This window comes from Corynebacterium marquesiae (assembly GCF_030229635.1).
GTDB lineage: Bacteria > Actinomycetota > Actinomycetes > Mycobacteriales > Mycobacteriaceae > Corynebacterium > Corynebacterium marquesiae.
Genome location: NZ_JASPII010000006.1, coordinates 1 through 57186, shown reverse-complemented (window position 1 = coordinate 57186; position 57186 = coordinate 1). Strand labels below are relative to the sequence as shown.

The 57186-nt window shown below is 60.2% G+C and carries 56 protein-coding genes and 1 tRNA gene; 28 read left to right on the top strand and 29 right to left on the bottom strand.

Annotation, left to right across the window (positions count from 1 at the left end; translation table 11 throughout):
- Positions 1-87: 87 nt before the first annotated feature.
- From QP971_RS05440 to QP971_RS05425, 4 genes are all read right to left on the bottom strand, one after another.
- Positions 88-1647, bottom strand: coding sequence for a HAMP domain-containing sensor histidine kinase (locus QP971_RS05440; protein ID WP_284786492.1), 1560 nt, complete (start codon positions 1645-1647; stop codon positions 88-90).
- Positions 1644-2342: a response regulator transcription factor gene (locus QP971_RS05435; RefSeq protein WP_284786491.1), complete on the bottom strand. Its 699-nt coding sequence runs from the start codon at positions 2340-2342 to the stop codon at positions 1644-1646. The genes QP971_RS05440 and QP971_RS05435 overlap by 4 nt, the downstream gene beginning before the upstream one ends.
- Positions 2343-2506: 164 nt before the next feature.
- On the bottom strand, positions 2507-2680 hold the full coding sequence (rpmF, locus tag QP971_RS05430) for a 50S ribosomal protein L32 (RefSeq protein WP_005279913.1): 174 nt from the start codon (positions 2678-2680) through the stop codon (positions 2507-2509).
- A 15-nt stretch (positions 2681-2695) separates the two neighbouring features.
- Positions 2696-2965, bottom strand: a complete 270-nt coding sequence (locus tag QP971_RS05425; protein ID WP_005323793.1) for a type B 50S ribosomal protein L31 — start codon at positions 2963-2965, stop codon at positions 2696-2698.
- 473 nt (positions 2966-3438) lie between these two features.
- Between QP971_RS05425 and rpmB the strand changes: the two genes are divergently transcribed.
- The 6 genes from rpmB to QP971_RS05395 all read left to right on the top strand — a co-directional run bounded on the left by rpmB (position 3439) and on the right by QP971_RS05395 (position 6260).
- Entirely contained in the window at positions 3439-3675 is a 237-nt protein-coding gene (gene rpmB, locus QP971_RS05420; RefSeq protein ID WP_005279911.1) for a 50S ribosomal protein L28, read from the top strand.
- 2 nt (positions 3676-3677) lie between these two features.
- The gene (gene rpmG, locus QP971_RS05415) at positions 3678-3842 is read left to right on the top strand and encodes a 50S ribosomal protein L33 (RefSeq protein WP_005279910.1); all 165 of its coding nucleotides are present in this window, start codon (positions 3678-3680) and stop codon (positions 3840-3842) included.
- A 3-nt stretch (positions 3843-3845) separates the two neighbouring features.
- The gene (gene rpsN / locus QP971_RS05410; RefSeq protein WP_005279906.1) at positions 3846-4151 is read left to right on the top strand and encodes a 30S ribosomal protein S14; all 306 of its coding nucleotides are present in this window, start codon (positions 3846-3848) and stop codon (positions 4149-4151) included.
- 15 nt (positions 4152-4166) lie between these two features.
- Positions 4167-4421 (top strand): 30S ribosomal protein S18, encoded by a 255-nt coding sequence (gene rpsR / locus QP971_RS05405; protein WP_005279904.1) that lies wholly within the window; start codon positions 4167-4169, stop codon positions 4419-4421.
- A 241-nt stretch (positions 4422-4662) separates the two neighbouring features.
- Positions 4663-5442, top strand: a complete 780-nt coding sequence (locus QP971_RS05400; RefSeq protein ID WP_284811059.1) for a putative nucleotidyltransferase substrate binding domain-containing protein — start codon at positions 4663-4665, stop codon at positions 5440-5442.
- Positions 5443-5543: 101 nt separating this feature from the next.
- The gene (locus tag QP971_RS05395; RefSeq protein WP_269953242.1) at positions 5544-6260 is read left to right on the top strand and encodes a TetR/AcrR family transcriptional regulator; all 717 of its coding nucleotides are present in this window, start codon (positions 5544-5546) and stop codon (positions 6258-6260) included.
- A gap of 16 nt (positions 6261-6276) precedes the next feature.
- On the opposite strand, the gene QP971_RS05390 is transcribed toward QP971_RS05395, so the two are convergent.
- The 5 genes from QP971_RS05390 to QP971_RS05370 are packed head-to-tail and all read right to left on the bottom strand — an operon-like array spanning position 6277 to position 11731.
- Positions 6277-6903, bottom strand: coding sequence for a hypothetical protein (locus QP971_RS05390; RefSeq protein ID WP_284811060.1), 627 nt, complete (start codon positions 6901-6903; stop codon positions 6277-6279).
- Between the two features lie 24 nt (positions 6904-6927).
- The gene (locus tag QP971_RS05385; protein WP_284811061.1) at positions 6928-7854 is read right to left on the bottom strand and encodes a hypothetical protein; all 927 of its coding nucleotides are present in this window, start codon (positions 7852-7854) and stop codon (positions 6928-6930) included.
- Positions 7855-7869: 15 nt separating this feature from the next.
- A complete protein-coding gene (gene purH, locus QP971_RS05380) occupies positions 7870-9402 on the bottom strand; it encodes a bifunctional phosphoribosylaminoimidazolecarboxamide formyltransferase/IMP cyclohydrolase (protein WP_284811062.1) in 1533 nt (510 codons plus the stop codon).
- A 27-nt stretch (positions 9403-9429) separates the two neighbouring features.
- A complete protein-coding gene (gene purN / locus QP971_RS05375) occupies positions 9430-10038 on the bottom strand; it encodes a phosphoribosylglycinamide formyltransferase (RefSeq protein ID WP_193393071.1) in 609 nt (202 codons plus the stop codon).
- 22 nt (positions 10039-10060) lie between these two features.
- Positions 10061-11731, bottom strand: coding sequence for a cell division protein PerM (locus QP971_RS05370; RefSeq protein WP_284811063.1), 1671 nt, complete (start codon positions 11729-11731; stop codon positions 10061-10063).
- 413 nt (positions 11732-12144) lie between these two features.
- Here QP971_RS05370 and QP971_RS05365 point away from each other — a divergent pair, with 413 nt between their 5' ends.
- Positions 12145-12894, top strand: coding sequence for a M23 family metallopeptidase (locus tag QP971_RS05365; protein WP_284786478.1), 750 nt, complete (start codon positions 12145-12147; stop codon positions 12892-12894).
- Between the two features lie 632 nt (positions 12895-13526).
- Entirely contained in the window at positions 13527-14285 is a 759-nt protein-coding gene (locus tag QP971_RS05360) for a M23 family metallopeptidase (RefSeq protein ID WP_284791879.1), read from the top strand.
- On the opposite strand, the gene pcrA is transcribed toward QP971_RS05360, so the two are convergent.
- The gene (pcrA, locus tag QP971_RS05355; RefSeq protein WP_284786474.1) at positions 14282-16795 is read right to left on the bottom strand and encodes a DNA helicase PcrA; all 2514 of its coding nucleotides are present in this window, start codon (positions 16793-16795) and stop codon (positions 14282-14284) included. The genes QP971_RS05360 and pcrA overlap by 4 nt on opposite strands.
- A 97-nt stretch (positions 16796-16892) precedes the next feature.
- Here pcrA and QP971_RS05350 point away from each other — a divergent pair, with 97 nt between their 5' ends.
- From QP971_RS05350 to pgi, 3 genes are all read left to right on the top strand, one after another.
- Positions 16893-17216, top strand: coding sequence for a chorismate mutase (locus tag QP971_RS05350; protein WP_023021988.1), 324 nt, complete (start codon positions 16893-16895; stop codon positions 17214-17216).
- 47 nt (positions 17217-17263) lie between these two features.
- Positions 17264-18610, top strand: coding sequence for a Na+/H+ antiporter family protein (locus tag QP971_RS05345; protein WP_225747311.1), 1347 nt, complete (start codon positions 17264-17266; stop codon positions 18608-18610).
- An 86-nt stretch (positions 18611-18696) separates the two neighbouring features.
- Entirely contained in the window at positions 18697-20334 is a 1638-nt protein-coding gene (gene pgi / locus QP971_RS05340; protein ID WP_284767718.1) for a glucose-6-phosphate isomerase, read from the top strand.
- 165 nt (positions 20335-20499) lie between these two features.
- Here pgi and QP971_RS05335 read toward each other — a convergent pair whose 3' ends face one another.
- From QP971_RS05335 to QP971_RS05325, 3 genes are read right to left on the bottom strand one after another with little or no spacing between them, the layout of a single operon-like run.
- Positions 20500-20913, bottom strand: coding sequence for a YccF domain-containing protein (locus QP971_RS05335; RefSeq protein ID WP_049377693.1), 414 nt, complete (start codon positions 20911-20913; stop codon positions 20500-20502).
- 24 nt (positions 20914-20937) lie between these two features.
- A complete protein-coding gene (locus QP971_RS05330) occupies positions 20938-21756 on the bottom strand; it encodes a DNA-formamidopyrimidine glycosylase family protein (protein ID WP_284767719.1) in 819 nt (272 codons plus the stop codon).
- An 18-nt stretch (positions 21757-21774) separates the two neighbouring features.
- Complete coding sequence (locus QP971_RS05325) at positions 21775-26574, bottom strand: ATP-dependent helicase (protein WP_284811064.1); 4800 nt, start codon at positions 26572-26574, stop codon at positions 21775-21777.
- A gap of 35 nt (positions 26575-26609) precedes the next feature.
- On the opposite strand from QP971_RS05325, the gene QP971_RS05320 reads away from it, so the two are divergent.
- From QP971_RS05320 to QP971_RS05300, 5 genes are all read left to right on the top strand, one after another.
- A complete protein-coding gene (locus tag QP971_RS05320; protein WP_284767721.1) occupies positions 26610-27368 on the top strand; it encodes a 3'(2'),5'-bisphosphate nucleotidase CysQ in 759 nt (252 codons plus the stop codon).
- Between the two features lie 10 nt (positions 27369-27378).
- Complete coding sequence (locus QP971_RS05315) at positions 27379-28176, top strand: thymidylate synthase (RefSeq protein WP_284767722.1); 798 nt, start codon at positions 27379-27381, stop codon at positions 28174-28176.
- Positions 28176-28706: a dihydrofolate reductase gene (locus QP971_RS05310; protein WP_284811065.1), complete on the top strand. Its 531-nt coding sequence runs from the start codon at positions 28176-28178 to the stop codon at positions 28704-28706. Before QP971_RS05315 ends, QP971_RS05310 begins: the two co-directional genes overlap by 1 nt.
- Positions 28706-28987: a glutaredoxin domain-containing protein gene (locus QP971_RS05305; RefSeq protein WP_284811066.1), complete on the top strand. Its 282-nt coding sequence runs from the start codon at positions 28706-28708 to the stop codon at positions 28985-28987. Before QP971_RS05310 ends, QP971_RS05305 begins: the two co-directional genes overlap by 1 nt.
- Positions 28988-29057: 70 nt before the next feature.
- Positions 29058-29133 (top strand) — tRNA-Arg (locus QP971_RS05300).
- 496 nt (positions 29134-29629) lie between these two features.
- On the opposite strand, the gene QP971_RS05295 is transcribed toward QP971_RS05300, so the two are convergent.
- The 3 genes from QP971_RS05295 to QP971_RS05285 all read right to left on the bottom strand — a co-directional run bounded on the left by QP971_RS05295 (position 29630) and on the right by QP971_RS05285 (position 32331).
- Positions 29630-31267 carry an MFS transporter gene (locus QP971_RS05295; RefSeq protein ID WP_284811067.1) on the bottom strand — a complete coding sequence of 546 codons (1638 nt, stop codon included), beginning with the start codon at positions 31265-31267 and terminating at the stop codon, positions 29630-29632.
- A 2-nt stretch (positions 31268-31269) separates the two neighbouring features.
- Entirely contained in the window at positions 31270-31716 is a 447-nt protein-coding gene (locus tag QP971_RS05290; RefSeq protein ID WP_284811068.1) for a DUF2871 domain-containing protein, read from the bottom strand.
- A gap of 117 nt (positions 31717-31833) precedes the next feature.
- Positions 31834-32331, bottom strand: coding sequence for a type 1 glutamine amidotransferase family protein (locus QP971_RS05285; protein WP_431831074.1), 498 nt, complete (start codon positions 32329-32331; stop codon positions 31834-31836).
- 271 nt (positions 32332-32602) lie between these two features.
- Here QP971_RS05285 and QP971_RS05280 point away from each other — a divergent pair, with 271 nt between their 5' ends.
- Together QP971_RS05280 and QP971_RS05275 are read left to right on the top strand one after the other, a co-directional pair.
- Positions 32603-33031: an OsmC family protein gene (locus QP971_RS05280; protein WP_284811070.1), complete on the top strand. Its 429-nt coding sequence runs from the start codon at positions 32603-32605 to the stop codon at positions 33029-33031.
- 113 nt (positions 33032-33144) lie between these two features.
- On the top strand, positions 33145-34143 hold the full coding sequence (locus QP971_RS05275; RefSeq protein ID WP_284811071.1) for a DUF1906 domain-containing protein: 999 nt from the start codon (positions 33145-33147) through the stop codon (positions 34141-34143).
- A gap of 2 nt (positions 34144-34145) precedes the next feature.
- Here QP971_RS05275 and QP971_RS05270 read toward each other — a convergent pair whose 3' ends face one another.
- The 6 genes from QP971_RS05270 to QP971_RS05245 form a co-directional block, all read right to left on the bottom strand.
- Complete coding sequence (locus QP971_RS05270; protein ID WP_284811072.1) at positions 34146-35168, bottom strand: hypothetical protein; 1023 nt, start codon at positions 35166-35168, stop codon at positions 34146-34148.
- 39 nt (positions 35169-35207) lie between these two features.
- Complete coding sequence (locus QP971_RS05265) at positions 35208-36851, bottom strand: monocarboxylic acid transporter (RefSeq protein WP_284811073.1); 1644 nt, start codon at positions 36849-36851, stop codon at positions 35208-35210.
- Complete coding sequence (locus tag QP971_RS05260; protein WP_284811074.1) at positions 36851-37198, bottom strand: DUF485 domain-containing protein; 348 nt, start codon at positions 37196-37198, stop codon at positions 36851-36853. Before QP971_RS05260 ends, QP971_RS05265 begins: the two co-directional genes overlap by 1 nt.
- Positions 37199-37490: 292 nt before the next feature.
- Positions 37491-38354 carry an aldo/keto reductase gene (locus tag QP971_RS05255; protein WP_284811075.1) on the bottom strand — a complete coding sequence of 288 codons (864 nt, stop codon included), beginning with the start codon at positions 38352-38354 and terminating at the stop codon, positions 37491-37493.
- Between the two features lie 69 nt (positions 38355-38423).
- Complete coding sequence (locus QP971_RS05250) at positions 38424-38783, bottom strand: FKBP-type peptidyl-prolyl cis-trans isomerase (protein ID WP_005323855.1); 360 nt, start codon at positions 38781-38783, stop codon at positions 38424-38426.
- Between the two features lie 123 nt (positions 38784-38906).
- Entirely contained in the window at positions 38907-40199 is a 1293-nt protein-coding gene (locus QP971_RS05245) for a citrate synthase (protein WP_080970451.1), read from the bottom strand.
- Between the two features lie 160 nt (positions 40200-40359).
- On the opposite strand from QP971_RS05245, the gene serC reads away from it, so the two are divergent.
- The 3 genes from serC (at position 40360) to QP971_RS05230 (ending at position 43299) form a co-directional block, all read left to right on the top strand.
- The gene (serC, locus tag QP971_RS05240; protein WP_284811076.1) at positions 40360-41478 is read left to right on the top strand and encodes a phosphoserine transaminase; all 1119 of its coding nucleotides are present in this window, start codon (positions 40360-40362) and stop codon (positions 41476-41478) included.
- A 112-nt stretch (positions 41479-41590) separates the two neighbouring features.
- Positions 41591-42466, top strand: coding sequence for a septation protein SepH (sepH, locus tag QP971_RS05235; protein WP_284811077.1), 876 nt, complete (start codon positions 41591-41593; stop codon positions 42464-42466).
- 2 nt (positions 42467-42468) lie between these two features.
- Complete coding sequence (locus QP971_RS05230) at positions 42469-43299, top strand: DUF6928 family protein (protein ID WP_284811078.1); 831 nt, start codon at positions 42469-42471, stop codon at positions 43297-43299.
- Here QP971_RS05230 and QP971_RS05225 read toward each other — a convergent pair.
- Genes QP971_RS05225 through QP971_RS05215 form a run of 3 tightly spaced genes read right to left on the bottom strand, consistent with a single transcriptional unit; the run spans position 43260 to position 46197 of the window.
- Complete coding sequence (locus QP971_RS05225) at positions 43260-44066, bottom strand: TrmH family RNA methyltransferase (RefSeq protein WP_284811079.1); 807 nt, start codon at positions 44064-44066, stop codon at positions 43260-43262. The two genes, QP971_RS05230 and QP971_RS05225, sit on opposite strands and share 40 nt — an antisense overlap.
- Before the next feature lie 9 nt (positions 44067-44075).
- Positions 44076-45479: an NCS2 family permease gene (locus QP971_RS05220; RefSeq protein ID WP_049378821.1), complete on the bottom strand. Its 1404-nt coding sequence runs from the start codon at positions 45477-45479 to the stop codon at positions 44076-44078.
- Between the two features lie 49 nt (positions 45480-45528).
- Positions 45529-46197 (bottom strand): DUF3027 domain-containing protein, encoded by a 669-nt coding sequence (locus QP971_RS05215; protein ID WP_284811080.1) that lies wholly within the window; start codon positions 46195-46197, stop codon positions 45529-45531.
- 38 nt (positions 46198-46235) lie between these two features.
- On the opposite strand from QP971_RS05215, the gene QP971_RS05210 reads away from it, so the two are divergent.
- Both QP971_RS05210 and QP971_RS05205 read left to right on the top strand, forming a co-directional pair.
- Entirely contained in the window at positions 46236-47000 is a 765-nt protein-coding gene (locus tag QP971_RS05210) for a glutaminyl-peptide cyclotransferase (RefSeq protein WP_284811081.1), read from the top strand.
- Between the two features lie 6 nt (positions 47001-47006).
- Positions 47007-47585 carry a DUF2771 domain-containing protein gene (locus QP971_RS05205; protein WP_239274505.1) on the top strand — a complete coding sequence of 193 codons (579 nt, stop codon included), beginning with the start codon at positions 47007-47009 and terminating at the stop codon, positions 47583-47585.
- Here the strand turns inward: QP971_RS05205 and QP971_RS05200 are convergent.
- Positions 47582-47962, bottom strand: coding sequence for a cold-shock protein (locus QP971_RS05200; RefSeq protein ID WP_005323875.1), 381 nt, complete (start codon positions 47960-47962; stop codon positions 47582-47584). The genes QP971_RS05205 and QP971_RS05200 overlap by 4 nt on opposite strands.
- Positions 47963-48283: 321 nt before the next feature.
- Here QP971_RS05200 and QP971_RS05195 point away from each other — a divergent pair, with 321 nt between their 5' ends.
- Both QP971_RS05195 and QP971_RS05190 read left to right on the top strand, forming a co-directional pair.
- The gene (locus QP971_RS05195) at positions 48284-48913 is read left to right on the top strand and encodes a resuscitation-promoting factor Rpf1 domain-containing protein (protein WP_275435529.1); all 630 of its coding nucleotides are present in this window, start codon (positions 48284-48286) and stop codon (positions 48911-48913) included.
- Between the two features lie 91 nt (positions 48914-49004).
- A protein-coding gene (locus QP971_RS05190; RefSeq protein ID WP_431831075.1) for an IS3 family transposase occupies positions 49005-50347 on the top strand; the annotation gives its coding sequence in 2 pieces (ribosomal slippage) (positions 49005-49446 and positions 49446-50347; 1344 coding nt in all).
- A gap of 96 nt (positions 50348-50443) precedes the next feature.
- Here QP971_RS05190 and QP971_RS05185 read toward each other — a convergent pair.
- Positions 50444-50629 (bottom strand): hypothetical protein, encoded by a 186-nt coding sequence (locus QP971_RS05185; protein ID WP_023022020.1) that lies wholly within the window; start codon positions 50627-50629, stop codon positions 50444-50446.
- A gap of 66 nt (positions 50630-50695) precedes the next feature.
- Between QP971_RS05185 and QP971_RS05180 the strand changes: the two genes are divergently transcribed.
- From QP971_RS05180 to QP971_RS05170, 3 genes are read left to right on the top strand one after another with little or no spacing between them, the layout of a single operon-like run.
- The gene (locus QP971_RS05180) at positions 50696-52711 is read left to right on the top strand and encodes a helicase-associated domain-containing protein (RefSeq protein ID WP_284811082.1); all 2016 of its coding nucleotides are present in this window, start codon (positions 50696-50698) and stop codon (positions 52709-52711) included.
- Positions 52708-54333, top strand: a complete 1626-nt coding sequence (locus QP971_RS05175; RefSeq protein WP_284811083.1) for a DNA repair helicase XPB — start codon at positions 52708-52710, stop codon at positions 54331-54333. The genes QP971_RS05180 and QP971_RS05175 overlap by 4 nt, the downstream gene beginning before the upstream one ends.
- Positions 54330-54953 carry a DUF3239 domain-containing protein gene (locus tag QP971_RS05170; protein ID WP_284792263.1) on the top strand — a complete coding sequence of 208 codons (624 nt, stop codon included), beginning with the start codon at positions 54330-54332 and terminating at the stop codon, positions 54951-54953. Before QP971_RS05175 ends, QP971_RS05170 begins: the two co-directional genes overlap by 4 nt.
- Here QP971_RS05170 and QP971_RS05165 read toward each other — a convergent pair.
- Together QP971_RS05165 and QP971_RS05160 are read right to left on the bottom strand one after the other, a co-directional pair.
- The gene (locus QP971_RS05165; RefSeq protein ID WP_284792264.1) at positions 54950-55621 is read right to left on the bottom strand and encodes a hypothetical protein; all 672 of its coding nucleotides are present in this window, start codon (positions 55619-55621) and stop codon (positions 54950-54952) included. The genes QP971_RS05170 and QP971_RS05165 overlap by 4 nt on opposite strands.
- Before the next feature lie 209 nt (positions 55622-55830).
- Positions 55831-57047, bottom strand: a protein-coding gene (locus QP971_RS05160; RefSeq protein ID WP_284811084.1) for an IS3 family transposase whose coding sequence is annotated in 2 segments (ribosomal slippage) — positions 55831-56786 and positions 56786-57047 — 1218 coding nt in all. Because the reading frame shifts where the segments join, the coding sequence is not laid out codon by codon here.
- Between the last annotated feature and the right edge of the window lie 139 nt (positions 57048-57186).

The following is a 57186-nucleotide window of genomic DNA, read 5'->3' as shown; positions in this document are numbered from 1 at the left end:
CTTGGTCAAGACTGATATTGATCTGCCAACCTACTAGGAATTCCTGGAAGGATGCTGTATTACCTCACCAGTATAAACGCTTGTACGCTAGCCCTGATTAAACCAACGCTGTGCAAAGATTTCACCCCGGTCGCTCGGGTCTTCCTTATCACCCGGCAGCCCCTCATGCGGGTCTGCCAAACCGTCCACGAAAATCTCACCCGGCACAGGCTTACCCGGCAAAATGACTTCCATGCGGGTGCCACCATCATTAGACTCGCGGATCTTGATCGTGCCATCGTGGCGTTCAATTACCGATTTCACAATGGCCAAGCCCAAGCCCGAGCCCGGCATGGAACGCGCTTCTGCCGAACGGTAGAAGCGTTCAAAGACCTTCTCCCGCTCCTCCGGTGCAATGCCAGGCCCAGAGTCATCAAAGCGCAGGCGCACCTCGTGGGAGGATAGCTGCTCCATGGATACGCGCACCGTGCCAGTTGCCGGCGACCACTTAGCCGCATTGTCCATGAGGTTAAGCGTTGCACGGCCCAATGCGAAGGGGTCGCCGTCCAGCTCCCACGGGATAAAGCGCACCAAGAACTCCACATCGGGACGGCGGCGGCGCGCACGCTCCAGCGAAGCCATCATGACTTCACAAAGGTCAACCGGTTCCGGTTCGCGCTCATTGCCGTCCTCGCGCGCCAAATCAACGAGGTCCCCAATCAAGGTGGAGAGCTCATTCATCTGGGACATCACGTCATCTTCGAGGTCTTTGCGGTCCTCATCGCTCATGCCAAAGCCACCACCGGCGCGATTGAGCATCATCAAAAGCTCAATATTGGTACGCATAGAGGTCAGCGGGGTCTTCAACTCATGTCCAGCATCGGCTACGAACTGAGCCTGCTGCGAACGGGATTCCTGCAGTGCCTCCAGCATCTGGTTAAAGGAGGTGGTCAACTGCGCCATCTCGTCGTTATTGGAGACCTCAATAGGACGCAGGTCGTTGGTCTGCGTCACGTAATCCACCGCTCGCTTCAGCCGGGCGATGGGTTGCATACCGGTTTTGGACACGATGAGGCCGGCAAAAATGGCGAGCAAGATGCCAAGGCCAACGATAATCAGAAGCACCGTGCCCAAGATGGCTATGAGCCCTTGCGTAGGTGCGAGAGACTGAGCGACGACCACGGTAGAGCCGAGATCATGACGCTTGGCCAACACCCGCTCGCCGCCGACGGTACGCACGGAAGTTTCCGTGTAATCCTCCGTCCGGTGGAAGTCCCCGCCCACAGGAATGGTGTCGCCGTAGGAAAAGCTCATGGAGGGCGGTGATAGGGCTACACGGGTGCCAGGGTTATAGGCCTTAAAATCCTTGATTTCCTGGTCCACGTTATCCATGAACCGCGGGTCTTGGCTTTGCCGCAACAAGACATCGGCCTTGGCCTCCAAGCGCTCATCGACGGAGGCAGTAAGGGACATAGAAACTACCCAATACGTTGCCAGCGTCATCAAGGCAACAGCTACGGCCACCACAAGGCCGGTAACAGTAGCAAGGCGCCACCGCAGTGGCGTCCGTGAAGCCCAACTCCCCTGACGATCAGAGAACTCGGTAAGAGGGGTGGACTGTACCTTCCCGGAAGCCACCGCAGGGGAAGCGGGCTTCCTTAAAATCACGAATTAGACTCCCTCAAAACATAGCCCACACCACGGACGGTGTGGATGAGGCGAGCATCGCTCTCGCCCTCCGTCTTCTTACGCAGGTAGCCGATATAGACCTCGAGAGCATTGCCGGAGGTAGGGAAATCGTATCCCCATACTTCTTCCAGGATCTTGCTGCGCGAGAGAACCTTGCGGGGATTTTCCATCAGCAATTGCAGCAGCGCAAACTCGGTACGCGTCAAGGAAATGGCCCGGCCACCGCGGCTTACTTCGCGGGTATCGGCATCAAGTTCAAGGTCCTCGAAGCTAAGCTTGCTTTCCACCGGAGCTTCAGCGGCGATGGAATCTGCAGCGGCACGCCGTACCAAGGAGCGCACGCGGGCCAAGAGCTCTTCCAATGCGAACGGCTTTGGCAGGTAATCATCCGCTCCGGCATCGAGGCCAGCCACGCGATCCGAGACGCCATCGCGCGCGGTCAGAACGAGGATTGGACGATCCCAACCCTCACTGCGCAGGGTGCGGCATACTTCTAGTCCATCCATGTTGGGCATCATGACGTCCAGAATCACCAATTCGGGATTCTCAGCGCGCACCGTCTCCACGGCTTCCAAGCCGTCGTTAGCGGTCAACACTTCGTAGCCGTTAAAGCGTAGGGAACGGCGTAGCGATTCGCGGACGGCTTGTTCATCATCCACCACAAGGATTTTCATAGTCCTAATTATTACTGATGGCAGTCAACTTCATGAAGTTAAGGGAAATATTTACCCCCATAGCCCCCCAAATACCGTTAAAACATGCTTATAGGAGGCTTCTAAAGCTAAAAATCCCCGCCCAGCCCTCTAAAGAGAGCGGACGGGGAGATTAAAGAGCGAGCTTAGAACTGCTCTACGTCAACCAGGCCCAGCTTGGCAGCCTTAACCAGGCGGCGCGGGATGCGGACGGTCTGGCCGTCGATGGTAACTTCCTGGAGGGCTACATTGTCAGCCTTCCACTGGGAACGGCGTGCGTGGGTGTTCGCACGGGACTTCTTAAACTTAGGAGTTGCCATTTTCTACTCTCCTCCTTACGCGTTCTTCTTCTTGCGGCGTGCCATGCCACCGAAGCGCTGGTTGAAGCGCTCGACGCGGCCGGCGGTATCCATAACGCGCTGTGCACCAGTCCAGAACGGGTGGGACTCAGCGGTAACGTCAACGACGATCAGTGGGTACTCGTTGCCGTCTTCCCACTCAACGGTGCGGTCGGAGGAAGCGGTGGACTTGGTCAAAAAGGAGTGACCGGTACCAGCATCACGGAAGACTACCGGGTGGTAATCCGGGTGAATATCTTTCTTCATATATATTCCCTCAGGGTTGGACTACGGGTCGGTTCCACACGCTTGGTGAGGATCGTGCCCGAGTTGGGACGTGCAAATTTCACTCTGTTAACCGCGCGCCGCGTGGCACGGGTCAACAACCTGAATTATCCTACAGTCAACTAACCCATATACGAAATCCCCAACCAGCGGCGACCACTCATTTCACTCACGTTTCTTGCATCACGCTTGGCAGCACCCCACAGGCAAACCCCACCCCAGCACGGCAAACGGCCTAGGCACCGCAGCGAGGCAGCGATTAGGTAATTCGCGCCCGAGGCTGTAAGATTTTCCCTTGCTGTTGTCAAAATATACGTTTTACGCCCCGTCTACTGGCGTTTGACGATGGCGCCGCACCCGCTCACACCTCACTTTTGAGCACTGCCACCCTCACACGGCAGTCGGCGCTTCATTGTCTATAGCCATGATGTGGGCGGCTAGGAGAAAGAAGACCCATGTCGGCTATTTGCCAGGTAACGGGCCGCAAGCCGGAATTCGGCAAGCAGGTCTCGCACTCGCACCGCCGCACTTCGCGCCGTTGGAACCCCAACGTGCAGCGTCGTCGCTACTACCTGCCCTCTGAGGGCCGTACCATCACCCTGAACGTTTCCACGAAGGGCATGAAGATCATCGACCGCGATGGCATCGAGTCCGTTGTGGCTAAGATTCGCGCACGTGGGGAGAAGATTTAAGTATGGCACGTAACGATATCCGCCCAATCATCAAGCTTAAGTCCACTGCGGGCACCGGTTACACCTACGTGACCCGTAAGAACAAGCGCAACAACCCGGATCGCATCACCTTGAAGAAGTTCGATCCCATTGCCCGCAAGCACGTCGAATTCCGCGAGGAGCGATAATCAATGGCTAAGAAGTCCAAGATCGCTAAGAACGAGCAGCGCAAGGAAATCGTCGCCCGCTATGCGGAGCGTCGCGCTGAGCTCAAGAAGATCATCAAGAACCCGAACACCCCGGATGAGGAGCGCTTGGAGGCTCAGTTCGAGCTGAACCGCCAGCCTCGTGACGCTTCCCCAGCCCGCGTACGTAACCGTGACGCTGCCGATGGCCGTCCACGCGGTTACCTCCGCAAGTTCGGCCTGTCCCGTGTCCGTATGCGCGGCATGGCTCACCGTGGTGAGCTGCCGGGCGTTCGTAAGTCCAGCTGGTAAAGGGGTAATTGCACAATGGCTAATAAGCGCAATAACCAAAAGAAGTTCCGTATGGAGCAGAGCCGTCGCCCAAAGAAGAACCCTTTGAAGGCTGAGGGCATCGAGAAGGTGGACTACAAGGACACCAAGACTCTGCGTCTGTTCATCTCGGATCGTCACAAGATCCGTTCCCGTCGCGTCACCGGTTTGACCCCGCAGCAGCAGCGTCAGGTTGCTACTGCAGTCAAGAACGCACGCGAAATGGCTCTCCTGCCGTTCACCACCCGCTAAACAGTAGCTGGGTATCAACAGCGCACTTTTGCCGCTGGCAAGTGTGACACGGTAAAAGAACCATAAGCTTTCGCCGCCTCCCTCCCCGAGGGCAGGCGGCGAAAGTCGTTTTAGCCCTCCTATCCCTTCTGCGCGGCCCACATGCTCAGATCACAGAACCGAAGTGTTAGATTGAAAACATTCGTGCACCCCGCAGCCGGCGGGGAAGCACCGGCCCCGCACTAGTGAAAGGCAGTGAGCAATGGCCCTGCACCAATCCCTACTCGATCTTTCCGAGCTCGCCCCGCACTGCCAGTCCCGCGCTACGGCCCGCGGACTGCTCGCAGAGGCCCAAGATATCCTGCGCAACGCGGTCGCCCACCAGGACAATGAGATTGAATTGGCCAACTGGTATTCCCGGCTGATTACGGATATTGTTCGCTCCCCGGGGGTCAACTCCCCAGTCCGTCTTAGCGGCGCGGCCGCCCGTGGCGACCAGCTGCCCTCCATGCCCGTGGTGTGGATGGGCGACGATGCCGATCTGCAAGAGGTCTTCGCCGATGTCGGTCTCCAAGCTCACGCAGCCACCGATTCCATCGCCGCGCGCGTCGACGCCGGCCTGCCCCTTGGAAACGGCGGGGAACAAGCACTGCTAGAAGAAGCCTTGGGCCAGCGCCCGCCTGCCCTAAAGATGGTCGATGGCCTGCCGGACCGCGATGCAGCGGTCGATATTAAGGCCACGCTGCTCTCCCCCATTGCAGCTATCGCACGCTGGGCGGCACCTGGACCGCGCCCGACCGTTGACCGCCTGGCGATTGGCGTGGAACGCGATCTGCTTACAGCCGCGGACGCAGAGTCTTTGGACCTAGCGTGGCGCACCGGTTATGCGTTAGAGTTGCGCCGTTGGTATGAGGGCGTTAGCGATCGTCCGGCCACGCTGCGCGATCTTCCGCCGCTGGATCGCACCGCTTATGGTTCGGCGTGCCGCATTGTCTCGGCTGCGTTTGAATCCATTTCCCGGCGGGCAGAAGAATATAAATAGTCTCTACGGTGCGGATTCGGAAGCTGCACCTCATCGGGCATAAGATTGTACAGTTGACTATTAAAAGCGATTTCCCTTTGTGAAAGGAGGCGTCCCACCGCATGGCAGGCAATGTCGGTAGGCCGCGTAAACACAGCCCGCGGCGCAGAGGCAATAGCGCCCGTGAGGAGATCTTGGACGCCTCCTCCGAGCTTTTCACTACCCAGGGTTTTGCTACCACGTCCACGCACCAGATTGCAGACGCGGTAGGCATCCGTCAGGCGTCGCTGTACTACCACTTCCCGTCCAAGACGGAGATTTTCCTGACGCTGCTCAATTCCACCATTGAGCCCTCCCTGGAATTGGCCGATGAATTGGCGGGCACCAAGGCCGACCCAGCTCAGCGCCTGTGGTCTTTGGTTGCCGCAGAATCGCGTCTGCTGCTTACCAGTGGCTGGAACGTGGGCCGCCTGTATCAGCTGCCGGTAGCTAATTCTTCGGAGTTCTCCGAGTATCACGAGTCGCGCGACCGCCTGCAGAATCATTTCCGCTCCACCGCCGCCGCCATTGTGGGCGAAGATGACCCCCGCGTGGAGCTTCCCTTCCACATCGCGCTGTCCGTTATTGAAATGCGCCCCAACAACGGCACCCCTCCGTTTGACGCTTCCCAGTCGGTTCCGGAGACTGCCGCCATGCTTGCCGACGCCGCCTTGGCCGTCCTTGACGCCTCCGTCCCCGACAATGCCGAAGAAACTACCTTGGAGCTGCTGAAGAACCGCAACGACTCCATCTCTGCGGCCGCCGCCGCAGCGGCCGACCGCAAGAAGAAGTCGCGCTAGCCCGTCCTTCCTCTCGTTAGCGCTGCCACGACTCCGTGAACTCGCCCGTGGCGGCCAATCCACCGCCCTCGCGCACGCTCACGCCACTCGGCGTCACCACGATGATCGACGGATCCGCATTGACGTAGTAGTTGTTGCCGTCTTGGGTAACGTCATCCGATTCAAACTGGCCGTCAAACATCGACGAGCGATAGAACTTGTAGCCACCTCCGGTCTCGCAAATGATGACCCTGCCGTCTGGCCCAGAACCAGCAAACAGGGCGCGTTCAAACCGGTTGCAACTTGCGTAATCGCCATCGAGCCAACCGTGCCCATTGAAATCAGAAATGTAGTTGCCTTCTCCAGTCTTCTGCCCACCGCCAGGGGAAGACGGAGCCTCCTGTTTTTCCGTCTGCGTGACCGTGACTACCAGCGGTTCCTCAGGGGATTCCTTGGTTACGGTCTCTTGCGCGGCCGTAGTTTCCTCGGCGGTCTCCTCTTCTTTGTCGGAGTTATTGACCGTGGTCATTCCACTGCCCTCACCTTTGAAGCTGGGAGCGGATTCATCCGTGGAGTTACTGCAACCGCTCAGCGCGAGGCTGGCGGCCACGAACGGGACGAAGCCTGCGGCAATAAGCGGGCGGAGGCTTAAGCGAGAAGTCATGAGTTTTCCTTTCTACTGACAGCCTTAACAGGCAGGGCTGGGCCACTGGGTTTCGGCCTGCGCTAGGGCTTCGGCCATGGAGGTAAGTACCTTTTGAGTGGAGGCGTACTGACCATCAGGGGAGGAGGCAATCAGTGCCACGGCGACGTCATGCCCGCCAAGCTGCACGATGCCCATCTGCCGCACATCGTAGCCGCCGGCGAGGCTCGGGCCCCAGCCACCCTTCATCAAGGCGCCCGGCAGGGTGCGCAGGCCGTAGGCTTGGGCGGGATCGGCGACACCCATGGCGTCGACAATCGGCTGGGCACCTTCAACGCAGCGCACCCCGGCCATGAACTTTGCTTGGTTTCCCACGCCCCACATGGTTTGGCCAAAAGCCGTAAATTCCGGCCGGGTGACCTGGGATTGGACTTGGGTGGCGGTATCGCCCGCCTCCGCGATGACGCTTTGTGTGGCCTGCGCGGCTGCGGTCCCCTCCCCTAAAGCTGCCCACGCGGCCTTGGCAGCCTCGTTATCGGAGTAGGTGATTGCAGAGGACACTAGCTGGCTATCGGCCGCACCCGTGCGATTCGCCGCGATCAGCACCGGCACCTTGGAGGTTGACCACGCGGCCTCGGGAGCGGTGCGCCCCGCTTCAACGGCGGTCGTGCCATCGGAGACGGCGATGCCCACATCGCCGTTTTCGGCCACGATGCGGTCAAGCACGGCTTGGACATCGCCGGAAGGGGCCGCGGCCGGTGGCTCCGTGGAGGAGGAAGGCGCAGACGAGGCAGCCGGTGGTGCGGACGTGGTCTCTTTTCCGTAGAGGGGATCTGCCGTGCCACGTGCTTCGGTGTTGACGAAAGTAGGGGAATTATTCGCCGCGTCCTCATCGCCGCAGGCGCTTAGGGTGAGCGCGCAGGCGATAAGGGCGGCTGCCGGGCCCCAGGCCCGGCGGATAGGGAATGTCATGGCATTGAGCTTAGGCTAGTGCGCGAAGTGGCGGGTACCGGTCAGGTACAAAGTAACGCCGGCTTCTTTCGCCGCCGCGATGACTTCTTCGTCGCGAATGGAGCCGCCGGGCTGGACAACGGCCTTAACGCCGGCGTCGAGAAGCACCTGCAAGCCATCGGCGAACGGGAAGAAGGCATCGGAAGCGGCGAAGGAGCCCTCGGTGCGGTTGGCACCATCGGCTAGGGTGTTGGCGCGCTCGACGGCCAGCTTGGCGGAGTCAACGCGGTTGACCTGGCCCATGCCCACGCCCACGGTGGCATTGTCCTTGGCCAGCAAGATGGCATTGGACTTCACCGCGCGCACGGCGCGCCAGGCGAACTCGAGCTCAGCCAAGTCGGTCTCGTTGAGGGCCTCGCCCGCGGCCAGGGTCCAGTTAGCCGGGTTATCGCCCTCGGCCTGGTAGGTATCTGGCTCTTGGGTGAGCACGCCGCCAGAGATGTACTTGCGCTCCTCGTGCTGGTCTTCGTGCTCTGCCTGTAGCACGCGCAGATTCTTCTTGGCCTTGAGGACTTCGATGGCGCCGTCCTCATAGGAAGGAGCAACGATGACCTCGGTGAAGATCTCCTTGACCTGCTCGGCCATCTCTACGGTGACCTCGCGGTTGACGGCAATCACGCCACCGAAGGCGGACATTGGGTCGCACGCGTGCGCCGCGCGGTGGGCAGCGGCGATGGACTCTTCGGACACGGCAATGCCGCATGGGTTGGTGTGCTTGATAATCGCAACGCAGGGGCGCTCGTGGTCCCACGCGGCGCGCCAAGCGGCATCCGCATCCTGGTAGTTGTTGTAGCTCATCTCCTTGCCATTGAACTGAGTGGCATTGGCAAGGCCCTTGGAACCGATGCGGGTAACGGTGGCCGCCTGGTGAGAGTTCTCGCCGTAGCGCAGCGGGGTGGTTTGCCCCTCCTCGCTGAGCTGGTCCACGAACCAGGCGGAGACGGCCGCATCATAATCCGCGGTGTGCAGGAAAGCATCGCGGGCAAGGCCACGGCGCTGCTCCAGGGTAAAGCCACCGTTGGTGACGGCTTCCACGGCTTCACCGTAGCGGGAAGGGTCTACCACAACGGCAACAGACGGGTGGTTCTTGGCGGCTGCGCGCACCATGGATGGGCCGCCGATATCAATCTGTTCTACACAGCCATCAAAGTCCGCGCCCGAAGCCACGGTCTCGCGGAAGGGATACAGGTTGACCACGACGAGCTGGAAAGGCTCTACCTCGAGATCGGAGAGCTGGTTGAGGTGATCTTCCTTGCGGGTATCGGCCAAAATGCCGGCGTGCACGCGCGGGTGCAGCGTCTTGACGCGGCCTTCCAAGCACTCCGGGAAGCCGGTGAGCTTTTCTACCGGAGTGACCTCGATGCCTAGGTCCGCGATCTTCTTCGCGGTGGAGCCGGTGGAGACGATTTCTACGCCTGCCTTATCGAGGGCGCGGGCTAGATCCTCCAGCCCGGTCTTGTCGTACACGCTGATAAGGGCGCGCTTTACCTGCTTGCGGTCTTCGCTCATGAGGAGGATTAAGCCTTTCGAAAAGTCTTAGTCTGCGAGTTGAATAGTTAGTTTCTCGTCGTGGACGTTAGCTGCACGCAGCACCTCCACGATGAGGTCGCGCTCTACTTGTTTAATGCGCTCGTGGAGGGTGGACTCGTCATCGTCCGCATTGATGGCAACGGGGCGCTGCGCGATGATGGAGCCGGTATCCACGCCCGCGTCCACAAAGTGGACGGTAGAGCCAGTGATCTTCACGCCGTAATCTAGGGCGTCGCGCACCGCGTGCGCTCCCTTGAAGGCAGGCAGTAGCGCCGGGTGGGTATTGATGGTGCGGCCTTCGAAGCGGTCCAGGAATTCCTGGCCCAGGATCTTCATAAAGCCCGCAGAAACAACAACGTCTGGCTGCGCAGCATCTACTGCGTCAACCAGACGTTGATTCCATTCGGCGCGATCCGCACCCAGCGCCACGACCTCGGTATCAATCCCGTGGTCCTGTGCGCGCGAAATACCGTGGCATTCCTTATCCGCCACCACCTTCACTACCTGGTAGTGCCCGGCTTGGGCATCCATGATCGCTTGCAGCAGGGAACCCGTTCCAGAAACGAGCACCACCACTCGGAGGCGTTCAGGGTCAGCGGTATAGCGCGGAGGCATCGGTGAAGTCACGCGCTATAGCCTAGCCCTTCTCCCCCTCCTCGGGGGAATCTTCGCTCGAGGAGTCCTGCTCACTCTCCCCCATTTGGTCCTTGAGCTGTTGGCTCAGCGGCTTGGCGACGCCCCTTTCATCGCCCTCCTTAGCCTCCTCCGGCCGCTCCGCCGCTTCTTCGGCTGGAGTGCCCTCTTCTTTCTGCTCTTCTTCCGGTTCCTCCGCGGCCGCGTCAGGTGCAGTATTTTCGGGCTCGTCCTCGACTACCTCGGCGTCAACGATTTCCGGATCCGTGATGGGCTCTCGCTCCGGTTCGGTGGGAGCCTCGTCGGCAGTGGCAGCGGGTTCGTCGGCGTATTCATCGGTGGGGGCCGCACCAGGTGCTGTGCGGGCCGCACGCCAGGCCACGAAGGCGAAGCCAGCGGCAACGGCGCAGCCAACGACGGCCATCCACAGGGAGGTGAGGCCTGCGGCAGTCCACAGCTGCGGGCCGGTCGAACCGTAGTAGCCGAGGTCACCGCTGACAAGGTAGCAGGCAACCAGCATGATTACTGCGGAGGCCACCGTAGCTACTAGTACGTCCTGAAAGCTCGGACGCTTCTTGTACAACGAGTAGATTGCGGCGCCGAGGGGAACGATCAATAGCGCCACCGCCCAGCTGGGCGCGGATGCTGGAATGCCACCGGTAATGGGCAGCGGCGGCAGCGGCACGAGGTGGGCGCTAAAGAGGCTCACCGATCCTTCGCCTACGGAAAACTCCGAGCCCACCAATACCGCCGCGGTGCTCACGATGGCATTGGGAATATAAAGCACGCTCAGCAACACGAGTCCGGCAATGCCTAAGCCGGAGATCGTAGGATAGTCATTCATCATCTCGCCCTGGCGGGAGATGTTGACCAGGAATACCACCGCAAAGACTGCGGCTGCGCCAATGGCAAGGTAGGCGAGGTAGCGAAGGGCGATCTGAGTGGCGTCGACAAGCGGGCGCGGCACTCCATAACGCTTGGCCAACGCCCGCCACAAGCGCCACCCCATACCGGCCGCCATGGCGGCCAGGTGCAGAACAATAACGCGCAGCAACGCCTGCGCCAGATTAGGCGGGGAAACGTCATAGACCTTGCCCGCATCCCACAGCATCAGCCAGGCGATGATGGTAAATACCACCGGCACGCCAAGCACGCAGGCCAAAAGAGTAAGCAAGTCCTTGACGCTAACCTTGTGTTTTACCGCGCTGCGCACCCGAACCGCCACCACCGCGGCAAGGATGAGCGCTGGCAAGGCCGGCAAGAAGGAAATATGCACATCAGCCGCAGAGACCGGGGCGAGGTTAAAGACCATCCAGGCCTCCGCCACGATGGTGTACCACCACGCCATGGGAGAGCCGGTGAGCATGAGACCGCCAAGCGCGATGGCCATAATGATAAGGACAATAACCACGTTGGGCACTGCCGCCGTAATGAGCATGCGGCGAATGCGCCCGGCTTTGGTCAACGGCGCGGGAGTACGGCGTGCCTTGGCCTTGGAGCCGGCCTTGCGAGCGACGCGCTGCGCCGATCCAGAGGACTGGCGTGACCCACTGGGATGAGGCGCGCGTGGGGTGCGCTGCGCGCGCACCGTACGGCCCCGCGCCTGGCTACGCGGGCGGGGCGTTGACCGAGATTGGGGGCTGGTGTTTTTGTTCATCGGCGTCCACTTTGCCACCTTCCGGAAGTGAAATCGGGGTGGCGCGACGAGACGCTCGCAAAATCACCGGCGGCAACCCCTGTACCTGGGCTATACAAATATATAAGGAGTATAAAATCTACCCTGGTTTCACACCCTTAACTCTGGCGGTAATACTATTGAAGGCAAAGGCCGCTAGTTTTGCGTGACGCACGCGGAGCTCGCGTGGGATCTTTATCGCACTAACATTATTCTGAGTGCCATATGTTGCCTGCTCGTGGACAATTTCCCCGAGAGGGGCCTGAAAGTTTCTTAATTTGGGTTGCTGTTATCTTTTCGAGACGCTACTGTTACATCTCGTTGGTAACAAGAAGGTCACAATCTCGTAACTAACTCGGTGGGGATGTAACACCCGTTCTGCGCAGATTGTGAAAATGACGAAAGAAGACCTAATGCGAAGCAAAGTTCAGCGTGGCGCCGGCCGCCATCGCAAGATTGTCACCTCGCAGACCGCGAAGGGCCGCATTGCCGTAATGACGGTTGCGGCAGGTGCAGTTTCCACGGCCGGCGTTGGTGGCGCAGCCGCCGCAAACATTCAGTCCGATGACGCGGCCACCACCAAGACGCAGTCCGTTGACTTCGAGCTCGCCTCTGACTCCACCCAAGTTGAGGATGCTGCTGCGGCTCCGGTTGATACCACCCCACAGATCCTCAACGTGGCTGAGGCTAAGCCAGTTACTGATCTGACCGATCAACTCAACAAGGCCATTCAGGCCTCTGAAGAGCGCGCCGCTGCCGACGAGGCTGCTCGCGCTCCGTCCGTAGCTCGCCCGGCCGAGGGTGCATTCACATCTCCATTCGCTATGCGCTGGGGCACCTTCCACAAGGGCGTCGACATCGCCAACTCTCCCGGCACCCCAATCCTTGCCGTCATGGATGGTACGGTCATCGACTCCGGTCCAGCTTCCGGCTTTGGCCAGTGGATCCGCATCATGCACGACGACGGCACCATGACCGTCTACGGCCACATGCAGACCCTTGACGTGGCCGTTGGCGAGCACGTGCATGCCGGCCAGAAGATCGCCGGCATGGGCTCGATGGGCTTTTCCACCGGCTCCCACCTCCACTTCGAAGTTCACCCGAACGGTGGCGAGGCAATCGATCCACAGCCTTGGCTGGCTGAGCGAGGTATCGACCTCTAAGACCCCCAGCCAACACCTTCTTGTTAAGCGCCGCAGTGGCTTTCCTGCGGCGCTTTTTCATGTCCACAATTGCCCTAAAGACACCAGCGCCGGCTCCCGACCACCGAGGCTGCAGCCAACCTTCCCCAAGACGACTCAAATGCCTCCCAGCCTTCCCATTGCGCCTCCAACAAAAGGCAAGCCCCGTCAAGACAAGCGCTCCACCACCGAGCCCTAGACACAAATTGCGCCGCACAGCCAAGTCCAGTACGCAGCCTTGTCGCAGGTAAATACACATTTACGCTAATCACTGGGCTTGAACGCAACACGCTACTTCCAGAGCGGCACACCCACCCCCAAGGTCCACCCCCAGACCCTAAACCAATACTTTACAGACGCCACTCCAACCACATTGGTAACACGCGCAACAAGCTGGCATGTTCGAATAATTTCGAATTATTTCCGCCTCTACCAGCGTTTTTTAAGATTGCGCGGGCCGTTCGGGCGGGCTAACTTTTAACTCGTTGCCACGAGCGATTTCGAACGCAAGCATTTCAGCTTTCGGCGTGTCGCGGTTGGCAGTTGCAAGACGCCTCCCTCTCTAGGGCACAAGCGTCCCGAGACCATGCACAGCCATGAAAAGGACTTAAGATATGAAGCGCATGAACCGCGCACGCAAGAACGTGACGCTGAGCATCGTTACGCTCGGCACCGTACTTGCTACCGGCACCACCGCTTTTGCTGCAGAGCCAGTGGCTAGCGTGGACGTATCAGACGGCTCCTCCGAGCCCACCGCTACCAATGTAGATAACGCCGGAGTGGTCGACGCCCTCGTTGGCTTGGCGACTACTACCGTAGGGGTTCTCAACGGCGACGCTACCCCGCAGGTAGATGGAAACGAATCCGGCGGAGTAAATATCGTCTTGGATCCTGGTTCTGTACCGGGATTGAAGGAAGCATTCGCTCCACAGGGAAATCACTCCGGACTCACCACGAAGCGCGGCAAGGACTCCGCGGGCAATACCGTGGTCTTTCCTACCTCCGGCACGCTTACTTCTGGCTTCGGCCAGCGCTGGGGCACAATGCACAACGGCATCGACGTAGCTAACCCGGTGGGCACCCCGATTCTGGCGGTCATGGACGGCACCGTCATCAACTCCGGTCCAGCGCAGGGCTTTGGCAACTGGATCCGCATCCAGCACGATGACGGCACCATCTCCGTCTACGGTCACATGCCGGCAGACCTACTCAAGGTAAATGTGGGCGAGCGCGTGACCGCGGGTCAGGAAATCGCCGGCATTGGCAACGAGGGCCACTCCACTGGCCCGCACCTCCACTTTGAGATTCACCCAGGTGGAGGAGCACCCGTTGACCCAGTCTCCTGGTTCAACGAGCGCGGCATTACGGTCTAGAGCTTTTCCATCGGCACCCCGCCGATGAGCATCAGCCGGACCTTACCGGAAGAACCAAAGTCCACGGTGACCGTGGCACGCTTACCGGAGCCGGACGTCTCAATGACAGTTCCGAGCCCGTACTTAGCGTGATTGACGCGGTCACCCACGGCAAGGTTGAGGTTATTGTTCTTAGGCATTGAGGTCGCCGCTGGCTTGCTAGTGCGTCGCGATGGGGAAGACGCAGCGCGCTGGCCACCGCGGGACCCGCCTCTGCCCCACCCAGACCAGTCGCGGCCGTAGGAACGACCATATTGGTAATCGTCCTCGCCCCACGCGCCGGTCAGGGAACTATCGGAGTCTTCGCGCCGCCAGTTGATGAGGTCTTCTGGGACCTCGCCGAGGAAGCGGCTGGCGGGATTAGTCACCGGATTGCCCCACGCCGAGCGCAAAATGGCGCGGGTAAGATACAACTGCTCGCGAGCGCGGGTAATGCCCACATAGGCGAGGCGGCGCTCCTCGCTCAGCTCCTTCGGGTCACCCAGTGAGCGCATATGCGGGAATTGGCCATCCTCCCAGCCGGTCAAAAAGACTACGGGGAACTCAAGACCCTTGGCGGTGTGCAGAGTCATCATGGTGACCACACCAGTCTCGGAATCTGGGATCTGGTCAGCATCGGCCACCAGCGACACCTTTTCCAAGAATGCCTGCAGCGAACCGGGCGCAGCTTCGCCCTCCTCTACTAGCTCGGAGGGGTCCACTGCATCCGCACCGGATGCGGCAAGCTGGTTGGCCGCCTCCGAGGTGAATTCGCGCGCCACCGATACCAACTCGTTGAGGTTATCTAGGCGCGCACCGTCCTGCGGATCATTCGAATTTTCCAATTCCGCCTTGTATCCCGTGGCATCCAAAATGGCGGAAAGCAGCTCGCCCAAATCCGGTTGGTCGGTAACCTCATCGCGCATGGACGGGATCTGATTGCGGATACCCTCCATCATGTCGTTGAATTTGCCCACCGCATTGATGGCCCGGGTGCCAAGGCCAGGGACGTCGCCCTGGGGGACATCGGCAAGCGCCTTGCCAAAGCTAATGCCGTGGTTTTCCGCATGGAGGGCGATATGCCCCTGCGCCTTGTCACCAATGGCACGCTTGGGCACGTTGATGATGCGGCGCAGACTTACCGTATCGTCCGGGTTATCCAAGATGCGCAGGTAGGCCACCATGTCGCGGATTTCGCGCCGCTCATAAAAGCGCGTGCCACCCACCACCTTGTACGGAATTCCGGAGCGAATGAAGATATCTTCCAGCGCACGGGAGGCGTTATTGGTGCGGTACATGACCGCGATATCGGAATAGCTGCGGCCCTTATCCGCCAAGGAGTCGATTTCAGAGGCGATGAACCGCGCCTCATCGTGCTCATTATCGGCAACATAGCCTACGATCTGCTCGCCCTCACCGTGGGCGGTCCACAGGTTCTTCTCGCGGCGATTCTCATTCTTGGCGATCACGGCATTGGCCGCGTTGAGAATGGTCTGCGTAGAGCGATAATTTTGTTCCAGCAAGATCGTGTGCGCCTGGGGGTAGTCGCGCTCGAATTCCTGAATATTACGGATGGTGGCCCCGCGGAAGGCATAAATGGACTGATCGGAATCGCCCACTACGCACAACTCGGGAGCATCGGGTCCGAGCTCTCCCCTGCCCACGAGCGCGGCAACTAGGGCGTATTGGGCGTGGTTGGTGTCCTGGTACTCGTCAATTAGCACGTGCTTGAAGCGCCGGCGATAGAACTCCACCACCTGCTGGTGCTGGGTGAAAATCCGCACCACCTCACCGATGAGATCATCAAAGTCCACGGCATTGGCCGCGCGCAGGCGGCGCTGGTATTCGGCATAGACCTGGGCCACGGTGGTTTCAAATGGATTCTTGGTCTGCTGCGCCTTTTCCAGTGCGGATTCGGGACCGATGAGCTCATTTTTGTGATTAGAAATCTGATTGGCCAGGACCCGCGGGGTGTACTTCTTTAGATCCAGCTGCATGTCCTTAGCAATCATGGACAAAAGCCGGCGGGCATCATCGCCATCATAAATGGTGAAGTTGGTATTAAGCCCTGGCACCAGCTGCGCATTTTGGCGCAAGATACGCACACAGATGGAGTGGAAGGTAGACACCCACATGCGCTCTGCCACGGGGCCGACCAGCCCGCCCACGCGCTCCTTCATTTCCGCGGCGGCCTTATTAGTAAAGGTAATGGCGAGGATCTCCCACGGATTTACCCCGCGATGGCGCATGAGATAGGCAATGCGGCGGGTAAGCACGGCGGTCTTGCCGGAACCAGCGCCGGCCACGATGAGCAGCGGGCTGCCCGTGTGGGTAACGGCCTCAAGCTGCTGTGGGTTGAGGCCCTCGGTCAAGGCATCGGGGGATTCGGATTCCGGGCTCGCTGCGCGCGGTGTGCCGAAGCCGCCAAAGGGGATTGGTGTGGGTGCGCCGCCGGTGGACGGGGAAGGGCTAAAAGGAGAGTTTTCGTTCATAGTGCCTTCCAACCTACTAGCCCCACCGGACACGCCCCGTATCTGCCGTGCGAGCTGCTATTTCCTTTTGCGCGGGCGGGTGGCACAATATGGTCTTATGACCGCAGAAGATAACAAGGACATCGTCGATAACGGCCTGGACATCCGCACGCCTTCGGGTACGGATGATCCCCTATCTGATGCGGAGATCCAGCAGTATCGCGAAGAAATCAACCGCATGGACCGCATCATCTTGGATGCTGCCAAGCGCCGCACGGAAGTCTCTCAGGCCATTGGCCGCACCCGCATGAGCTCTGGCGGCACCCGCCTGGTCCACACCCGCGAGATCGCCATTTTGAATCAGTTCCGCGATGAACTTGGGGAAGAAGGCCCCACCATCGCTTCGGCGCTGCTACGGATGGGCCGCGGCCGGCTGGGTTAATCGAATAATTACGACCCAGCCGATACTATGCAGTACCCTGAATTAGCATGAATGCAGTTCTCGTCGCCGTCATAGTCATGCTCGTGCTCGCCCTCCTGCGCGTGCATGTAGTGGTAGCACTCTTCCTAGGAGCTATCGTCGGCGGGCTCCTGTCGGGCATGGGCCTCGATGCCACCATGGTCGCCTTCCAAGACGGCTTGGGCGGCGGCGCCAAGATTGCCCTAAGCTATGCCCTCTTGGGCGCTTTTGCGATGGGCGTGGCCTCCGCTGGGCTGCCACAGGTCCTGGCTAATTTCCTCATCCGCAAGCTCGGCGGCAGCGGCGAAGCAGACCCCAAAGCCGCCCTGGCCACCAAGTGGATGCTCATCCTCGGGCTCATCGCCATGTCCGTGATGAGCCAGAACCTCATCCCGGTCCACATCGCCTTCATTCCGCTCATCATCCCGCCGCTACTTACAGTGATGAATAAGCTGCGCCTGGACCGCCGGCTAATTACTACCTGCCTGACCTTCGGCCTTATCACCACCTACATGTTCATTCCGGTGGGCTTTGGCTCCATCTACTTAAATGACATCCTGCTCTTTAATATCCAGCAGGCGGGGCTTGATACCTCCGATATCAATATCATGCAGGTTATGGGCGTGCCGGCGCTCGGCATGCTCGCCGGCCTACTCATCGCCATCTTCATTAGCTACCGCAAACCGCGCGACTATGAAAACCTGCCCATCGCGGCTGAGGAGCACCAAGAGGCCCCCTCTGCTTATAAGGTGTGGGTTTCCGTCGTGGCCATCATTGCCACCTTTGCGGTGCAGATTGTCATGCAGGCGCTCGACTTCGAATCCGATGGCCTCATGGTCGGCGCGCTGACCGGCTTAGGAATTTTGCTGCTTACCGGCGCGGTGGATTGGAAGCACGCGGACGATGTCTTTACCAATGGCATGAAGATGATGGCGCTCATCGGCTTCATCATGATAACCGCCCAGGGGTTCGCCTCGGTCATGACGGCGACCAATGAGGTCGGCCCGCTGGTGGATGCCACCGCCAACCTCTTTGGCACCAATAAGGTCCTTTCCGCCGGCGCGATGCTGGTGGTGGGCTTAGTGGTCACCATGGGCATCGGCTCTTCCTTTTCCACCTTGCCCATCATCTCCGTTATCTATGTGCCGCTGTGCATGTCGTTGGGCTTTAGCCCCGCGGCCACCGTGGCGCTTATTGGCACCGCAGGCGCGCTTGGCGACGCCGGCTCTCCCGCCTCCGATTCCACCCTCGGCCCTACCGCGGGCTTGGGCGCGGATGGCCAGCACGACCACATCCGCGACTCGGTCATTCCCACCTTCATCCACTTCAATATTCCGCTGCTTATTGCCGGCTGGGCAGGCGCTCTCATCCTCTAAGACGGCCCGACGCGGTAGTGCTTTCTGGACTACGGTGGGAGGGGTAAATGTTGCCAATGCGCTAGTTGCCAGAAAGGCCAACCATCATGGATATCACCGCATCTGCCCAGTGGAGCGAGCTCGCGAAAGTATATGAGGATAAAAAGGACCTCAACCTCCGCGAGCTTTTCGCCGCCGATGCAGACCGCGCCCGCAACTTCACTTTCGACGCCGCCGGCCTGCACGTCGATCTATCGAAGAATCTGATCGACGGGGACGTCGTCAAGCAGCTGGTGGAAGTAGCCAAGGCCGCCGACCTTGAGGCCCGCCGCGATGCCATGTTCGCCGGCGAGCACATCAATAACACCGAGGATCGCGCCGTGCTGCACACCGCATTGCGCATCCCGGCCGAAGATGACTTGAGCGTTGACGGCCAGGACGTCGCCGCCGATGTCCACGAGGTCTTAGGCCGCATGCGCGATTTCGCCACCGCGCTGCGCTCCGGCTCGTGGCTCGGGCATACCGGCCACACCATCAAAAAGGTAGTCAATATCGGCATCGGTGGCTCCGACCTCGGACCAGCGATGGCGGCCAAGGCACTGCGCTCCTATGAGGTCGCCGGCATCTCCGCCGAATTCGTCTCCAACGTTGACCCGGCCGATATGGCCGCCACACTCGATGGCCTGGATGCAGAATCTACCCTATTCATCATCGCGTCCAAGACGTTTACCACCCAGGAGACGCTAACCAATGCGCACGCCGCGCGCCGCTGGCTCATCGAGCAATTCGATGGTGACGAATCCGCCGTAGCCAAGCACTTCGTCGCCGTGTCCACCAATGCGGAGAAGGTAGCCGAGTTCGGCATCGATACCGAGAACATGTTCCCGTTCTGGAATTGGGTCGGCGGCCGCTACTCCGTGGATTGCGCCATCGGCCTGTCCCTCATGTGCACCATTGGCCCGATGGACTTTATGCGCTTCCTCGAGGGTTTCCACGCCATGGACGAGCACTTCCGCACCACCCCACTGGAAGAAAACGTCCCCGCGCTCATGGGTCTCTTGGGGGTCTGGTACACCAACTTCTTCGGCGCCCAGACCCACGCCGTGCTCCCCTACTCCCAGGACCTCGGCCGCTTCCCGGCCTACCTGCAGCAGCTGACCATGGAATCCAATGGCAAGTCCGTGCGCCGCGACGGCACCGCGGTTACCGCCCCATCCACCGGGGAAATCTACTGGGGCGAGCCGGGCACCAATGGCCAGCACGCCTTCTTCCAACTCATGCACCAAGGAACCCGCCTCATCCCGGCGGACTTCATCGGGTTTGCCCGCCCGAAGCAGGACTTCCCCACCGCCGATGGCTCTGGTTCCATGCATGACCTGCTCATGGGCAACTTCTTTGCCCAGACCAAGGTGCTGGCCTTTGGCAAGACCGCAGAAGAAATCGCGGCCGAGGGCGTAGACGAGGCCGTCGTGCCGCACAAGGTCATGCCGGGCAACCGCCCGACCACCACCATCCTGGCCGAGGAACTCACCCCGCAGACCCTCGGCGCGCTCATCGCGCTCTACGAGCACATCGTGTTCACCCAGGGCGTTATCTGGGATATCAACTCCTTCGACCAGTGGGGCGTGGAGCTGGGCAAGCAGCAGGCTAATGACCTGGCGCCGGCCGTCTCCGGCGCTGAGGCCGCCAACTCCGGCGACCAGTCCACCGATGAGCTCATCGGTTGGTACCGCTCCAACCGCTAAAGGCACACTTTGAGCCGCGTTATCCCCTCTCACCTACTCGGCGAGGCGGATAACGCGGCTGCTTTATGGCCTCGCTTGCCCCACGGCGATGTAAAACAAGCACGTTCTGCCCCAAATCAAAGGAACATTAGGCAGAACGTGCTTGTTTTGTCAGCGGAATGCGGTTTAGAGCTTGACCATCGGCTCCCAGCCGAATGGGATGTGATCAGAGTCCACAATCTTGCGGCCGAACGGGAAGCAGGTCACCGGGATCATCTTCAGGTTGGCCAGCGCGGCTGGGATGCCCACGATGGTCACTACCTGTGCCGCCGCGGTGGTGACGTGGCCAATGGCCAGCCACAGGCCGGCGACCACGAACCAGACGACGTTGGAAAAGGTGGACATGGAGCCGCTGCCCTTTACCGGCTGCACCACCGAGCGGCCAAATGGCCACAGGGCGAAATTAGCCATGCGGAACGATGCGACGCCCGCGGGGATGGTGACGATGAAGATGCAGGCGATGATGCCAAAGATGAAGTAGGCCAAGGCTAGGAGGAACCCGCCGGTGATGAACCAAATGATGTTAAGAAAGGTACGCATGTCCCCCACACTAGCGCGGTCGTCTTACTGCGCGGGGTGAAAAGGCTGGCAATGCGGGCACCACCAGATGATGCGCTCGAGTTCACCTTCATCACCTCCGCGGTCCACCCCGCCGAGCGCGCCCTTGGTGATGAACGTGCCGCAGCGACGACAGCGCTTGCGATTGCGGCCGAAGACATAGGTGGTCTCCCCGGCGCGGCGCACCCCCGTGGTTACGCGCACCGGGGAGGCGCGGTTGCCCCACATGATGCGCCGAGAGATATCGAGGATGCGGTCGGTATCTACCTCGGCCACCGGTGTGGCCGGGTGCACGCCGGCCAAGAAACACGCCTCGGCGCGGTATTCATTGCCGATCCCCGCTACGACTTTTTGGTCTAGCAGCGCCGCTCCGATGGCTCGCTGCGGCTGGGAGTTAAGCCGGCGCAGGGCCTCCTCGCGGTCCCAGTCGGGGTCGAGAATATCCGGGCCGAGGTGAGCGATGCGCTGGTGGTAGTGGTCAGCGGGATAGATGTCCACAAAGCCCAACTGGTGGCCAACGACCTCGATATCGCGCGGGGAGTTGGCCAGCTGCAGCACGATGCGGGCGGTATGCCCAGGCTTGCGCCAGCGATCGCCTGCGTAGTGGATGGCCCAAGTGCCGTCCATCTTGAGGTGGGTGTGCACGATGGTCTGGTCGAATTGCATGAAGAGGTGCTTGCCATAGGGCCAGACGCGCTCGCACACCATGCCGTCGAGGTGAACGGTGGCATAGCGTGGCACGCGCACAGAGCAACCGGTCACCTCGCGGCCGGCCATGAACTGCAGTCGGTTGGATAGCTGCAGGACGGAATCGCCTTCGGGCATAACACCTCCTAGGTGGCTTTAGCGGCGGTACCCGCCGCGCGGGCGGAAGCTTCCATTATTGCGCGGAGCGGGCGGCGGATCATCAAAGCTGAGCTCTTCGATGGCCTCGGAGGCCCGGCGTCCTGCGCGCGGGGTGCGCGGAGCGGCGGCGCGGGCGGAGATGCGCACGCCCTTAGGCGTAATCCCGGCGCCGGCGTCGCGCAGGTGGGCCGCCGCATCGGTTTTATGGATGGGGCTGCCATTGCACTTTTCGACGACCAACGGGGACAGCGCTCCCCTCGCCACCATGTCCGTGAGCGCGGAAACCAAGCGGGGATATACCTCGGCGGGGTCGATGCCATCGGGCAGCGATTCGATAAAGGTGGTGAGGGTTTTGCCGCCGCGGGTGAGGTGGGCGATGGGTAGGCCGTCGATAAGCACTACCAGCGCACCGGCCGAACGGGTGGGCCCGCCGGTGGCTTTGCCGTCGGCGTCGTCGCGCTGCGGCCACGGCAGGGCCGCACCGTAGGGATTGGCCGGGTCGCAGGCGGCGAGGACAAAGGTCTCGGGCTCGGTGGTACCAGACGGCCAACCGGTAACATCCGGGGAATCGGCCAAGCCGCGCAGGCGGTCGATGATGGCGGGGGTCGAGAATTGCGCAGCGCCGAGCCCATCGATGACGTAGCCGCGCATGGCCTTGCCGGATTCCTCAAAACCGGAGAGCACCTTATAGGCCAGCGCGAAACCGCCGAGCACATCCTCGGCCACGACGGAGCCGCGGGTGAGCACGCCGTAGCGGTCGAGCCAGGCCTCGCCGTGGGCGACGGACCGGGAGGTGGCATCGGTAGAGGCTGGTACCGCGAGCGACCACCGGCCCATGACATCGGGCGGGGTCCCCGCGCCCGCGGCATTCTGCGCCTGGGCGAAGGAGGTACGACCCATGCGCAGGCGGGAGCGAGTGGGCCGCCGCTTCGAGCGATGCGCGGTGCGGCCCGAGCGGGAACCGCCGGAAGACAGTCGGGTGCGAATAGGCGCGAAAGAATCGGGACTCACCAGGCCCATCTCTACTAACCCCCAGAGGGCCTCGCGGGTCTCCTCGGTGGTCCCGGGGGCCTCGGCGGCAATATCGGCAAAGAGGAAGCCACCGCCGCGGCCGAGGACATCGAGGATGGAGCGCTGCACCATGCTGACGCCCTCAGCATCCGTTTCCGGAGCGAGTTGAGCAGCATAGTCTGAGGGCAACAGCATGATCCAGGGGTCGGCCGCGCCGGCCTTGCCAGCACCCACAATGAGCACCTCGCCATTGGAAGTGAGCTCATCGAGCATGGTGGGTGAATAATCGCCCACCCGGGCGGGCAGGATGAGCGATTCCCACGCAGAGGCAGGCAGGCGCACCCCGGCGAGCTGCTCGATGACGGAAAAGACGCCATCGGCACCGCGCAGGGCCGGGCGCTTTCCGGCCGGTGCGATGCTATGCCACTCCGGCAAGAAACGGGCGAAGGTAGCGCCCGAGACCGGCTCGGTAGCAGCCCGCGCGGCGGCGAGCGAGCGCGAGCGAATGGTCTTCAGCACCGCGGCGGCGCAGTACTCCTGCTCCTCCACTCCCTGCCGGTAACGGCCTTCCACTACCCCATCGAGCGCACCGAGGACGGTGTGCGCGGCGGAGACGGATATGTCGAAGGCCGCGGTGAGATCGCGCAGCACAAACGGACCACGGGTGCGCGCCCAGCGCGAGACCAGCTGCGGCAAGGCATCGGAAATAGTGGCCACTTGGGCAGGGATGCCGGGAGGAATGGGGATACCCAGGGCGTCGCGAAGCAGGGGCGCATCCTGCGCTTGCGCTAGGTGCTCGCGCCCGCCAATGCGCACGCGCATAATCCGAGTGCCCAGCTGGTCCAGGGCGGATAGCGGCACGTCGGTGTGCTCGCCCAGCTCGTCGACGGGAATCGGCCCGAGCACGCGAAGCAGGTCCGCAACCTCCTCGGTGGTGCGGGCCCGACGCGAGGGATCGGTGCGCTGCAACTGGGCATGGACCTCGGCGATGATCTCTGGATCGAGCAACTCGCGCAGCTCCACCGTACCGAGGAGCTTGGCTAGAAGCGCTGGATCGAGGGCCAAGGCGGCCGCGCGCTTTTCCGCCAACGGGGAATCGCCCTCGTACATGAATGCGCCGGTGTAGTTAAACAGCAGCGAGGAGGCAAAGGGCGAAGGCTGCTCGGTGGTGACCTCCGCGATGCGGATGCGGCGGTGCCCCAGCTCCCGCATGACTTCCGTAAGAGCTGGGACATCGTAGACGTCCTGCACACACTCGCGCACCGTCTCCAAGATGATGGGAAAGGACGGGTACTTGCGGGCGACGTCCAAAAGCTGCTCGGCACGCTGGCGCTGCTGCCACAGCGGCGCGCGCTTGCCGGGATTGCGCCTGGGCAAAAGCAGCGCGCGGGCCGCGCACTCGCGGAAGCGGGAGGCAAAGAGCGCAGAATTGCCCACTTGCTCGGCCACGATATCGGCAATCTCATCCGCGTCGAAGGCAAAAATGGCTCCATCGGGCTCGGATTCTGCTTCCGGCAGGCGCAGCACGATGCCGTCATCACCGGCCACGGCCTGCGGATCCATGCCGGTGCGCTCGCCTACCCTGGCCCCCACCGCTAACGCCCACGCGGAGTTGACCGGCCGGCCAAACGGGGTATGCAGCACCACACGCCAATCGCCTAGCTCATCGCGGAAGCGCTCAAGCACCAAAGTCTTTTCATCCGGGATGACACCGGTGGCTTCATTCTGCTCCTGCAAATAGGCCACGATATTGGAGCGCGCATTATCATCGGCATCTGCAATGATATCCGGCGACGAAAATACCTCGCGGCGGTACTCGCCCAACGCCTTGCCCAGCTCATAGGGGCGGCCCGCGCCATCGCCATTCCAAAACGGCAGGCGCCCGGTATGCCCCGGTGCGGGCGTGACCAACACCTGGTCGCGAGTGATGTCCTCGATGCGCCAACTGGTAGCGCCCAAGGTAAACACATCGCCCACCCGGGACTCGTAGACCATCTCCTCATCCAGCTCGCCCACCCGGCGCGGAGCACCACCGGAGCCCTCGCCCGAACCGGTATAGAGGAATACGCCAAACATGCCCCTATCCGGAATCGTGCCGCCACTGGTCACGGCCACGCGCTGGGCGCCAGGCCGCGCGGTCATTACTCCCGTCACACGGTCATAGACCACGCGGGGTTTAAGTTCCGCAAAGTCCGTGGACGGATACACACCGCTTACCAAGTCCAGCACGGAGTCATAGACTTCCCGCGCTAGATCGCGGTAGGGCCAGGCCCGGCGGACCATCTCGTACCACTCATCGGCATCGAGCCCGTCCTCGCCGGCCGCGGCCACGGCCGCCACTGTCTGCTGCGCCAGTACGTCCAGCGGGTTGCGCGGGGTATGCATTTCCTCAATGAGCCCGGCGCGCATGCGCGATACCGTCAGCGTGGACTGCACCAGATCCGCGCGGTGCTTGGGATAAAAGGAGCCGTGCGAAACCGCGCCCACAAAGTGCCCGGCGCGGCCCACGCGCTGCAGCCCGGAGGCCACGGAGGGCGGCGATTCCACCTGCACGACTAGCTCCACGGCACCCATATCGATGCCCAGCTCCAGCGAGCTTGTGGCCACCACGGCCTTGAGCGTGCCCTCCTTCAGCATCGTCTCTGTCATCGCCCGCTCGTCCTTGGATACCGAGCCGTGGTGGGCGCGGGCGATGACCGCCGGGGCCTTGCCGGCGACGTCGACCTGTTTCATCAGTTGGGCTGGGTCGCGCCGAGTCTCAGGCGAGAGCGAATCCGGATCGTGCTCTTGTGCATAGAGCTCATTGAGCCGGCTGGTCAGCCGCTCGGCTGTGCGGCGGGAGTTGACAAATACCAACGTGGAGCGATGCGCCATGATTTCCGCATAGAGGTCATCCTCAATAAACGGCCAGATGGACTTGGCCGTGGGCAGCGCGGATTCATCCACGGAAGGAGAGCTGATGCCAATCGCATCATCCACCGTCATCTCCCCAATGGTGGAGCCTTGCTCCGGCGTGGGGAGATCGGACATATCCTCCACCGGCACATGCACGTCCAGCTGCCACTTCTTCTCCGCGGCCGGCGCCACAATTTCCACCGGCCGGTTGCCGCCCAAGAAGTTTGATACCGCAGACAGCGGCCGCACGGTGGCGGAAAGTCCAATGCGCTGGAAGTCTCCTGCCACCTGCTGCAGGCGCTCCAAAGTCAGAGCCAGATGCACGCCGCGCTTGGTACCGGCTAGGGCATGGATCTCATCGATGATGACGGTATCCACCGTCTTTAAAATCCCCGCCGCCTTGGAGGTCAGCATCAAATAGGCCGACTCCGGGGTGGTAATCAAGATATCCGGCGGCGTGCGCACCTGCTGCGCACGCTCCGCGGAAGGCGTATCGCCCGAGCGCACGCCTACCGATATATCCGGCACCTCCAGCCCTAGGTTCTCCGCAGTGCGCGCGATGCCGGTCAGCGGGGCGCGCAGGTTATTTTCCACGTCCACGCCCAGCGCCTTGAGCGGCGAGATATACAGCACCTTCACCCCGGCGGCGGATCCAGTTGTCCCTGACCCCACCGGCAGCGCCAGCTGCCCCTCGCGCTCGACCAAATTATTCAGCGCCCACAAGAACGCGGCGAGCGTCTTACCAGAACCGGTAGGAGCCACCACAAGGGCGTGCTCGCCACGGGAAATCTTCTCCCAGGCCTGCGCCTGCACGGCGGTAGGAGCAGCAAATACATCCTTAAACCACTGCGCTACTTGGGGCCGGAAGCGGTCGAGGATGTTTTCTGGCATGCCCACACTCTAGTCCGCGTTGTAATGTGGGCACCATGACCGTCGAGATTTCTGATTCCCGCCTGACCAATTCCCTCGCCCAGGGCTGCGGTGAGATCCTGAAAGGCGTGCGCAACGGGGGCCTGCTACGGGGCCTTTCGCTTGGCGACGCCGGCGATGAAGCCGCCCAAGAATGGATCTCCCGCGTCCTCGAGCAGCACCGTCCCCAGGACGGCATGCTCTCTGAGGAAGCCTCCGATGACCTAGCCCGTTTGAAGAAGGACCGCGTATGGATCGTGGACCCGCTCGACGGCACCAAGGAATTCGCCACCGGCCGCCAGGACTGGGCCGTGCACATCGCCCTAGTAGAAAACGGTATCCCCATCCACGCGGCGGTAGGCCTGCCGGATCTCGGCGTTACTTTTAAGTCCTCGGACGTCCGGGCGGTCACCGGCCCGCTGTCCAAGAAGTTCGTTGTCTCCCGCAATCGCCCGCCCAAGGTAGCCGACTACATTGCGGAGAAAATGGGCTATGAAATCGTGGGCGTCGGCTCTGCGGGCGCCAAGGCCATGCACGTGCTGCTCGGCGATTATGACGGCTATATCCACGCCGGTGGCCAGTACGAGTGGGATCAGGCCGCTCCGGTGGGCGTCGCCCAGGCGGCCGGCCTGCACTGCTGCCGCCTCGACGGCTCCGAAATCCGCTTCAATAATGAGGACACCTTCATCCCGGACATCCTCATCTGCCGCCCCGAGCTGAAGGATGAAATCTTGGAGCACGCCCAGGCCTTTGCCGCGGAGCACGGCGTATTCTAAACTAGTGCGCATGATTGAGACCCCGTATGAGGATCTGCTGAAGAAGGTCCTAGAGACCGGCACCCCCAAAGGCGATCGCACCGGCACCGGCACGCGTTCTATTTTTGGTGCGCAGCTGCGCTATAACTTGGCCGAGTCCTTCCCGCTGCTGACCACCAAGAAGGTCTACTTCCATGCGGTGTTGGGCGAGCTTTTGTGGTTCCTCAAAGGCGAGTCCAATATTAAGTTCCTGCAGGACAATAAGGTCCGCATCTGGAACGAATGGGCGGATGAGAACGGCGAGCTAGGACCGGTCTACGGCGTGCAGTGGCGCTCCTGGCCCACCCCGGACGGGCAGCACATCGATCAGATCCAGCAGGCGCTCGACACTCTGAAGAATAACCCGGATTCCCGCCGCAACTTGGTCTCTGCATGGAACGTCGCGGAGCTAGACAGGATGGCTCTGATGCCCTGCCACCTGCTCTTCCAGCTCTACGTGGCCGATGGCACCTTGTCTATGCAGGTCTATCAGCGCTCGGCCGATATGTTTTTGGGCGTTCCCTTTAATATCGCCTCCTACGCGGCGCTGACCCACATGTTTGCCCAGCAGGCTGGCCTCAAGGTGGGCGAGCTCATCTGGACCGGCGGCGATTGCCATATCTATAACGACCATGTGGAGCAGGTCAAAGAACAGCTTTCCCGCGAGCCGCGCCCCTACCCGCAACTCAACCTCCACAAGGCGGAAGACATGTTCTCCTATGACTTCACCGATTTTGAGATTGAGGGCTACGACCCCCACCCCACCATCAAGGCGCAGGTGTCCGTCTAATGTTGGGCGCAATCTGGGCACAGTCCCTGGACGGCATCATTGGCGATGGTGAGCAGATGCCCTGGCACGTGCCGGAGGATCTCAAGCACTTCAAGGACGTAACCATGGGCGCGCCGGTCATCATGGGCCGGAAAACCTGGGAGTCCCTCAACCCCAAGTTCCGCCCGCTTCCCGGACGCGAGAACTACGTGCTCTCCTCCCGCACCCCCGGCCAGTGGTCCGCCGGCGCCCAAGTGCTTACCGCGATGCCCTCGCTTTCCGACGCCTGGGTTCTCGGCGGCGGCCAAATCTACACCGCTACTTTGGACCAAGTGGACCGCATTGAGGTCACCCTCATGAGCGTTAATATCGGTAGCACCTACGGCGATAAATCCATCTACGCCCCCGCCATCCCCGAGGAGTTCGGCCTGGCCCACAGCACCGACTGGCTCACCTCCGCCAAGGGCCACCTCGCGCTGCCGGACAAAGAGGCCAGCGACCTCCCCATCAAGTACCGCTTTTTAACCTACGACCGAAAGGATACAGCCTAATGACTGTACAAACCCCCGAAACCAACTCCGACGTCACCATTTTCTACGCCGACTGGTGCCCCTTCTGCGCCAAGCTCATCAAGAACTTGGACCGCACCGAAACTCCATACGAGCTTGTCGACGTCGAGGGTGAAAACGCCGACGACATCAATGCCTGGATCGAATCCGTCAACGACGGCAACCGCATCATCCCCACTGTCCTCTACTCCGACGGCACCCACGAGACCAACCCACCAGCTTCCTCCGTGCGCAATAAGCAGAAGGAATTGGCCGAAAGCTAACCCACACCCCAGCCATTTCGGGGCGCTCCTGCCCCACTGCTATGATTAGCCAAGTTGCACACGCAACCCCGCCCCAGTAGCTCAGGGGATAGAGCACGGCTCTCCTAAAGCCGGTGTCGGTGGTTCGAATCCACTCTGGGGCACCATTGTCATGAGTCGCGACATATTTGACAGATGAGTCGCGACATCGTTGACAAACCGGCATCTCAGTTGCTTTTTGTTCTGGGGTGCCGGTTTCTTCGATCAGACGGTCAGCACAAGGGCTTATCGTTCCGAGCAGCGGCACCAAGATGCCGTAAAGAACACTTACGCCCAGCGAAGGAGTCCTTTCCCTTGCGGAGTTTAGAAAAAGCCCTACGCCCTAAGTGACTACACTTTGCAACTACGCCACCGGGCTGCGGCCTTGATGGTGTACAGCTTCACCCGGGTAACAGATGCACCACGCTAGTGGACGCAACCGGCGTCGGCGAACGAAACTGGGCAGCTGGAAGAAAACTAATAGAAAGGGTAGCCCGGCGGATGTATCCAATCGTGAACTTTCCGCCGGGACGGTAACTTTTCGAGCTTCAAAGCTCGTCTATGGGTTCGTCCCTCCGAAGAGGTCGATTTTACTTGAGACTCCGGTTATTTAAATTTTTCGTGCTATGCAGCCTCGCCTTCGTTCGCAGCACGGCGAACCTGTAGCGCACCAATAAAGCCCAACGCCAGGAATGCGGTCGCAGCAAGAAGGGAGTAGCGGGCGGCGTCGGTCATGCCGTCGCTAAGCGCCTGCACCACAACGCTGGTCTGCTCGCCAAAGGGACTATGCCCACCCTGAGCGCGCAGTCCTGTAATAGCGGAACCAGCTGATTGGCGCGTTGCTTCTGCTATGCCATCGGCACCCGGCCCCATGATGCCGGCCGCCTCCAGCGTTTTGGGCAGCGTTAGCCCAAGGGCCATGGAAAATACAGACCCAGAAACCGCGGTGCCCAGCGCGGAACCGACCTGGCGGACCGTACTCTGAGTAGCCGAAGCCTGACCGGAACTATTCACCGGAATCTCGCTGAGCACCGTGCCAGTCAGCTGCGCGGAGGCAAAACCTAAGCCCAAGCCGTAAAGCGTCAATGGCAAGGCAATGATCCAACCGCTGGCATTAGGCCCCATAAGCGCAACCATGATGAGCACGCCAACAACCTCCAGCCCGAGCCCGATAAGCACCGTGCCCGGCGCGCCGAAACACGCTGCCACGTGGCGTGCCGCTGCGCCAGAGGAGAACGCACCCACTGCCATCGCGGCAAGAACGAGACCCGCGGACATGACGCTCAAGTCTAATGCATTGATCAGGTACAGAGGCAAGATGAAAATGATCGCAAACTCACCTATGGCCACCGCACCGGCGGTGATATTGCCCCACGAGAACGTGGAGTAATTAAAAAGGCCTAAGTCCAGCAATGCTGAACGGTGACGACGCTTGCGGTGCTGTTCCCACCGAATAAAAAGCGCGAAGCCAAGCGCCGAAATAGCCAATGCAACCGGAACCGGAGAGACCGGGGCACTATCCGGCCAGGTCCAAGCGAAGACCTGCAGTGGCGCCTTGGGAGACCACCAGCCAAGGTCCGGGGCCTCAATGACTGCGAAGACCAAGGTACCGAATGCAATAGCACTCAGCTGCGCGCCGTCCACGTCGATGCCTGGAAGCGTTTTCGGGCTGCGGGTCTCGCGCACGGTAAGGATCGCACCGATAGCGATGATGACGCCAACGGGAACATTGACCCAAAAGATCCAGTGCCACGATGCCCACTGTGTCAGCGCGCCGCCGGCTAGAGGTCCAACCGCAGCTGCGCCAGAAATGACCGCACCCCACACGCCGAAGGCTGCAGCACGATATTTGCCGCGAAAGACTGCATTTACCGTCGACAATGTGGACGGCATGATTAGCGCCGCACCGACAGCTTGTACCGCACGCGCAGAAATCAAGGTGCCGGATGACGCAGATAGCCCTGCCATCACACTGCCTACGACAAAGACACTAAGGCCTAGAAGAAATGCACGCTTGCGACCCCAACTATCGGCAATCTTTCCTGTGGACAACAACAGCGCTGCAAGTAGGACCGCATACAAACTATTGACCCATTGTGCCTGGGTTAGGTCCAGCTCAAGATCAGTAATAATCGTCGGCAGCGCCACACCAACGATGGTGCCGTCCAAAACAATGATGCCTAGGCCCACGGAAAGGATCGCAAGGCTTATCCAGTCTCGCCGTGTCGGCGGCGCGGCGTTTTCAGTGGAAGCTTTGCTCATTTCTAGTCACCATTTACTGCTTGAGTCTTAGCCGCTTGGGTCTCGCTGATGGCATTTCCAAGTGCTGCAATGAAGGCGATAAGGCCCACCGTGATGAGGATATGTCCGAGACCAGCGATGCCAGAGATCATTGCAGAGGACTCCTCCCCCAGGACGGTCAAGCATCCGTGCCAGATCATGACGCCAACGGTGACGACCACGCCGACGTTATAGAGCCAGAAGAACGCATTGAACTGACCGCGGCTGCGCGACAGGCCGAAGACCTTCTCCAATACCAAGAAAATAAGGCTCATCATGAAACCGAGCGCTAGCAAGTGGGTGTGCGCCACGCTTAGCTGGGTAAACTCGCCCGCGGGGAAGTCATTGGCACGCGTGAATTCGCGGTAGAACACGCCCGCGCCCAAGCCCAACACGAGGTAGAAAATGGATGCCCAATACAAAGATTTCATGGTCAATCTCCTTCCCGACCGCTGCCACGGCCGGATTAGCGATGAATCAAATACTCCAAGGACTCATCTTTCTACATTCGTCCCCGCTTTGAATCGCAGGGCTGGTTGAAGCTGCGATCAACCAGTCGGTTGACTATTAGGCTCGGTAGCTAAATATTCATAGGCCTGCGCCGAGAAATAGAAGCGCCGAATGTCAAGCCGCTTCTGTTCTTTGCCATGCAATTGAAGCCAAGCGTCCACGACATCATCTGGGTAAACGCCCGCCGCGCGCAATACCGCGGCGGTAAATGACACCGGAGCCAAGCCTGGTCCTGTAATCACTCCACCATCAAAAAATCCAGCTTCTTCTTTATATCCTTGAGTGTTGGCGTAGTTCACTGAGGCAAGAAAGCCTTGCGCGATTGAAGTGTGTTTGCAGTGGTCAAGCACCTCAGCACGAGCAAAGGTCAAAGCCCCATCACAGATTGCTACCGAGAGCACTTCGCTCTCATTTAAGACCTTAATCGGCTCCAACGGCTGTTGGTGCCCGTCAACGTATGTATCTGCTCTTGGCACCACGAACGTCGCAATATCGGTCTGTTTCTGAATGTTCTGCAAGGTCAAGCTTGGAACCACCTCGATTGCGCCTTTGGATCGAACGGCGCCTGGAGATGCGCCAACGAACAAAACCTTAAAGCGACCCGGTGCTTAGGTCTCAGCTTCAGCTACCTGAGTTGTGAGTTAGGCTTAGTCCCAATCAGACATGGTTTCCGTCGCGTAAATAGCAATCACCTTTATGAAGCTCACGATACGCAGACTTTCTAGATCACCACTGAACAGGCGAACATTCCGATGAGTGCGCTCTGGCCCACTCGAATGCCCTAATCCCTCGCCTTAAACTGACCACATGTCTGAAGTAATAAAGCAATACGCCATAGACCTCACCCGCCTCGATACCGCCGTATACCGCGCTACCAATTCAGCCGGAGCCAGCATTGAGTTTGGCAGTGGCGAGGGACTCCTCTCCCCTGTTGAGCTTTTGCTAGCTGCCGTCGCGGGGTGTTCGGCGGTGGACGTGGATGTGGTGACATCCCGACGCACGGAGCCGGAATCTTTTGATGTGCATGTGGAAGGTGACCGCGTAAACGAAGATGGTGCATCGCGTCTATCGGAGGTGCGAGTGGGCTTCGATCTATCGTTCCCAGATACGCCGGAAGGCAACCAAGCGCGCAAGCTGGTGGACAATCTGATCCGCATCTCCCACGAGAAGGACTGCACGGTATCGCGCACGGTTGAGAATCCCACTCAAGTGACGTTTAGGAACGACTCGAAATAGTTTCTCGAAATAGAAGCGCGACATGCGGTTTCGCTCCGGGGATGACCCCATACCCGCTGCTATGGTGCAGTTGTTAACTACTGTGACAAATGTGATTACTGCAGGAGCTCAACATGTCACCATCTTTCTCCCGTCGCGACCTTTTTAAGGTCGGCGCTCTCGCCCTAACCGCAGGCGTTATCGGCACTACCGCTCCCCATGCGGCAGCACTCGGACCGGTGCGCGGAACCATCATTGATTTCTCCGCCGGCGTACCTTCCCCGCAGGCAATTAAGAGTGCCGGCCACATGGGCGCGATTCGCTACGTCTCCGACAAGCGCCCCGGCGCTGCGTGGATGACCGGCAAGCCGGTAACCCTCAAGGAGACTAAGGCCAATGCGGCAGCGGGTCTGCCCACTGCGTCGGTCTACCAATTTGGTCGTGCGGAAACCGCCGATTGGAAGCAAGGCGCAGCAGGTGCGGCAGTACACGCACCGAAGGCAATTGCGCTACACAAGAAGGCAGGCGGTCCCACCAACCGCCCGATCTACATCGCCATCGACGATAACCCCACCCGCGAGCAGTACACCCGCCAAATTCTCCCGTACCTGCAGGCATTCTCCAAGACGCTGGAGCTGGCCGGCTACCAGACGGGCATCTACGGCAATTACAACACCATCGAGTGGGCGATCCAGGACGGCATCGGCAAGTACTTCTGGATGCATGACTGGGGGTCCAACGGCAAGATTCACCCGCGCACTACTATCCACCAGCTGCCGCACGGCAAGCAACAGACCATCGGCGGCGTCATCGTTGACGTCAATGAGGTCTATGCCGAAGACTGGGGACAGTGGACGCCTGGCAAGTCCGCGGCACCTGCACCGGCAAAGAAGCCGACCACCAAGAAGCCACAGCCAAAGCCGCAGCCGCAGCCGCAGACCAAGGCCCCGAGCAATGGCTCGTCCGACTTGGTCAATCAGCTGAGTTCGCAGCTGCAGAGCAAGCACCCAGAGCTACCAGAACTTCCGCAGGTCACCGCCAATGGCGTGACCTTTAATGGCAAGACGCTGAGCAACGATCAGATTCGTCAGCTAGCGAAGATCGTCGCAGAAACGGTTGCAAAGGCGCGGTAGTACTACTTCTTAGAGGGCTCGGAGGTTTTCTCCGAGCCCTTCTTTTTGTCTGCGGACTTCTTTTGGGACGTGGTGGATTCGCTAGTGGGCTCCTTGGACAAGGACTTTTCCTTCTTGCCCTTGCCAGATTTCTCGTCCTTGTCCTTCTTACTGGAGGAGGTAGTAGAAGTCTCCGAGGTGGAGGTCTCAACCGGTGGGACGTCCTCGCCATCTTTGTACTTAAGGAAGCGCTCGGTAGCCTTTCCTAGATTCTTGCCAGTCACTTCGTCCTTAACATAGTCGGTGAGGTCATCGGATGAGCCGTTAATAGAGGCGGCGGCGACGAAGTTCTCGCCAAAGGAGACCGAGGAGTTAATGGACTTGTCATTGGACCATCCCCACTTGCTGCCTACCACGTTAGAGAGCTTGGCGGTGCCGTAATCCTGGCGGTAGCCATCCTCCGAGATGGGATCAGCATGCGCCATGGCTACCAGCACTGGGTGAGTTTCATCGCGCTCAATGAGCTGCGAGATGAAGCTGGCGACGTCATACGTGGAGGTTTGCGAGTAGCCCCATTGCTCGCCCGCCTTGGTGGATTCGAGGTTGAATTCATCGGCAATGGTGTCGATGGACTCTGGGTATTTATCAAAGAGGTCTTCGGCGGACTTATCGGAGGAGCTAGCAATCATGTCCAGCGCCTCATATTTGTCCTCGTACTCGCCCTTTTCCATTACGTAGGTGGCGATGTAGAGCTTAATGAGGCTGAGCGCCGGGCGAGCCTCGTGCTCTGAGGCAGAGCCCATGTGCATGCCATCGTGCAGGCGGATGTAGGTAACCGAGCGCCCCTCATCACCTTCTAGAAACTCATTGATTTCTGGTGGGACGTCGCGGTTGGTGTCTGGTGCGGCCGAGGGGGCGTCGGCAAGCGCGTCGCTTTCACGCTCGCTATTGCTGCACGCGGTGGTGGTCAAGGCGAGCATGCATACGGCCAAAGCGGCACCAGCCTTAACTGATGCCGCCTTGCGGTTCAACGACGTTTTAAACACGTCGATATATGTTACCGGTTAAGTGCACTATCTAGGCAATTAATGCTGCACAGGTGCCTCGACGCCCACGCCGGTAAGGGAGCGAACTTCCATCTCTGCGGAAAGCTCCTCAAAGTTATCCGGCTTGGTCATGATGGAGACCAACCAGCCAACGAAGAAGGACAGCGGAATGGAGACCAAGCCCGGCGAGGAGAGCGGGAAGATGGCCCAGTCCGCGCCTGGGAACATGGAGGTCTCAGAACCGGAGACTGCCGGAGAGAAGAAGATGAGCACCAGGCAGGACACCACGCCGGTGTACATGGAGGCCACCGCGCCAGCGGTGTTGAAGCGGCGCCAGTACAGGGAGTACAGGATGGTCGGCAGGTTGGCGGAGGCCGCCACCGCAAACGCGAGGGAGACCAGGAAGGCCACGTTCTGGGTCATGGCCAGGATGCCCAAGATGATGGAGACGATGCCAAGGACCACCACGGTGGCCTGGGAGACGCGGACCTGCTCAGCCTCGGTGGACTCGCCGTTGCGGATAACCGCGTGGTAGATATCGTGCGCAATGGATGCAGAGGCGGTAATGGCCAGGCCAGCAACCACGGCGAGCACGGTAGCGAAGGCCACGGCGGAAATAATCGCCATGAAGATGGAGCCGCCGATCTCGAGCGCGAGTAGTGGCGCTGCGGCATTGGCGCCGCCCGGGGCGTCGAGAATGCGGTCCGGACCCACCAGTGCTGCCGCACCGTAGCCCAGGACCAGGGTCATAAGGTAGAAGGCACCGATAATAACGATCGCCCAGGTAACGGAGCGGCGCGCCTCGGTAGCGGTGAGCACGGTGTAAAAGCGCATCAGCACGTGCGGCAGGCCGCCCACGCCGAGCACCAGGGAAATGCCCAAGGAAATAAAGTCCAGCTTGGTGGCGGTGGTGGCGCCGTACTTCAGGCCCGGAGCCATGATGTCCTTGGCCTCGTAGCCCTTCTCTTTAATCTGCTCGGAAGCGGCGTGCATGTCGATGGCGTTATTAAACAGGGTGCTAAAGCCGCCGCGCAGGGCAATGAAGACCAAGAAACACATGATGACCACGCCGGCTACCAGGAGCACGGCCTTGATCATCTGCACGTAGGTGGTGCCTTTCATGCCGCCGACCAGGACGTAGACAATCATGAGCACGCCCACGATGCCCACGACGAAGGCCTGCCACTTGAACTCATGGATATCCAGCAGTACCGCAACCAAGGAGCCGGCGCCGGCCATCTGCGCGATGAGGTAGAAGAGCGTGACGAAGAGGGTGGCGATAGACGCCGCCACGCGCACGGGCTTTTGCTTCAGGCGGAAGGACAGGACGTCCGCCATGGTAAAGCGGCCGACGTTACGCATGGGCTCGGCAACGAGCATGAGTGCTACCAGCCAAGCAACGAAGAAGCCTACCGAGTACAAGAAGCCGTCGTAGCCGTTGAGTGCCACCGCGCCAACGATGCCCAGGAACGATGCAGCGGAGAGGTAGTCACCGGAGATCGCCAGGCCGTTCTGGCGTCCGGAGAAGGTGCCGCCGCCGGTATAAAAGTCCGAGGCCTTCTTCGTGGTCTTTCCGGCGCGCAGCACCACCGCCATGGTGATGAAAAGGAAGATGCCGAAAATAGAGATATTCAAGATGGGATTGCCGGCGGAAGATTCTGCGGCGAGGGTGGTGGTAGTCATTAGTTGCCCTCCAGCTCTTCACGGATGGCGGCCGACTTCGGCTCGATATTCTTATTGGCGTACTTCACGTAGATCCACGTGATGATGAAGGTGGTGAGGAACTGGGCTAGGCCGAAAACCAGCCCGACGTTCCAGCCACCGTCGAGCTCGATCGCCATGAAGTCAGGGGCAAACACGGCGGCTAGAACGTAGACCACGTACCACACGAAGAAGGCCACGGTCATAGGGAAGGTAAAACTCCGGTAGGTGCGGCGCAGCTCGCCGAATTCGGCGGAGTCGCGCATCGCAATGAACTCGCTGCCAGTGGGTTCGCGGCGCGAGACAGGAGTTGCAGCTACGTCACTCATAGAGCATCGTCTCCTTGGGTGAGAGGAACTTAGGTCACACGAGATAGTGTGTTATTTCTCACTATCCACGCTGATCTGTAAGTTACAGAACATTTTCTGCAAGGTTGTAAACTCTGCCAAGAAAAGCTTCCACTCCCCCACCCTTTTAACCCCATAGGCTTCACTGAACTGGAATAACATCTTTAGCAAACTACCCCCGAAGGAAGAATTTTTTACCCCTTGTAAAGATTGTTAACAGCCGCTTGACAAAAGAAAAAGCCCCCGTGAGGGGGGGCTTAATCGGCGGTTGATGTTACTCTTCGTTGCCTGGGAATTCGCGCGGGTCATTGAACATGCGGCCAAAGCCTTCCTGGCCCTCAAGGGCGTCAATGGCAGATACTTCCTCCGCCGTGAGCTCTAGCTCGGTGGCAGCCAAGTTTTCTTTCAGGCGCTCAGTGCGCGCGGACTTCGGGATCACGGATATGTCTTTAGACATGAGATAAGCCAGGACAACCTGTCCCTCGGTGGCCTCGTGGTCAGCAGCAGCCTGCTCAATCACGGGGTTATTGAGCACAACCCCGCGTGCCAACGGGGCCCATGCCTCGGTGACGATGTCATTATCGTGGTGGAAGGCACGCAGGCTGGACTGAGTAAAGCCCGGGTGAATCTCCACTTGGTTGAGCACCGGAGAAATGCCGGTAGTGGAAATTAGGTCTTTGAGCACGTCCTCGTAGAAATTAGCCACGCCGATGGACGCAATCTGGCCCATACCCTGCAGGCGGGCGATAGCCTCAAAGGTCTCGTTGTACAGGCCACCCTGCGGCCATGGCCAGTGGATAAGATACAGGTCGAGGTAGTCCAGCTGCAGATCCTTTAGCGACTGCTGGAATGCCTCTTCCACCTTGTGCTCCCCCTGGTGGGAGTGCCATACCTTGGAGGTAATAAAGAGCTCATCGCGGGTGACGTCGCCGGCATCCATTGCCTGCTTCAGGGCGGTGCCTACCGCCTCTTCATTCTTGTAAAGCGTGGCGGTATCGAAGTGGCGGTAGCCCAAATCGATGGCCTCGCGGATGACGCGGATGCATTCCTCGTCATATAGCTTGTACGTACCCAAGCCCAGCTGGGGCATTTCGCGGTCATCATTGAAAGTTACGGTTGGCACAGTCATGCCCTCCATTGTGCCGCAGTTTTTCTGACCGCGCCGAAAACGACGAAACCCCAGGGCAAACCCTGGGGTTGAGCGCTTTTAGTCGGCGCGGATGAGGTCAATGATAAAGACCAAGGTGCGGCCGGATAGCGGGTGCGCGCCACCGGCTGGGCCGTAGGCCTTTTCCGGCGGGATGATGAGCTTGCGGCGACCGCCCACCTTCATTCCCGGAATGCCCTCCTGCCAGCCGGCGATGAGACCGGTCAGCGGGAACTCGATGGACTGGCCACGGTCCCACGAGGAATCGAATTCTTGGTTGGTCTCGTATTCAGCGCCGACGTAGTGGACCTCCACTACGGCACCAGGCTGTGCCTCAGCACCGTCGCCGACGACGATGTCTTCTACAACAAGGTCGGTCGGCGCTGGGCCAGACTGGGCTTCAATAACAGGCTTATCCATGGGGATTATTCTCCTTGGGAAATCTAGTTTGTTCGTGCGGTCGCATTAAAAACCGAACCGAGCTGCACCTATTATAGGTGCTACCACCCGATTCGGCTTAATTTGGCGAACCCACGGGACGCTTTAGCGCTCGTTACGTGGGGTAACCTTGCGCAAAGTCTCGCCGGTGTAAATCTGGCGCGGACGGTTGATCTTGGTGTTGATCTCCAGCTGCTCGCGGTACTGTGCAATCCAGCCCGGCAGACGGCCGATGGCGAAGAGGACGGTAAAGAAGTCCGTCGGGAAGCCCATAGCGCGGTAGATCAAGCCGGTGTAGAAGTCCACGTTCGGGTAGAGCTTGCGGGAGACGAAGTAGTCGTCATTCAGCGCAATGTCTTCCAGCTTCATGGCCAGATCCAGCATTGGGTCGCCGCCCAAGTGATCGATGATCTCATGGGCAGTCTCCTTGACGATTGCCGCGCGTGGGTCGTAGTTCTTGTACACGCGGTGGCCAAAGCCCATGAGGCGAACGCCCTTTTCCTTATTCTTCACGCGGTTCATGAAGTCGGTAGCGTCACCATCGTGATTGTTCTGGATATCTTCCAGCATCTCCAGAACGGCCTGGTTTGCGCCGCCGTGCAGCGGACCGGACAGGGCGTTAATGCCGCCGGCGATGGAGACAAACATATTAGCCTGAGCGGAACCAATCATGCGCACGGTGGAAGTGGAGCAGTTCTGCTCGTGGTCAGCGTGGAGGATAAGCAGCTTATCCAGGGCCTTGGCTACAACCGGGTCAACCTCGTACTCCTCGGTGGGGTAGCCGAACATCATGCGCAGGAAGTTCTCGCGGGCGTTCAGGCTGTTATCCGGGTACATATAAGGCTTACCCTGGGAAGCGCGGTAAGCATAGGCCGCCAGCATTGGAACCTTAGCCAGCAGACGGACGGTGGCCTTATCCAGCTGCTCCGGGTCCAGCGGGTCAAGCTGATCCTGGTAGTACGCGGAAAGAATGTTAAGGGAGGAAGCCAGCACGGCCATTGGGTGCGCGTTGCGCGGGAAGATATTGAACGCGGCCTTGAAGTCCTCATCCAACAGGGTGTGGTGGCGGATTTCACGGTTAAAGTGGCTGAGCTCTTCCTCGTTAGGCAGATGCCCCTTGATCAGCAGATAAGAAACCTCGTTAAAGGAAGCGTTTTCCGCCAGGTCCGCGATATCGTAACCGCGGTGGCGCAGGATGCCCTCTTCACCGTTAATGAAGGTGATCTTGGACTCGGTGGAACCGGTGGAGGTATAACCAGGGTCGAAGGTAACGAGCCCGGTCTCGTTACGGAGCTTGGAAATGTCAAAGCCGGAGTCACCCTCGGTGGACTGCTTGATGTCCATCTCATACTCGCCGCCTGGGTACTGGAGCACTACCTTGTTGTCTTCAGAAGCCACGGAAGTTCCTTTCTCTACGTGAAGAGTCACTATTAAGCACTAACTTAAGGAAGCTAGCTTGATACCTCTTCACACTTTAGCAAACTTTGTGACGCCGCCAACAGGATTGGGTCGACTAAAATAACTGCCGTTCGACCGGAACTGTTCTACACTGACTTGCATGAGCACACCCGAACTTACGCTGCCTGCCGACCTCCTACCTACCGACGGCCGCTTTGGCTGCGGCCCTTCCAAGGTTCGCCCCGACCAGCTTGCGGCCATTGACCCCGCAGTCATGGGCACCTCCCACCGCCAGCCGGCGGTAAAGAACCTCGTAGGTTCGGTGCGAGAAGGCTTGAGCGATCTCTTCTCCTTGCCAGAGGGCTACGAGATTGTCCTTTCCCTAGGCGGCGCCACCGCCTTCTGGGATGCTGCCACCTTCGGGCTCATTGAACGCCACTCCGCCCACCTCACCTTTGGCGAGTTTTCCACTAAATTTGCCAAGACCGCCGCGGGTGCACCCTGGCTCGATGCCCCATCCATCGTGGAGTCCCCAGTGGGCACCGCACCCGACCCGCACGATCTTTCTGCGGAGGCGGACGTCGTCGCTTGGGCACACAATGAAACCTCCACCGGCGCGATGGCAGAAGTCACCCGCCCGCACCCCCGCAATGATCAGCAGCTGGTGGTCGTGGACGCCACCTCCGGCGCGGGTGGTCTGTCCGTGCACATCTCCGATACGGACGTTTACTACTTCTCGCCGCAAAAGTGCTTTGCTTCCGACGGCGGCCTGTGGCTCGCCGCCATGTCCCCCGCCGCACTGGAGCGGATTGAGAAAATCAACGCCTCCGAGCGCTATATTCCCACCTTCCTCAACCTGCAGACGGCAGTAGATAACTCCCGCAAGAACCAGACCTATAACACCCCGGCAATCGCCACCCTGCTCATGTTGGATAACCAGCTCCAGTGGATGAATGCCAACGGCGGCCTGGACGGCATGGTTGAGCGCACTACGGAATCCTCCGCCACGCTGTATAGCTGGGCCGAATCCCGCCCGGAGACCACTCCCTTCGTCACGGAGCCTGCGTCCCGCTCGCTCGTGGTGGGCACCATCGACTTCGCAGAGTCTGTCGACGCCGCAGCGCTCGCCGCCACCCTGCGCGCCAACGGCATCCTAGACGTGGAGCCGTACCGCAAGCTGGGCCGTAACCAACTGCGCATCGGCATGTTCCCAGCTATTGAGCCGGCCGATATCGCCAAACTGACCCAATGCATCGACTATGTCTTGGATGCGAATTAACGCATCACCCCCAACATGCCCCGCCGCCTCGCAGGCTGCGGGGCATTTTCACGTTATAGTTGAATGCATCACAGATTTGTCCGCCGTCGATAGGCAAAAGGAGCGCCCTATTATGCGCGAGCTGTTCCCAGTTGACAGCGAATCGACCGAAACCTCTTTGGTGCTGCGCACCGAAGACGGCGAAGAGTTTTTCCTCTCCATCACCGATGAGCTGCGCGAAGCCCTGCAGGGCGAGCCGGTAGAAACCCCGGAAGAGGAACCGGCAGCTCCGGCCATCAGCCTGGCCAAGCCCACCAAACCGGAACCGGTGGAAGAGACAAAGATCCGCCCGGCGGAGATCCAAAACCGCATTCGCGCCGGCGCCTCCGCTGCGGAGTTGGCGGAAGAAATGGGCGTGACCGAATCTCGCATCGAGCCCTTCGCCTACCCCGTCATGCTGGAGCGCAACCGCATCGCGGAGATTGCCAAGCAGGCACACCCCGTACGCGAGGACGGCCCGGCCAAGCTCACCCTGTGGGAGGTTCTGGCCACCGCCTTTGCCGCCCGCGGACACTCACTTTCCGAGTCCAGCTGGGACGCCTACCGCCACCAGGGCGAGGCCTGGATCGTGCGCGTGACGTGGAAGGCCGGCTTGTCCGAGAACGAGGCGGAGTGGTACTTCAAGCAGTCCATGTCCTCGCCTGCCACGGTGGAGGCGCGCAACTCGGTGGCCGCGGACCTGACAGACCCGGATTTCGTCCAGCCGGTGCGCTCGCTGACCTCGCTGGGCAGCGGCCGCTATGACGAAGCTATCGATGGCGACCAGCCGAGCAACGTCACCGACCTCACGGCGCCGACCACCCCTCCGGAAGAGCCGGAGGAAGAGGAGTTCTTGCAGAACCCCTCGCCAGAAGAAAAGCCCACCAAGCGCCGCCGCAAGGCTGTCACCCCGCATTGGGAGGACGTGCTGCTCGGTGTTCGCTCCAATACCAAGCGCCCTAGGGACTAATCGTGGACATCTCTCACGCAGTACTTACTCTCTGGTACATCTCTCAACCCAATGCGGAAGAGGTGTTGAAGACCGAGCCCAAGGCGGATCGCGGCTTTGGGCGGAAATTCCTCGCCCAGCTGGACCCCACCTTTCCGGTCACGCCGATTGGGCAATTCCCACTTAACCGCTCCGCGCAGACGGATCCGAACGAGTACTACATCGGCGGCTACCCCGGCATCACCGTGGTGCAAACGGTCTGCGAGGGGGATTCTGTTCTCCTTTCCCAGCTGCCAGAAACGCTCCTTAATGCGGTGCCCGCCCAGCGCGTCATCGCGCTGGGCAGCAACGAAAAAGAAGGCTACGCCGGCTTCGCCCTGTGGGAGGGCGGCGAGCTCAAGCGCTGCCTATGCGCCACGCGCGAGCACCTCTACGAGGACACCGGTCTGCCCGAGCCCTTCGAGGCCCCCTACTGGGCAGGAGAAAAATACGAGCCGATCGGCGGGATTTCCCTCCCCTTTGAGCCGCAGGGCATCATGCAGGCAGCCCAGGAACACTGGCTCGGCATCGAGGTGGGCCATGATGGCCCGGACCTGGACGTCGTGGGGTACGCCGTCGATGGCCGCCCAGAGCCAAAGATCGACCCGCCGAAGCCCAAGCAAACCGTGGGGGAACTAGCCGCGCAGTCCGCCAATAAGCTGGGCCTGAACGACTATGACGATTACGAGGACCACAGCGCCGAGCCGGAATCCACCGGCGAGGAAATCATCTCCACCGCCAAGCACTTGGGCTCGCTCATTGGCAATTGGAGCGCTCAGACGTTTAAGTCGCTCAAGGAGCGCTGGCGCTCATAAAAGGAAATGGCGGCGGCGGTCGCCACATTAAGAGAATCGGTGCCAGGGGCCATCGGTATGCGTGCGCGTATATCGGTGGCCTTCATTGCGTGTTCGGTAAGGCCAGGGCCCTCCGCGCCGACGAGCATCGCCACCTTATCCAGACCATGCATGGCCTCGGCCAAGTGCACCGCCTGGGGGTTGGGGGTTAAGGAAATGAGGGTAAAGGAGGCGTCGGCAAGCGCCTGCAAGGAACGCTGCCAGGTAGTAAACCCGCCCTCTAAATGAGCAAAGGGCAAGCGCAGCACGTGCCCCATGGACACGCGCACCGAGCGCCGGTAGAGCGGATCCGCCGCACCGGAGCCCAGCAGTACCGCGTCTACGCCCATACCGGCAGCGTGGCGGAAGATGGCGCCAATATTCTCGTGATCACCCACGCCCTCGAGCACGGCGATGGTCCGGGCAGATTCCACGATCTCGCTCACCTCCGGCTCAGAGGCGCGGTCCGCGGCGGCGACCAGCCCGCGGTGCATATCGAAGCCGGCCACCTCCGCTAGGGTCTCGCGGGAGACCTCGTAGATGGGGCATTCCGGCTCGCCGTACTCAGAAATATAGGCCTCTACCTTCTTGGGAAAGCCCACGAGGCAGCGCATGGGGAACCGGGATTCGGCCAGCCGGGAGACCACCAGCGGGCCCTCTGCAATGACGAGACCCTCGCCGGATTTATCGGATTTGTTGAGGTTCCGAATATCGTCCAGGCGAGGGTCTGCGGGGTCAGTAATCAGCATGCCCTTAGGCTAGCCGATGGCATTGGAAATCGGATCCATGCCAAAGAAAATCACGAAGAGGCCAGCCAAGAGCCACATGATCCAGTGCACGTCCTTGGCCTTGCCGGCAAAGGTGGACATAAGCGCGAAGGAGATGAAGCCCACGCCGATGCCGTTGGCAATGGAATAGGTAAACGGCATGGTCACAATGGTGAGGAAGGCGGGGATGGCGATCTCCATCTTGGTCCAGCGGATCTCGGTCAGCTGCGCGGCCATCATCACGCCGACGATGACGAGTACCGGGGAGGCGGCCTCGATGGGCACGATTTCATACAGCGGCGTCAAAAACATCGCGGCGAGGAACAGCACACCGGTCATGAGGTTGGCCAGGCCGGTGCGGGCGCCATCGGCAATGCCGGCGGAGGAATCCGCAAAGACGGTATTGGAAGAAGCAGAGCCCAGGCCGCCGGCCACGGCGCCGAAGCCCTCGACGACGAGGGCCTTCTTCATGTCAGGGAGATTGCCATCGGCGTCAACAAGCTTGCCTTGCTTGCCCAGGCCGGTCATGGTGCCCATCGCATCAAAGAAGTTGGTCAGCAAGAGCGTAAAAATCAGCAGCACCGTGGAGATGACGCCGATCTTGGTAAAGGCGCCCACCAGGTTCACATCGCCCACGATGGACAGATCCGGAATGCCGCCGAGCGCCTCCGGTTTCACGGGCGCGGCCATGCCCCAATCCTCAGAGCCGGTAAACGCCTGCACGATGAACGCGATGACGGTGGTAAGGACGATGGCGATGAAGAGCCCGCCCGGCACGTTCCGGATGACCATGAAGGAACAGATAATGAGGCCAATGACAAAGACCAGCGCCGGCCAAGTGGAAATCGATCCATTAATACCCAGGCTCACCGGCACGGTGGTGTGCGCGGCGTCCGGCACACGGGTGACAAACCCACCATCCACGAGGCCGATCATGGCGATGAACATGCCGATGCCCACGCCCATCGCCGCCTTCATGGACTGCGGGATGGCGTCAAAGACGGCGGTGCGGAAGCCGGAGATGGCCAGCAGGACGATGATGATGCCCTCAATGACCACCAGGCCCATGGATTCTTGCCAGGTCAGCCCGCTCGTGGCGACCATGCTCACGCCCACGAAGGTATTCATACCCAAGCCTGCGGCCATGGCGAAGGGGTACTTGGCAATCGCACCGAAAAGGATGGACATGACGCCGGCGACCAGCGCGGTGGCGGCGGCGACCTGTGGCACGCCCAGCGCGTAGCCCTCCGCGTCCTCGGTAGTACCGAGGATGAGCGGGTTCAAGAGGATGATATAGGCCATGGCGAAGAACGAGACCGTTCCCGCGCGTAGCTCGGTTCCAATGGAGGAACCACGTTCAGAGATATGGAAGTAGCGATCGAGAGTGGCTTTCAACGCCTGCGCCTTTCACGTACAGCGAGTCTTACGCCATAAGTGTGCTGCCTTAATCCTCGATTTCAAAATCCTGGAAGATGAGTTTTTCATCATCGAAGGCCACTTCCGGGGTCTTTTCTTCCCGCACGCGCGTCTGCGAATGTGCACCGCAGCCATAGCGCGAGTGCACCACCCGGCCGTCCGCCGAGTACTCATTGGCGCAGACGCCATAGTTGTCCAACAGCTGCACATAAAACGCACAGGTGCGGCATTGCAGGCGCGCCTTGGCCGCCATATCCGTATTCGGGCCGAACTCGGTGCGCCAGCGCTTCTTGGCATCTTCCAGGCCGGATTTAGACAAAGTTTCCCCGTCCAGGCGGGAATCATCCACGGCCGGTGGCATCAGGTCTCCGGGGCCAAGGTCACCGGGGCGCACACGGTCCTCATAGGGCACCCATTCCGGCGGCTGCAGGGCCTCCCCTCCCGGCACCAGCGCCACCTCATTGACGGTGACGTAGCGCGATCCCTCCGCGCAGGCGAGCACCGCCTGCCATTCCCAGCCGGGGTAGCCAGGCATTTCTGCTTCAAATCGGTGGGTAGCAACGTTTCGGCCCATCCCGGCGACGCCGATATGCTTGCCGACGCCCCCTTCCCCCACCTCATCCAACGCCTCGCGCGCGATGCGCACGGCGCGGGAATCGATCAATGGATTTGCTTTTCGCTTACTCACGTCCCTCATTATTCATTATGGAGCGCACGCGGTGGTACATATGGTGCATGTCGTTTCTTTCCCGCGCCGCCTGCATTCTCCTTCCCTGCACGCTCGTCGCCTGTTCCTCTACACCAGCAGAACCCGAAGTAGAGCACCTCTCCGTCGAGGTTCTCGGGACCGCTTCCCTGCCGCCCAATTCCTTTACGCAGGGCCTCGAAACGGATCCGGACGGCAACTTGCTCCTGGGCACCGGCCAATGGGGAGAATCCCGTTTAGAGCGCTTCTCCCCCGAAACCGGCGAAACCTTGGCCGAAACGCGCCTGGATAACCGCTATTTTGGCGAGGGCATTACCCAAGCCGGCGATTCCATCTGGCAGCTGACCTGGAAGTCCGGCCAAGCCCTGAAATACGATCAGGACCTGCGCCAGGTAGATACCGCCACCTACTCGGGCGAGGGCTGGGGCTTGTGCAATACCGGCGAGGATCTCCTCATGTCCGATGGCTCCGCGACCCTGCGGCATATGGACCCAGAGACCTTCGCGGAGCGCTCCACAACCGACGTCACCCTAGAGGGAAAGCCCCTCGAAGACATCAATGAACTCGAGTGCGTGGGCGATGCCGTCTACGCCAATGTCTGGATGGATGACAACATCTACCGCATCGATCCATCCACCGGCCGCGTAACCGCCATAATCTCCACCGACGCGATTGATAAGTCCCGCTATACCGACCCCGATGATGTCCTCAACGGCATCGCACACATCACAGGCGATGAGTTCTGGCTTACCGGCAAGCGGTGGGAAGAACTCTTCCACGTTCGAGTAAGGTAAAGGCCCATGGCAACCCGTAAGGAAGCAAGGAAAAAGTCGCTGCTGCAGATCTTGGCCCTCATCGTGGTCGTGGCGGTCATCGTCGCCGCCGTAGTGATCTTCCAAAACTGGTGGAACCAGCGCCCGGGTCCCGATCCCCGCGACATCAAGGTCACCGCCTCCGTGGGCGATAATTCCATCGACGTCGCCCCGTACATTGCATGCGAGCCCGGCACCGAATGCCCGGAAGGCGAGGTCCCGAACCTCACCGTGGGGGATGATGACACCCTCAAACTGGAGATCCCCGAAGAAATCTCCGATCACGAGTGGAAGATTCTTTCCATCTACGATGACCCCGCCGCCAACGATGAAACCGCGCACGGCGCAAACGAGACCACTGAGGTATCGATCCCCGGTTCGGTAGAACCCATCAAGGCCTCTACCGGCAAGCGCCCCCGCCTCAAGGTGGTAGAGATTTCCTCCATGATGATCGGCACCGATGACAACGGTGACGAAACCCCCTTGGCCACCGTGTGGTCACTTACCACGATGACCGATAAAGAACGAGAAGCCTCCGCGGAGGAATCCACGAAGGCTTCTGATTAGCTATCCAAATCCTTCGCGATTGCGCGGAGGATTTCTGCTACCTGGCGCCCAGTCTTGCGCTCCGGGTAGCGGCCGGAATTAAGCACCGGCTGAATCTGCGACTCCAGCAAGGTCATCACGTCAGAGACCATGCTGCCGAGCTCTTCCGGCTTGCGGGCCGGCGTGCGGCGACGCGGCTTATCCAATACCTTGACCCGCAGCGCCTGCGGACCGCGGCGCCCGGCCGCGAAATCGAAGTCGATGCGCTGGCCGGGGAACAGTTCCTCTACTCCCTTGGGCAGCACGTTGCGGCCAACATAGACGTCTTCATCGCCCGGGTTGCTGACGAAACCGAAACCTTTCTCGGCGTCATACCACTTCACTTTGCCAATAGGCATAGGTACCCACCTCTTCTCTAGGGGAAAATCTTTATTTTAGCTGCCTGGTCAAAACAACAGAAGTCGCGCATTCTACCGCGACACACCCGCATTACATGACATAGATCACAAGTTATTGCTCACCTGCGGAAACGCCCCCTTACCCACCACATTTGCCCCTTTTCTTTCCCATTTAGTGCCCATAACGTGACACTTTCGTTATAAACCGCTACGCTGTCCCCCAGACACTTAAGAGCCGTTAAGAAAGTTGCCCTCGCCCGCCCTTTCTTTTTGGTACATATTCTTTGCACTTAATGCGGGCACACAGAGAGGACTAACTACATGGGACGCCACTCCGCTAAGAACCGTATGGCCGCTAAGTTCACCGCCGGCACCGTCGCCTTCGGCGCCGCCGCTGCCATCATGGCACCGACCGCATCCGCCGCCCCAGATTCCGACTGGGACCGTCTGGCACAGTGCGAGGCCGGCGGCAACTGGCACATCAACACCGGCAACGGCTACCACGGCGGCCTGCAGTTCAACCCGCAGACCTGGCAGGCCAATGGTGGCGGCCAGTTCGCTGCTACCGCTGACCAGGCTACCCGCGAGCAACAGATTGTCGTCGCCGAGCGCGTGCTTGCTTCCCAGGGCTGGGGCGCATGGCCGGCTTGCTCCGCTTCCCTTGGCCTGAACTCCGCTCCGACCCAGCGCACCGCTCCGTCCGCTGCCCCTAAGGCTCCGGCCCAGGCACCGGCTCCGGTCAAGCAGGCTGCCGCTCAGAAGTCCGATGAGCTGGCCGTTGATGCTCTGTACAACACCATCAAGAATGCCGCTAACTCCTACGGCCTGGCTCTGCCCCCGCAGTTCACCGAGCTGTACAAGGCTAACCGCCACGACTTCAACAACTTCTACTCTGCCAACCGCAACGTCATCGACCCGATTGCGCAGATGATTGAGAACATCACCCGCTAAAACATAGCGATAAAGGGCCCCCTTTGCAGTGAACTGCTCCCCATTAGTTGGACTGAGAAATCAGTTTCCGATTAGTGGGGAGTAGTTTTCATTGAGAGCCCGAAGTTTGGTGAGTGAGCATCAGCGGGAGCAGTTGGTTGAACTATTTGAGCAAGGCATAGGCTATCGTGCCGCTGCTACTGCTCTTGGTGTCTCCAAATACGCCGCCCGTATGCTCTATCGTCGGTTTAAACTGCATGGCAGACTATGTCTTGTGGAAAAACCGACTGAGCAGCAGTATTCGTTCGAAATCAAGAAGGAAGTTGTCCAACGCCACCTTTCTGGTGAGACAGCGATGAATCTTGCGCGCGAGTTTGGCCTGTCATCAGAGAAGCTGGTCAGCGGATGGTCGAGGAAATGGCGTAATGGTGGCGATGAGGCACTAAAACCGAAGCCGAAGGGCAGGCCCAAGGGCTCGGTCACGCCGAAGCCGCTCTCGGAGGAAGCGAAGCTGCGTCGCCAGATCGCGCGGTTGGAAGCGGAAAACGCATATCTAAAAAAATTGCGGGACTTGAGGAATCAGGGACACGCCTGAAAGTTCAGGCGATTGTCATCCTCAAGTCACGGCATCGTCTGCAATACCTTTTGGATGCGGCAGGCATGCCGAGAGCAACGTTCTTCTACCACCAGAAACGACTCAGCGAGCCGGATAAGCACGCTGCGCTCAAAGACGCGATCTTAGAAAGCTTCGAGCGTAACAAGCATCGCTACGGCTACCGACGAGTGCTACTTGACCTGCGCAACCAGGGGTGGGTGGTCAACCACAAGCTCGTCTACAAACTCATGAGCGAAATGGGGCTTCGAGCCAAGGTCCGCCGGCGCAGGCCATATGTTTCTTATAACGGGACGATCAGCCACATTGCCGACAACACGCTTGACCGCAAGTTCACCCCAGATAAGCCAAATACCGTCTTTGTTAGCGACGTCACCGAGTTCAGGGTCGCAGGCCGCAAGGTCTACCTGTCACCGGTGATGGATCTGTTCGACCGTTCAATCGTTGCCCACACCGTGACTACATCGCCGTCGACAGCGTTTACCGCCGATTCTTTAACTAAGACGATTAAAACGTGTACGCCTGAGCCTGGGTGGATGATGCATACCGATCAAGGTTTCCAGTACCAGCATTCGTCCTGGCGCAACCTGATTCATGATAACGGTGGTGTTCAGTCAATGTCGCGTAAAGCCAACTGCTACGACAACGCGGTCATGGAGAACTTCTTCGGCCACCTGAAAACCGAGATGTACCACGGAGAAGCCTTCGACACCGTCGCAGAGTTCAACCAGGCAATCGACGAGTACATCCGGTGGTACAACACCGAACGCATCCAACAACGACTCAAGGGTCTAACCCCGATGCAATATCGAAATCAGACCCTTGAAGCCCTAACCGCCTAGAATTAAACCAGTCCAACTTTCGGGGGCCAGTTCACAGTAGCAAGGGGGCCCTTTTTGTATGAAAGAAAAATCCCCGCACCAAGGCGGGGAAATACTCTAGCGATTGATGCGAGTATAAGGGTGAACGTAGTTCAGCTTCTCTGCCGGCATCGGCAAGATCAGATCATCGCCGTAGGGGCTGGATGCACCAGCAAAAGGCGCAGAGATTTCGGTGATTGCGTGCTCGCGATTTTCGTTCTTCGGCCAAGCCGGGGAAACGTGACCCTTCTTCTCATTCGACATAGCCCTTATTATTTCAAACCTTGCGCAAAAACGTAACTCAAACGATAACTAAACTGGGGTGACATCATGACTCAGTCTTCCCACCTCCCGCATTTCCGCACGTGGCTCGCCTCCCTTGAGGAAGAAGAGCTGGCCACCATCCTCCGCAACCGGCCGGATGTGCTCAATCCGCTACCCCCGAGCATCGCCGCGCTCGCTACCCGCCTGCTACTGCGCACTTCTATCGCGCGGGCGCTCATGAACTGCACTGCACGGCAGCTTGCGGAAATCGAAGCCATCGCGCGCCGCGGAGGAGAACTCGAAGAAGTAGAAGACCTTAATCCGGACATCACCCGCCAGCTCAAGGAGCGCGGCTTGGCCTACGGCAACATCCTCATCCCGCCCGAGGTCATGCCTGCCCTTCCCACCGGCTGGTCCCTCCTCGACCAGGTCCAGGTCAGCCCGGAGGACATCGCCGAGCTGCCGGACGAAGAACGGAAGGTTCTCGAGACCCTGTCGCGTTCCAATGGCCTGGGCACCACGCGGGATGCGGCCATCGATGCGGATCCGGCCCGGCCGATTCCGCGGCTCATCGCCAAGCAGCTGCTCCAGCGCGTGGACGCCACCACCGTCCGCCTGCCTCGCGCCGTACACCTGGCGCTCAACGGCAAGCCCACCGCCCCAATCCCAATAGAGGGGATCACCGAATCCCCCGCCCCGGATCCCAAGGCCGATGATGCCGGTACTGCGGCCGGGCTTTCCGCCGTGCGCGGCATGCAGCGCGTCATTGACGCTCTAGGCGCGCGGCCAATAGAACTGCTCAAGGACAAGACCGTCGGCGTTCGCCAGCTCACCAACCTGAGCAAAACTCTCCACGTCGATGAGGAGGAGCTACGCCGCCTCATCGGCCTGGGCATAACCGCCCGCCTGCTCAGCCGCGGCGAGCCGAAAAACTTCGACGGCAATTTCCTCGCGCCAACGGAGCTCGCCCAGGCTTGGCTCGATGCGAACCTCGCAGAAAAATGGCAACTTCTGCTCGAGGCTTGGACTGCCTCCCCATGGACAAGGGAAGGCCGCACGCTAGCGCACACCAATGATCGGCTGCCGGAATTTAGACAAAAGGTCCTGCAGGTCTACCTGCGTGGGGGGAAACCCACCTTCGAAGAATCCCTACGCTTCCACTTTCCGCTCTTTGCCACCCACACTTCGGACGAGACCATCGCCGAACTCCGCGCGGAAGCCGAGTGGATCGGTGCCATTGCCCTCGAGCGCCCCACCAGCGTGCTTATCGACGGCCCCGACGCCGCCGCCCGCCTGACCCCCGACACGGTCGACTACTTTCTCATCCAAGCGGATATGACCGTATTGGTTCCCGGCCCGCTCGATCCGGAGACCCACCAGCAGCTCGAATCAGTCGCCGACCTCGAGTCTCCCGGCCTGGCCAGCGTCTATCGCATCTCGGATGCTTCCCTGCGTCGCGGTCTGGATCGCGGCATGACTGGGGAGGAAATCCAGGCCTTTTTCGCCGCCCACGGGGAGGTGCCGCAGACGCTGGAGTTCCACATCGGGGACGTCGCCAAGCGCCATGGCACCCTGCGCTCTGGCCCGGCGCTGTCCTACCTGCGCAGCGAGGACCCGGCGCTCCTCCAGATTGCGCTCAAGGCAGCGCCCTTGCGCCTGCTCGCGCCCACCGTCGCGGTGTCCCAATTGCCGGTGCACGACCTACTGGAACGGCTACGCGAGCACGGACTCTCTCCCGCTGCTGAGGACGAAAGCGGCGCCAGCCTTAACGTCGCGCCCGAACCCGCTACACTGCCGACGCCCACCGCCCGCCGAGCCACCACTTCTCCGGACATTGCGAAGGCGATGCGCACCCTGCGCGACGACGCCGGGCCTTCCACGCCCAGCCTCGATATAGTCCACGCCGCCGCGCGCACTGCCCGGCCGATCACCATCGGGTATGCGGACAAGAACGGCAACGAAAAGAAACGCACCGTCACCCCGCTGACCGTGGCGGGCGGGCAAATCGACGCTCGCGCGGCCGATGGCTCTACCATCCGGTTTCCCTTGCACCGGATCACCTCCGTTACGCTGGAGCCATGAATGGACCATTGATTGTGCAGTCGGATAAGACCGTCCTGCTCGAGGTGGATCACGCCCAGGCCGCCGAGGCCCGCGCCGCGCTCGCTCCCTTTGCGGAGCTCGAGCGCGCCCCCGAGCACGTGCACACTTACCGCATCACCCCGCTCGCGTTGTGGAATGCCCGCGCGGCCGGGCACGATGCCGAGCAGGTCGTCGACGTCCTGGAAAACTACTCCCGCTTTCCAGTCCCCCAGGCCCTGCTTGTCGACGTCGCCGAAACCATGTCCCGCTACGGCCGCGTCCGCCTCCACGCCCACCCGGCCCACGGCCTCATCCTCGAGTCCGATGAGCCGCCCATCCTCGAAGAACTTACCCGCGGCGCTACCGGAAAACTCCTCGGCGCGCGCATCGACGAGCATTCCATCGCCGTCCCTCCTTCCGAGCGCGGCCGCCTCAAGCAAGCCCTCCTCAAGGCAGGCTGGCCGGCAGAAGACCTCGCCGGCTACGTCGATGGCGAGTCCCACCCCATCGCCCTCAATCACGACGGCTGGCAGCTGCGTGATTATCAGCAGTACGCCACCGAGGCCTTTTGGTCTGGCGGCTCGGGCGTCGTCGTACTGCCGTGCGGCGCCGGCAAAACCATCGTCGGCGCGGCTGCGATGGCCAAGGCGGAATCTACCACGCTCATCCTGGTCACCAATACCGTCGCCGGCCGACAGTGGCGCGACGAGCTCCTGCGCCGCACCACCCTCACCGAAAACGAAATCGGCGAATACTCCGGTGAAAAGAAGGAAATCAAGCCCATCACCATCGCCACCTACCAGGTGGTCACCCGCAAAACCAAGGGCGAATACCGGGCCCTCGAGCTCTTTGATTCCCGGGACTGGGGCCTCATCATCTACGACGAGGTCCACCTCCTTCCCGCCCCGGTGTTCCGCATGACCTCGGACCTGCAATCGCGGCGTCGGCTAGGGCTTACCGCCACCCTCGTGCGCGAGGACGGCCGCGAGGGTGACGTCTTCTCCCTCATCGGACCCAAGCGCTACGACGCCCCGTGGAAAGAACTCGAAATGGCCGGTTATATCGCCACCGCCGAATGCATCGAGGTCCGCGTGGATATGGACGCCGAGGAACGCATGCTGTACGCCACCGCCCAACCTCGCGACCGCTACCGCATCGCCGCCCAAGCCGCCGCCAAGCTCCGTGCGGTGGACAAGATCTTGGCCCGGCACCCACAGCAGGCGCTCATCATCGGCGGTTATGTCGACCAGCTCAAAGAACTCGGCGCGCATCTCGACGCCCCCGTTATCGACGGCTCCACCTCCACCGCCAAACGCGAGCGCCTCTTCCAACAATTCCGGGACGGCACGCTCCCTGTACTCGTCGTGTCCAAAGTGGCCAATTTCTCCATCGATCTTCCCGAGGCCGCCCTGGCCATCCAGGTCTCCGGCACCTTCGGCTCCCGCCAAGAAGAGGCTCAACGCCTCGGCCGACTACTCCGCCCGAAGGAAGAAGAGGCTCTCTTTTACTCGCTGGTCACCCGCGATAGCCTCGACGCGGACTACGCCGTGCACCGCCAGCGTTTCCTCGCCGAGCAGGGATATGCCTACCGGCTTATCGACGCACTAGACTTAGAACAATGAAAATCTTCAAGTTCGACGTAGACGAGTCCTTTGCCAAGGCCAATAACGAGCTCTTGCGCGATTCCAACCGCCTTCGCATCTCCGGCCTCGTGCTGGGCATCCTGCTCATCATCGGCGGCGCGGCCATCTGGTGGGGATTTTCCTGGGGCATTACCATCGGCCTCGGCATGATCCTTTTCGGAATCATGGTAGCCATCGTCGGCTTTGCCGCCGCCCGTAAAGTCGGCACCGCCCAGCAACTCTACGACACCTATCCTCTCGCTCCGGCTGTCATCGCTGAAGTAAATGAGCGCGACATGGTCTTGCTCGCCCTTGTTAATACCAACGTGGATCCCTCCTTGCCTCCCCGCTGGGCTGCATGCTTGCGCACCGTGACCGCCATCCCCGGCACTCAACGCACGGTAGGCACCAAGGTTCCCGTTGCGGCTGTTTCCGGCCGCGCGGACAACAACCACTGGCAGCAAATCACTCCCATGCCCATCGCTTGGGGCACCCCAGATGCCGAAACCGTCACCATTGCCCGGAAAGCCATCCCCCAAGATCAGTGGCAGCGCCTAGAGCGCGCCCGCAAGCGCCTTTCCGACGTGAAGGCCACGAAGTTCGACCTCCTAGTTCTTTAGGGCTCCACAAACCTTTCTGGATACAGCAGTACTTCTAGGAGCGGATCCGGCCACTTGTTGAGAACTATCGCGGCGACCTCTTCCTCCCTTTCGGGGAAATGATCCCTCGCTAATTCCACCCAAAATTTCCCGCAAGACCGCGCCTGCCAATCCGGATCGGATTCGGTTCCACGCTTCGCGTACTCCCACGCGGCCTCATGCTTACCGACTTCTTCTAAGGCTTTAGCTGTCTCTTCGAAATAAACTGCGTAGCTACCTTCGGCCAAGTGCGTACGGATGATTGCGTCGACATCCTGATCTAAAACCGCAAAGCGCTTCTCCATATACTTGCGGCGGATAATATCTGCGTTTACCGCCCAGGCTCGCACCCGAACAAGTCCGTCTTCTCCGAGGACCGTTGAATAAGCAACGGGGTCGAGTTCGAAGTAGTCAACCATCTGGTTCTCATGGAAAGCGATGAACCACTCCGCCAGCTCCATTGGCGCGGGCTTGGCTCGCTGTGCGCTTTTAGCATGAAGCTCGATGAGCTCTTCAACAACCTCACTTAGCATGCCAAGTGAGTCATCCGCGTTGGCAATCACATCTACTGCAATCTCCAGCGCTTCTTGCACAACCGAGAAAACTTCGGCTGGATCTTCCGAAGGGTTCTCCACGGCAAAATCAAGCATGCCAATTCCATCTTGCATTTTCAGTGCGCGTCTAGCTGCTCGATCCTCATCAAGAAAGGATCGGGTCCTACTCCGAAAAGAAGGCAGGATGATGTCAGGCAGTGAGCTCATCAGTTCAACCTCCTCGGTACGCTATCAACCCATTTTAACGGCGTCCCCTACCTGGGGTTGCCCGCAAATCGTGGACACGTAGTGGAGCTACCTAGTGGTTAGGCAGCTATTTCTTTTCTGCTGGTGGTTAGACCAATGTGGTTCTCGAAGTCGACGGGGCTGACCATCCCGAGTGCGGAGTGTCGGCGTCGTCGGTTGTAGACTACTTCAATCCAGTAGGCAACGGCCTTGCGTTCGGCATCGCGGGTTGGCCAGCGCTTACGGTCGTAGAACTCGGTTTTAAGCGTTGACCAGAATGACTCGGCCATCGCGTTATCGAAGCACACACCGGTACGCCCTACGGACTGAGCAATGCCCAGGTTGCGGCAAACTTCCCAGAGCTTCTCGCTGGTAAATTGGGTTCCGCGGTCAGCGTGAAACACTAGCCCGTCAGGCACGTCACCGCGCAGCGTATGCGCCATTCGCAGGGCCCGTTCGACCAGGTATGTATCTTGAACGCTATCCATAGCCCAGCCCAGTACCCTGCGGGAATGGCCATCGCGGACTGCACACAGATACAACCAGCCTTCAGCAGTGCGCAGGTAGGTAATATCCGACATCCACACTCGGTTGAGCTCACCGGTATCAAACATGCGCTTGACCAGGTCAGGAAGCGTGGACTTACGTTTGGCTTGGACCGTTGTCACTGGGACAAAGGCCCGCGGTGAAATCCCTTCAATGCTCATCATGCGCATTCGTTTAGCCACAGTCTTACGGTTAAGCGCAATGTGGTAGCGCTCGGTAAGTTCTGCGGTGATCCGCGGAGCACCGTAAACCTGATCGGAGTCCGACCAAATCTGATGAATCTTGCGGTCAACATCGTCGTAGAATGCTGCGCGATCATCGTCGCCGGATAGCCGCTTCTGCTGCGTATGGGCCCATTTGTAGTATCCAGACCGAGATACTTTTAATAGCCGTGCCATACGTTTGATGCTGTAGTTGGCCTTCTCCTGCCGCATCAATTCGAACTTTTCTGCTCGCGTTGCTTCGCAGCGAAGAAGGCTGTCGCTTTTGACAAAAACTCATTATCCATCTTGGCTTCCGCCAGTTCACGGCGCAGACGAGCATTTTCAGCACGAAGATCAGCCTCGCTCATCCCATCTGATGCTCCACGGCGCTCACGCTCGAGTTTGACCCACCTGCCCAAAATTGTGGCTGATACACCAATCTCCTTGGCCACATGAGCAATCGGGCGCTGCGACTCGATTACCAGGTTTGCGGCTTCACGCCGGTACTCCGGCGTGTATTTCTTGCGCTGTTGACTCACAATGAACATCGGACCTAGCCCCTGTTAGGTAGACACCTGATATCCAGCCCGGTTGGGTTGGGAAGAAAGGTAATCTACCACCATGCCTAGGTACTCCGAACAGTTCAAACGTGATGCTGTGGCCCTCTACGAAAACAATGAGGACCTT

Bases quoted from the DNA above. Each gene is read 5' to 3' on its own strand.
- QP971_RS05435 (WP_284786491.1), bottom strand. From the start codon at position 2,342: ATGAAAATCCTTGTGGTGGATGATGAACAAGCCGTCCGCGAATCGCTA.
- rpmF (WP_005279913.1), bottom strand. From the start codon at position 2,680: ATGGCAACTCCTAAGTTTAAGAAGTCCCGTGCGAACACCCACGCACGC.
- QP971_RS05425 (WP_005323793.1), bottom strand. From the start codon at position 2,965: ATGAAGAAAGATATTCACCCGGATTACCACCCGGTAGTCTTCCGTGAT.
- rpmB (WP_005279911.1), top strand. From the start codon at position 3,439: ATGTCGGCTATTTGCCAGGTAACGGGCCGCAAGCCGGAATTCGGCAAG.
- rpmG (WP_005279910.1), top strand. From the start codon at position 3,678: ATGGCACGTAACGATATCCGCCCAATCATCAAGCTTAAGTCCACTGCG.
- rpsN (WP_005279906.1), top strand. From the start codon at position 3,846: ATGGCTAAGAAGTCCAAGATCGCTAAGAACGAGCAGCGCAAGGAAATC.
- rpsR (WP_005279904.1), top strand. From the start codon at position 4,167: ATGGCTAATAAGCGCAATAACCAAAAGAAGTTCCGTATGGAGCAGAGC.
- QP971_RS05400 (WP_284811059.1), top strand. From the start codon at position 4,663: ATGGCCCTGCACCAATCCCTACTCGATCTTTCCGAGCTCGCCCCGCAC.
- QP971_RS05395 (WP_269953242.1), top strand. From the start codon at position 5,544: ATGGCAGGCAATGTCGGTAGGCCGCGTAAACACAGCCCGCGGCGCAGA.
- QP971_RS05390 (WP_284811060.1), bottom strand. From the start codon at position 6,903: ATGACTTCTCGCTTAAGCCTCCGCCCGCTTATTGCCGCAGGCTTCGTC.
- QP971_RS05385 (WP_284811061.1), bottom strand. From the start codon at position 7,854: ATGACATTCCCTATCCGCCGGGCCTGGGGCCCGGCAGCCGCCCTTATC.
- purH (WP_284811062.1), bottom strand. From the start codon at position 9,402: ATGAGCGAAGACCGCAAGCAGGTAAAGCGCGCCCTTATCAGCGTGTAC.
- purN (WP_193393071.1), bottom strand. From the start codon at position 10,038: ATGCCTCCGCGCTATACCGCTGACCCTGAACGCCTCCGAGTGGTGGTG.
- QP971_RS05365 (WP_284786478.1), top strand. From the start codon at position 12,145: ATGCGAAGCAAAGTTCAGCGTGGCGCCGGCCGCCATCGCAAGATTGTC.
- QP971_RS05360 (WP_284791879.1), top strand. From the start codon at position 13,527: ATGAAGCGCATGAACCGCGCACGCAAGAACGTGACGCTGAGCATCGTT.
- pcrA (WP_284786474.1), bottom strand. From the start codon at position 16,795: ATGAACGAAAACTCTCCTTTTAGCCCTTCCCCGTCCACCGGCGGCGCA.
- QP971_RS05350 (WP_023021988.1), top strand. From the start codon at position 16,893: ATGACCGCAGAAGATAACAAGGACATCGTCGATAACGGCCTGGACATC.
- QP971_RS05345 (WP_225747311.1), top strand. From the start codon at position 17,264: ATGAATGCAGTTCTCGTCGCCGTCATAGTCATGCTCGTGCTCGCCCTC.
- pgi (WP_284767718.1), top strand. From the start codon at position 18,697: ATGGATATCACCGCATCTGCCCAGTGGAGCGAGCTCGCGAAAGTATAT.
- QP971_RS05335 (WP_049377693.1), bottom strand. From the start codon at position 20,913: ATGCGTACCTTTCTTAACATCATTTGGTTCATCACCGGCGGGTTCCTC.
- QP971_RS05330 (WP_284767719.1), bottom strand. From the start codon at position 21,756: ATGCCCGAAGGCGATTCCGTCCTGCAGCTATCCAACCGACTGCAGTTC.
- QP971_RS05325 (WP_284811064.1), bottom strand. From the start codon at position 26,574: ATGCCAGAAAACATCCTCGACCGCTTCCGGCCCCAAGTAGCGCAGTGG.
- QP971_RS05320 (WP_284767721.1), top strand. From the start codon at position 26,610: ATGACCGTCGAGATTTCTGATTCCCGCCTGACCAATTCCCTCGCCCAG.
- QP971_RS05315 (WP_284767722.1), top strand. From the start codon at position 27,379: ATGATTGAGACCCCGTATGAGGATCTGCTGAAGAAGGTCCTAGAGACC.
- QP971_RS05310 (WP_284811065.1), top strand. From the start codon at position 28,176: ATGTTGGGCGCAATCTGGGCACAGTCCCTGGACGGCATCATTGGCGAT.
- QP971_RS05305 (WP_284811066.1), top strand. From the start codon at position 28,706: ATGACTGTACAAACCCCCGAAACCAACTCCGACGTCACCATTTTCTAC.
- QP971_RS05295 (WP_284811067.1), bottom strand. From the start codon at position 31,267: ATGAGCAAAGCTTCCACTGAAAACGCCGCGCCGCCGACACGGCGAGAC.
- QP971_RS05290 (WP_284811068.1), bottom strand. From the start codon at position 31,716: ATGAAATCTTTGTATTGGGCATCCATTTTCTACCTCGTGTTGGGCTTG.
- QP971_RS05280 (WP_284811070.1), top strand. From the start codon at position 32,603: ATGTCTGAAGTAATAAAGCAATACGCCATAGACCTCACCCGCCTCGAT.
- QP971_RS05275 (WP_284811071.1), top strand. From the start codon at position 33,145: ATGTCACCATCTTTCTCCCGTCGCGACCTTTTTAAGGTCGGCGCTCTC.
- QP971_RS05265 (WP_284811073.1), bottom strand. From the start codon at position 36,851: ATGACTACCACCACCCTCGCCGCAGAATCTTCCGCCGGCAATCCCATC.
- QP971_RS05260 (WP_284811074.1), bottom strand. From the start codon at position 37,198: ATGAGTGACGTAGCTGCAACTCCTGTCTCGCGCCGCGAACCCACTGGC.
- QP971_RS05255 (WP_284811075.1), bottom strand. From the start codon at position 38,354: ATGGAGGGCATGACTGTGCCAACCGTAACTTTCAATGATGACCGCGAA.
- QP971_RS05250 (WP_005323855.1), bottom strand. From the start codon at position 38,783: ATGGATAAGCCTGTTATTGAAGCCCAGTCTGGCCCAGCGCCGACCGAC.
- serC (WP_284811076.1), top strand. From the start codon at position 40,360: ATGAGCACACCCGAACTTACGCTGCCTGCCGACCTCCTACCTACCGAC.
- sepH (WP_284811077.1), top strand. From the start codon at position 41,591: ATGCGCGAGCTGTTCCCAGTTGACAGCGAATCGACCGAAACCTCTTTG.
- QP971_RS05225 (WP_284811079.1), bottom strand. From the start codon at position 44,066: ATGCTGATTACTGACCCCGCAGACCCTCGCCTGGACGATATTCGGAAC.
- QP971_RS05215 (WP_284811080.1), bottom strand. From the start codon at position 46,197: ATGAGGGACGTGAGTAAGCGAAAAGCAAATCCATTGATCGATTCCCGC.
- QP971_RS05210 (WP_284811081.1), top strand. From the start codon at position 46,236: ATGTCGTTTCTTTCCCGCGCCGCCTGCATTCTCCTTCCCTGCACGCTC.
- QP971_RS05205 (WP_239274505.1), top strand. From the start codon at position 47,007: ATGGCAACCCGTAAGGAAGCAAGGAAAAAGTCGCTGCTGCAGATCTTG.
- QP971_RS05200 (WP_005323875.1), bottom strand. From the start codon at position 47,962: ATGCCTATTGGCAAAGTGAAGTGGTATGACGCCGAGAAAGGTTTCGGT.
- QP971_RS05195 (WP_275435529.1), top strand. From the start codon at position 48,284: ATGGGACGCCACTCCGCTAAGAACCGTATGGCCGCTAAGTTCACCGCC.
- QP971_RS05185 (WP_023022020.1), bottom strand. From the start codon at position 50,629: ATGTCGAATGAGAAGAAGGGTCACGTTTCCCCGGCTTGGCCGAAGAAC.
- QP971_RS05180 (WP_284811082.1), top strand. From the start codon at position 50,696: ATGACTCAGTCTTCCCACCTCCCGCATTTCCGCACGTGGCTCGCCTCC.
- QP971_RS05175 (WP_284811083.1), top strand. From the start codon at position 52,708: ATGAATGGACCATTGATTGTGCAGTCGGATAAGACCGTCCTGCTCGAG.
- QP971_RS05170 (WP_284792263.1), top strand. From the start codon at position 54,330: ATGAAAATCTTCAAGTTCGACGTAGACGAGTCCTTTGCCAAGGCCAAT.
- QP971_RS05165 (WP_284792264.1), bottom strand. From the start codon at position 55,621: ATGCTTGATTTTGCCGTGGAGAACCCTTCGGAAGATCCAGCCGAAGTT.